Genomic DNA, 56,815 nt, shown 5'->3' on the forward strand with positions numbered 1-56,815 from the left:
GCGGCCGGTGGCTGTCCGGCAAATATTTACCGATGAGGTTTTTTGCCGGGCAGCCACCGGCCGCAGGGCCGATCGAAGCCCGTTAGTCAGAGATGTCAGGCCCGCGCCAACTCCGCCGCCACATCCTCGATCAGATCCTCCTGGCCGCCGATGGCCTTGCGCCGTGCCATTTCCAGCAGGATTTCCTGCGACGGCACGCCGTATTTCTCACCGGCGCGCTTGGCGAACAGCAGGAAGGAGGAGTAGACGCCGGCGTAGCCGAGGGTTAGGGAATCGCGGTCCACGCGCACCAGCTGGTCCATCAGCGGAATCACCGATTCCTCCGCCACCGCCATCAGCTTGAAAATATCCACACCGGTATCCGCACCCATACGGTCCAGCACCGCGGCGAAGACTTCCAGCGGCGTATTGCCGGCGCCGGCGCCGAGGCCCGCGGCGGAGCCGTCGATGCGGTTTGCGCCCGCCTCTATCGCCGCCATGGAATTGGCCACGCCCAGGCCCAGGTTGTGGTGGCCGTGGAAACCCAGCTCGGTTTCAGGCTTGAGACTTGTGCGCAGCAGGCCCACATACTCGCTCACCTGGTGCGGCAGCATATAGCCGGCGGAATCGGTGCAGTAGATGCAGTTGGCCCCGTAGGACTCCATCAACAGCGCCTGCTGCAGTAAATCCTCGGCGCTGATCATATGCGCCATCATCAGGAAGCCGACGGTATCCAGGCCCATCTCACTGGCCAGGCCGATATGCTGCTCCGATACGTCCGCCTCGGTACAGTGGGTGGCCACGCGGATGGTGCCGACCCCCAGGTCCGCGGCCATCCTCAGATGATCGACGGTGCCTATGCCCGGCAGCAGCAGCGCGGAGATTTTTGCGTTCTTCATTTTCGGCACCACCGCCTGCAGGTATTCCGCATCACTGTGGGCCGGGAAGCCGTAGTTCACCGAGGCGCCGCCGAGGCCGTCGCCGTGAGTCACCTCAATCAGCGGCACGCCGGCCTCATCCAGGCCGGTGGCCACCTCGATCATCTGCTCCAGGGTAATCTGGTGGCGCTTGGGGTGCATGCCGTCGCGCAGGCACATATCGTGCAGGGTAATTTTCTTGCCTTTGAAGTCCACGATCATTTCCTCTCGTTACGCGATGGTGCCGTTGGCCATGGCTTCTGCATACATTTCCGCGGTGCGCAGTGCGGCGGCGGTCATGATGTCCAGGTTGCCGGAATACTTCGGCAGGAAATCGCCGAGACCCTCGACCTCCAGAGAAACCGTCACGCGGTTGCCATCGAAGATGGGGCCGTTTTTCAGCGTGTAGCCGGGTACATATTTCTGCACTTCCGCAATCATGTCCTGGATCGACTCGGTGATACGTCCCTGGTTGGGTTCATCCTCGGTCAGGCAGTGCACCGTATCGCGCATAATCAGCGGCGGCTCTGCCGGGTTGACGATAATGATCGCCTTGCCCTTCCTGGCACCGCCGATCTTCTCGATGGCGCCGGAGGTGGTGCGGGTAAACTCGTCGATATTCTTGCGCGTGCCAGGTCCGACGGACTTGGAGGAGACGGTGGCGACAATCTCGCCGTAGCTGACCGGCTGCACGCGGCTCACCGCGTTGACGATAGGAATCGTCGCCTGGCCGCCGCAGGTAACCATATTCACGTTTTCCTTGCGCCCCTCTTTCAGAAGATCCGCCAGGTTGACCGGCGGCACGCAGAAGGGCCCTATGGCCGCCGGCGTCAGGTCGATCATCAGCACGTCGAGTTCGTTCAGCTTGCGCGAGTTCTCTGCGTGCACATAGGCGGAGGTGGCGTCGAAGGCGATCTGGATATTGTCCTCTTTCACGAAGTCGAGCATACCGTCCACCCCGCTGGTGGACACCTTCATGCCGAAATCGCGCGCGCGCTTGATGCCTTCCGACTCCTCGATACCCACCATCCACACCGGCTCAATCCAGTCGCTGCGCATGGCCTTCATCAACAGGTCGGTGCCGATATTGCCGGGGCCGATAATGACCGCGCGTAATTTTTTGCCCATAAAAATTTCCTGCTTATCAGTGCGCTGTAGATTTCTTTGAAAACTCAATTTCGTCACTCCGGCGCAGGCCGGAGTCCAGGGTGGTCCCGGAGGGCTGGATTAGGTGGCGCTCCTGCGCCACGCCCTTCGGGCCATTCGCTTCGCGAATGCTCGCTACGGCATCCATGCCTGCGCTGTCCGGCCTTCGCCGGAATGACGACATTCGGAGACAATCAGAGTGAATTAACTAAATGAAATACTGGCGCTACCCAGCCCCACCAACTCCATATACATACGATCGCCGGCCACCACCGGTTCCAGTGGCACCAGGGAGCCGGACAGGATCACCTCGCCGGCCTTGAACGGAATACCGAACTCGCCCAGGGTGTTCGCCAGCCAGGCCACCGCGGTCAGCGGATTGCCCTGCACCGCGGAGCTCTTGCCGCTGCTGATATGCTCGCCGTTCTTGGAGACGTGCACCTCCAGGTTGGGCAGGTCGACGTCGTTGGGGTCTATGCGCTCGTCACCCAGCACATAGACGCCGCAGGAGGCGTTGTCGGCAATGGTGTCCTGAATCTTGATCTTCCAGTCGTGGATACGGGAGTCGACGATTTCGAAGCAGGGCAATATGCACTCGGTGGCCCTGAGCACATCCGCCTCGGTAACGCCGGGACCTTTCAGGTCTTCCTTCAGTAGGAAGGCGATCTCCGCCTCGGCGCGCGGCTGTATCAGCTCGCCGGCAATCTTTGCGGTGCCGCCGTTGGCGATCGTCATGCGATTGGTCAGGAAGCCGAAATCCGGCTGGAAGACGCCGAGCATCTGCTGCACCGCATCGGAGGTAACGCCGATCTTCTTGCCGACCACCTTCTCACCGTCTTCCAGGCGCAGCTCCAGCATTACTTCGGAAATGCGGTAGGCGTCCTCGATGGTCATCTGCGGGAAGCGCTCGGTCAGCGGTTCTATACTGCGGCAGTCGCGCAGGGCCAGGTAGAGTTCCCGGCCCAGCTCGCGGCGCTGTGCTTCGTTCAAGCTCATAAATATTACCTATGCGTTTTGCAGGAATTCGACGCTGCGACGGTTGAACAGCTCCGGGTGTTCGATCATCACCCAGTGACCGCACTGGCTCAGCGTGATCACCTGCGCCCTCTCACAGCCCTCGGCAATCTTCTGCGCACCGCTGACCGGGCAGAAGCGGTCATTGGCACCCCAGAAGGCCAGCACCGGGCACTGGATTTCCTTAAGACGCTCGCTCAGGTTCGGAACGCTCATGCGCGTGAATACACTCGGATTCTGGCTGGCGAGAATGCGGAAGCGCTCCTCGACCAGCTCGTCGGTGATATGGCGCGGATCGAACACGATCAGCTGCAGCACTTCTTTCAAATAGGCAGGCGTGAATTCCGGCGATCCCAGCGGCACCTTGGTCATCGCCTGTATGCCTTGCATATGCTGGAAGTAGTAACCCTGGTCCTCGAGGCCACCGCAGCCCATCAATATCAGTTGGCTGACCCGCTGCGGCTGCGCCAGCGCCATCTGCATCGCCACGGCGCCGCCGAGGGAATTGCCCACCAGTGCGAAGTTCTCCAGATCCAGACGGTCGGCGAACTCGAGCACCGATTCGGCAAAAAACTCCAGGCTGTAGTCTCGCTCCGGCTTGTCGCTGTCGCCGAAGCCTGGCAGGTCCGGAATAATTGCGCGGAAGCCGGCGTCGGAAAAATACTGCGCGTTGTAGCGGAAATTCAGCCAGCCGCTGGCGCCGGGGCCGCTGCCCTGCAGGAAAATAACCGGAGCGCCTTCACCCAGTTCCGTGTAATGGATATCAATGCCGCTGCTAAGCGAGATGGAATTCGCTTCGGGTTTTTTCGGCGGGTTCATAATGTTGTCTCTATTCCAGATGCGATCAAGTAAAGCCATAAGTTTGATGCGAAGGGCCTGATGCCGGGGGTACTTTGCGGGACTGTCTGCGAGAGGGACCTCGCAGACAAGCCTACAGGGATGTATTCACGGCGTGTCCCGCAAAGTACCCCCGGCAGCAGGCCCGCCCATCGCTCAACTCGGGCCTCTCGTCTTCGTTTCTGTTTATTCGACGACCGCCGCACTGAACTGCACCGGCTCGCCGAGCATCTGCCGGTGCGAGGGTGGCCGCTTGCCGTCGATATCCACCACGCCCAGCTCTGCCGCCAGCTCGGCACCGATAAAGGTGTGGCCGGATTTCTGCATCAGCTGCGGGTTGCGGTAGAGGGCGTCGATAATGCGCCCGGTAAACTGCGGGCTCTCCGCCAGCTCGTAGAAGTCGGCGTACTTTTCCGGCTCCGCCTGCATCACCATATCGGTGCGCTCCGTCCTCAACATACCCATCCAGATGGACACGGCAGCCACGCCGAAGGGGCGCAGGTCGTGGGCCATATCCCAGGCCATCTTGTCCAGGCCGCTTTTTTGCGCGCCGTAGGCCGGGCCGTGCATATAGCAGCGTGCGCCGAAGGAGCCTGTGTTGACAATCAGGCCGCTGTTCTGCGCGGCCATTATCTTGGCCGCGTGAAAACTGGCGATATAGGCCGAGCGCAGCCCCACATCGAGAATACCCACCAGGTCGATGGATTTCTGCCAGAAGGGGCCGGGCAGTATCAGCTGGTCGTGCACATGGGTGGCATTGTTGACCAGGATATCCAGGCGACCCCGCTCGCGGCGGATGCGCGCAAACAGCTCCTCCACCTGGCGGTCGTCGCCGTGATCGCAGGCGACGGCTATGCCCTTGCCGCCGCGCCGGTTTATCTCCTCGGCGGTGGCGTGGATACTGCCAGGCAGGGGGGCATCGCCCTCTTTCTGGCTGCGGCCGGTGATATAGACGGTATCGCCGCAGGCGCCAAAGGCCAGTGCAATACCCTTGCCGGCGCCGCGGCTGGCGCCGGTGACCAATACAACGCGATTGCTTCCGTTCATGTCGGAAATCCCCCGCGCTTACAGGAAAATATCGTTGCTTTCGAGACCCAGCTGCACGCCGCCATAGTTGCTGCCGAACTTGTAGGGGTTATTCGCCACATGGGCGCGGCCGGCGAGAATATCCAGCACGAAGTGTTGCAGCGGGCTGTGCAGGAAAATAGCGCGGCCGCCGCACATCTTCTGCAGTTCCAGCACCTCGTTCAGGCAGGCCTCCGGCACCGCGGCGGACTCGTAGCGGTACTGGATGCGCGTATTCAGGTCGGTGGCCTGGCCCTTGCGCGCGTCGCCCATCAGTTGTGCGAAATTGGCGAACAGTTTTGTCTTCAGCTGATCCACCAGCGACTGCGCCCGTGCCACTGCCATCTGCGCATAGGGATCCTCGGCAGTCTTGGAGCCGTCGTTGGTGCCGACGCGCTTGGCGGCCACGTCGCGGTAGGCGTTGATGGCGCCCTGGGTGGCGCCGATCATCGCGGTGGAAACCGCGCGCGGGAACAGCTGGCCGAAGGGGATCTGGTACAGGGGCACAGTCCTGGAGTCGATACCGGGATTGGTGCCGCGGAAGCTGTCCATGGAACTGAGGGTGCGGTGCTCGGGCACGAAGGCGTCCTTCACGACCACATCATTACTGCCGGTGCCCTGCAGGCCGAAGGTGTGCCAGGTGTCGAGAATCTCGAAATCGGAACGCGGCACCAGGAAGGTGCGGTAGTCGGGATTCGGGTTCTGTTCAGTAGGCGGTACCACGCCGCCGAGGAAAACCCAGTCGCAGTGATCGCAGCCGCTGGAGAAGGCCCAACGCCCGCTGAACTTGAAGCCACCTTCCACCGGCTCCACCTTGCCAACCGGCATGTACGAAGAGGCGATCAGCACACCGGTGTCCTCGCGCCACACATCTTCCTGCGCCTTCAGGTCGAACAGCGCAATCTGCCAGTTGTGCACGGCGATAACGCCGTAGATCCAGGCGGTAGACATGCAGCCCTCGGCCAGCGCCATCTGGATCTCGAAAAATACCTGCGGGTCCATCTCGTAGCCGCCCCAGCGCTTCGGCTGCAGCACGCGGAACAGGCCCGCCTGCTGGATTTTCTCGACCGTCTCCACCGGCACCCTGCGCTCGCGCTGGGCGCGCGCGGCGGTTTCCTGCAGGTGGGGGATCAGGTCGCGGGCGCGCTGGATCAATTGTTCGCTAGTAATTTGTTCGCTTTGAAGGATTTCGCTGGTCATATCGTTATTCTCTTGTGCGGTATTTTTCCCGGGCCCGCCTCAGCAGGCCTCGGCGACTTCGGGCAGGTCGGCGTAGCGGCCGGCGTGGAAAATCAAGGGGGGCTTGGGTTTGAGATCGAAGTCCAGCACGCGGCCCACCAGGATGATGTGGTCGCCGCCCTCGTAGCGGTGTTCCGTCTGGCACTGGAAGAGGGCGCCGTAGTCCTTCAGCAGCGGCAGGCCGCCGATGCCCTCGGCGCAGGGGATACCGGCAAAGCGGTCCGGCACCTTGGACGCAAACTGGTTGGAGACCTGTTGCTGTCCGGCGTGCAATACGTGGATCGCAAACTGCTCGGCGTGGTTGAATACGTCGAAGGCGTTGCAGGACTTGGCTACGCTCCACAGCACCAGCATCGGGTCGAGGGAAACGGAGCTGAAACTATTGGCGGTCATTCCGACCCTGTTGCCACTCCGGTCCAGCGCGGTGACCACTGTGACGCCGGTGGCAAACTGACCCAGGGCGTTGCGGAATTTTCTCGGGTCTTGTACTGGCATATCCATAGCTGCTCACAGGTTGCAGTTTCTTGTAGCAGCCATCGTCGCAAAGGGGGTGGGGGGTGTCATACCTCAAATGGCGTAGGTGGGCGGTGGGTAAATTATTGTGGGGCGGAGCTGGGGGGATGTCTGCGAACAGGATGTGATGCCTATCGCCAGAAGATGATGGGCACGCTGCGCTTTTCCCATCCTACACACTTTCCGTCATTCCGGCGCAGGCCGGAATCCAGGTGCCACCGAACTGGATACCGGCCTGCGCTGGTATGACGAGTGCCATAGCAAGTAGGATGGGCAAAGCGCAGCGTGCCCATCAGTGGTAGCGGGGCCGCTACTAAAGCCTATTGCAGTGCTCAGTCCTGGTAGGCCACGCTAAAGTCGTGCCCCCAAAAACTGTTCACAGTACTCTGGTAAGGCGAATACTCAGACCAGTCCTCAACAGTCCGTCCCTCGGCCCCATACTCGATCATAAAGCCCGAAGGCGAGGCCATATAAAAACTGACCATATGATCGTTGGCATGCCGCCCCATGGTGCCGGTCAACTTGACGCCGGCGGTCTTCATGCGATCGAGCCCGCGCACGACTTCGTCGACGGTGTCCACTTCCACCATGATATGCACGCAGCCGGTCGGGTTGGGCGCTTCCAGTATTGCCAGGCTGTGGTGGCGCTTGTTGCAGTGCATAAAGTAGAGGCGTTTCTCCGGCTCGTTCGGATCCGGGGTGAAGCGTATCTTCATCAGGTCGGAGAGCTGGAAGCCCATCACATCGCGGTAGAAGGCCAGGGTTTCGTCGAAATTCGGGGCCGGCAGCACCGTGTGCCCGAAACCCTGGTCGCCGGTGACGAAATTCTTGATGCCGACCGGGGACGCGAATTGGGCGAAATCCGATACCGGGCCCCAGTAGAGTTCGTGGCGGTTGCCATCCGGGTCGGAAAAACTGAGCAGTTCCTGCACCCGGCGTCTTGCGGCCAGCTCGGCGCTGGCGCGCTCGAAGGGTACATTCGCCTGCTGCAGTGTCGCCACCGCCTGGGCAAAGGCCCCGGGGCCGGCCACTTCCCAGCCGCTGAAGGCGTAGCCGTCCTGCTCGGACTGTTCCACCAGGATGCGGTAGGGGCGCTCGTCCATTTTCAGGAAGACACTGTTGTCGCCCTCGCCGTTCAGGCCGGCTGAGTTGTCCATCATGCCGAGCACATTGGTGCCGTACTCGGACCAGCGGCTCGGATCTGTGCTGTTTACGCCTATATAGCCCAGGCTGTGTATTTTCATTTCGCTCTCCCAGTTTTCCATTATTGTTTGGTGGTCGCTGCTGTAGATGTTTCGGTGGCGGCCCTGCTACCAGTAGCCCTTCGCGGGACACGCCGTGAATACATCCCTGTAGGCTTGTCGGCGAGGTCCCTCTCGCCGACAGTCCCGCGAAGGGCTACCGGCATCAGGGCCTTCGCATCGAATCCATCTGTCTAACCGACTCTAATTAAGCGGGTTCACTCGTGACCATCTTTCGCAGTTCCGGTTTCAAGATTTTTCCGGAAGCATTCAGCGGCAAAGATTTTTCAAAACGCACAAACCGCGGCACCTTGTAATTGGCCATTCTCTCCCTGCACCACAGAATCAGCTCTTCGTCGCCCAGCTCCGCACCCGGCTTCAGCACTACAAACGCCATGGCCACCTCGCCCATGCGCTCATCGGGTACACCGATCACCGCATTCATCGCAATGACCGGGTGGCTGGACAGGGTGTTCTCGATTTCCGCCGGGTAGCAGTTGAAGCCGCCGGTGATAAACATATCTTTCAGGCGATCGGTGATGCGCAAATTGCCGCGCTCGTCGAGTACGCCTATATCGCCGCTGTGCACCCAGCCGTCGGCGTCGATGGTCTCCGCGGTGGCGGCGTCGTTATCGAAGTAGCCGCGCATGGCGTTGTAACCGCGGAAGACAATCTCGCCCGGATCGCCGGCGGGCAGGGGTTTGTTGTCGCCATCCACACAGCGCAATTCGATACCGGGAATGGCGCGGCCGGAGGTGGTGGCGATGGTCTCGGCGTCGTCCTCCGGGCGGCACATGCTCACCAGGCCGCAGCTCTCGGTCAGGCCGTAGGCGGTGATGATGCGCTCGAAGCCGAGGCGCTCTTTCATCTGGTGAATCATCTCCACCGGAATCGCGGCGGCGCCGGTGGTGGTGGTGCGCAGGCTGGAGATATCGTAGTCGTCCAGCTGCGGGTGGGAGAGCAGGGACTGGAACAGGGTGGGCGGGCCCGGCAGTACCGAGATTCTTTCCTCGGCGACGCGCCGCAGTATTTCACCGCTGTCGAAAACCGCGTGGGGCAGCAGGGTCGCGCCGCTGGTTGCGCAAACCAGTATGCCGGCCTTGTAGCCGTAGCTGTGGAAAAACGGGTTGATGGCCAGGTAGCGGTCGCCGCAGCGGACATCGACGTTCTCGGCCCAGAAGGCGAAGGCGCGCAGGTTCTGGGCGTGGGCGGTCATAACGCCCTTGGGTTTGCCGGTGGTGCCGGAGGTGAAGAGGATATCGGAAATATCGTCGCCGCAGACACTCGCCATGCGTTGCGCGACTTCGTCGGCGGATACGGCGCTGCCGGATGCGAGGAAATTCTCCCAGCGGGTGTGCCCTGTCTCCTGCCGGCGGAACACGACTGTCTCCTCCAGAGCCGGTAGTTCTTCGCCGGCCAGCATCGCCGGGTAATCGTTACCGAGAAACTCGCCGATGGAGAACAGCATTCGCGCGCCGCTCTGGCGCAGTATATAGCCGACTTCGCTGCCCTTGCCGCGGGTATTCAGCGTGACCAGAATGGCGCCGGCGCTCTGCGCGCCCAGGGCGGCGATCACCCATTCGCTGATATTCGGCGCCCAGACCGCGATGCGGTCGCCGGGCTCTATGCCGCGGGCAATCAGTGCGGCCACCACCTGCTCGACCCGGCGCGCAAAATCGGCGAAGCTGACTTTGATCCCGCCTTCCTCTATAAACGGCTGCTCGCCATAGCGCGCCGCCGCCTGCCGGATCAGCTGTGGAATGGTGCTGGCGTTCTCAATCGGGCCCTTGTCCGGCATAAGTCTCATCTCAGCCTGCTTTCTTATCTGTTCTGCGGGATTACCCCCATTTGATGTCGACAAAGTATCCGAGCCCCCGTGGCCTGTCATAGTCCTGCTGGACGATGAGGCTGCTAGGGGGCGCTCGGATAATGCACTAAAGGAATTTCTGTAAACGTAGCGAGCGGGTGGCTGGTGGTGGCCGCCGGAGCGGAGGAAGCGGAGTGTACTTTAGTACATGAGCATTCTGAGCACCGCCGGACGCCGCCAGGCGCACGCGCAGTAGTTTTCAGAGATTCCGTAAACGATAAGAGAAGTAGGGGTAATGCATGAACAAGGTGCTGTCCGCAGCGGATGCCATCGCCGGGATTCAGAGTGGTATGACCCTGGGCATAGGGGGCTGGGGGCCGCGCCGCAAGCCCATGGCGCTGGTGCGCGAGCTGCTGCGCTCGGATGTACGGGACCTGACCGTCGTCGCCTACGGCGGCGCCGACCTGGGCCTGCTGTGCGCTTCCGGCAAGGTAAAGAAGGTGATCTTCGCCTTCGCCACCCTCGACTTTATTCCCCTGGAGCCCTACTTCCGCCAGGCCCGCCAGAGCGGCGAGCTGGAGGTGATGGAAATCGACGAGGGCATGATGCTGCTGGGCCTGCGCGCGGCGGCCTGGAATATTCCCTTTATTCCCACCAATCTCGGCCTTGGTACCGATGTAGTCAAGGTGAACCCGGACTTGAAGATAATCGACAGCCCCTACGACGACAAGGAGTGGGTGGCCATGCCGGCACTGAAGCTGGACGCGGCGCTGGTCCATGTCGACCGCGCCGACGCCCGCGGCGTCTGCCAGATCAAGGGCCCGGACTATTACATGGACGACTGGTTTGCCCGCGCCGCTGACAACGCCATCGTCAGCTGCGATGAGCTGGTGGACACGGAATATTTTGCCCGCGGCGACGAGGCCCGCTACGTGCTCTGGGAGCGCTCGCAGACTTCTTCCGTGGTGCCCATCGCCGGCGGTGCACACCCCAGCTCCTGCAATCCCCTCTACGGTTTCGACGTGGCGCACTTCAAGGAGTATGCGGCCAGTGCGAAGGAGGGCGGCTACGGCACCTATTTCGAGAAATATATCGCCGGAAAAAGTGAAGACGAATACCAGCAGTTGGTGGGCGGACTGGATGCGATCCAGCAGCTGCCGCTGCCGGTTTACTGAGGGTCGGGAGGGAACTGATATGAGTAATGCTGCACAAGACTACACCCTGGCCGAGCTGATGATCGCCGCCGGCGCCGAGGCCTTCCGCAACGACGGCGAGGTGCTTGCCACCGGCATAGGCCTGATACCGCGCCTGGCCGCCAGCCTGGCGATGAAGACCTTTAACCCCGACCTGATGATGACCGACTCCGAGGCCTTCCTGCTGTCGGAGCCGAACCCGGTCAGCGGCCGCGTGCCGGGCCAGCCCCAGGCGCAGGAGTGCTGGATGGGCTTCTCGCGCATCTTCGACAATGTCTGGAGCGGCAAGCGCCACGCGATGGTGGGCCCGACACAGATAGACCAATACGGCCAGGCAAATATTTCCGCGCTGGGCGACAGCTACCAGAAACCCAAGGTGCAGATGCTGGGCGTGCGCGGCTTTCCCGGCAACTCCATCAGCCACGCCAATTCCTTCTTCGTGCCGGCGCACAGCGCGCGGGTTTTTGTCGAGGGCGAGTGCGACGTGGTTTCGTCCATCGGCTACAACCCGGCGCGGCTGCCGCGCGGCTACCAGCTGGACGATATCGATATCCGCCTGGTGATCACCGATCTGTGTGTGATGGACTGGCAGGGGCCGGATCACCAGCTGCGCCTGCTCAGCCTGCACCCGGGTATTTCGGTTGAGCAGGTAGTGGAAAACACCGGCTTTGAGATTTGCCTGCCGGAAAATATTCCCACCACGCCGGCACCGACCGAGGAACAGCTGCAGATTATCCGCGCGCTGGACCCGCTGAACCTGCGCGCCAAGCAGCTGAAAGACAACCCGCCCGGCGATAGATCTGCAGTCACAAAACTGCAGGCAGTTGGCGCCTGAAAAAATGACGGTGAAATTATGACGACAACAACAGACACCGCCGAAGAAAAAGATATTGTCCTCTACGAAGTCGCAGAGGGCGTGGCCACGATTACCATGAACCGGCCGCGCTACCACAATGTGCAGAACGGCCGCATGACCTATGAACTGGACGCGGCCTTCAAGCGCGCAGTGGACGACGACCAGGTCAAGGTCATAGTGCTGGCCGGCTCCGGCAAGCACTTCTCCGCCGGTCACGATATAGGTACTCCCGGTCGCGATATCGACGACAGCCAGGACAGAAAAACCCTCTGGTACGACCACGCCAATAAGACCGGCGGCGAATTCCTGTACGTGCGCGAGGCCGAGGCCTACCTGGGTATGTGCCGGCGCTGGCGCGACATACCCAAGCCCACCATCGCCATGGTGCAGGGCGCCTGTATCGCCGGCGGCCTGATGCTGGCCTGGGTGTGCGACCTGATCGTCGCTTCCGAGGACGCCTTTTTCTCCGACCCGGTGGTGCGCATGGGCATTCCCGGCGTCGAGTATTTCGCCCACCCGTTCGAGCTGCACCCGCGCATCGCCAAGGAATTCCTGTTTACCGGCGAGCGCATGGGGGCCGAGCGCGCGCAGCAGATGGGTATGGTCAACCGCATTTTCCCCCGCGAGCAATTGCAGGCGGAAACCGAAAAACTGGCGAAGAAAATTGCCGAGATGCCGCGCCTGGGCCTGACGCTGACCAAGCAGGCCATCAACAATATCGAGGACCTGCAGGGCAAGCGCACCGGCATGGAGGCGGCCTTCGCCTGGCATCACTTCGCCCACACCCACAACGAGCTGGAAACCGGGCACAAGCTGGGCGGCCAGGATGCAAAATCCATGGCGAAAGCCAATAAGCAAAACAGCGAGCAGGAGGCCTGAGCCGTGCGCCAACTGCAGACACCACTGACCGAACTGCTGGGCTGCCGCTACCCGGTGATCCAGACCGCTATGGGCTGGGTGGCCGACGCCAGACTGGTGGCCGCCAGCGGTAACGCCGGTGCCTTCGGTTTTCTCGCCGGTGCGGTCATGAGCGCCGAGGAAGTGGAGCAGGGCATTCGCCAGATCAAGGCCGCCAGCGACAGACCCTTCGGTGTGAATTTCCATATGTACACCCCCGCCGCGGCGGATATCGTCGACATCTGCATTCGCGAGGGCGTGCGCGCGGTCAGCTACAGCCGCTCACCGGCGAAAAAGCTGGTGGAAAAACTGAAGAGCGCCGGCATCGTCTGCATTCCCACCGTCGGCGCGCTGAAGCACGCTGTCAAGGCGGTGCAGATGGGCGCCGACGCGGTGGTGGTGCAGGGCGGCGAGGGCGGCGGCCACACCGGCTCGGTGGCCGGCAATATATTGCTGCCGCAGGTGGTGGACGCGCTGATCGGCGAACTGAAAGTGCCGGTGGTGGCCGCCGGCGGCTTCAAGGATGGTCGCGGCCTGGTGGCGGCGCTGTCCTACGGCGCCGCCGGTATCGCCATGGGCACCCGCTTCCTGATGACGAAAGAGAGCCCGGTGCCGGACGCCACCAAGGCCCAGTACCTGGGCGCCAGCGCGGAAAAAATTGTCGTCAGCCGCAAGCTCGACGGCCTGCCCCAGCGCATGATCGAAAACCCCTGCCTGCAGCAGCTGCAGAAAAGTTCAGCGCTGGGGCTGCTGTGGCTGGCAGTGAAAAACGGTCTCGCCTATACCCGCCAGAGCGGTGAATCCCTGCCGGCAATGCTCGGCGCTGCCTGGAAGATGAAGAAATCCAACGGCCTCAGCCTGGGGCAGACGATGATGGCCGCCAACGCGCCGATGATGATTCAGCAGGCGATGGTCAAGGGCCATCCCGACAGCGGCATATTGCCCAGCGGCCAGGTGGCCGGTGCCATTCTCGATCTGCCCAATGTGGCGGAACTGATTCAATCCATCGCCGCCGAGGCGGAGGTGAGCCTCGCGCGCCTGGAGAAACTCAGTAAAAACCACAAGCGCGAAGAAGCCGGAGCAATCTAATGGCCTTTACAACGAGTATAGAAAACGGCATCGCGGAACTGGTTTTCGACAAGCCGCCGGTCAACGCCTTCAACAGTAGCGAGTGGGCCGCCATAGCTGCGGAGCTGAACGCCCTGGGTGCGAACCAGCGCGTGCGCGTGATCGTGATTCGCGCCGAGGGCCGCGGTTTCTGCGCCGGCGTGGATATCAAGGAACTGGCCGCGGACAGCACAAAAATTGTTGCGGTCAACAAGGGCAACTACGACACCTTCAAAGAGATCCACCGCAACCCGAAACCGGTGATAGTCGCGCTGCACGGCTTTGTGCTCGGCGGCGGTATCGGCATCTCCGGCGCGGCGGACATTATCGTCGCGTCCGACTGCACCCGCTTCGGCGTGCCGGAAGTGGACCGCGGCGCTATGGGTGGCGGCGCCCACCTGCAGCGCATGTTCCCGGTGCAGAAAGTCCGCACCATGTATTACACCGGCGAATTTATCGATGCCGCCGAGGCCTATCGCCTCGGCGCTGTGGAGCGGGTAGTGCCGCGCGAAGAGTTGCGCGATGCGGCCCTGGAAATCGCACGCAAGATTGCCGAGAAGAGTTCGCCGATGATCCAGCTGGCCAAGGAGGCGCTCACCGGCGTCGAAGTGGGCAACCTGGAAGACCAGTACCGCTGGGAACAGGGCTTCACCCTGCAGGCCTACACCGAGGGCGACTCACAGGAGGCCCGCGATGCCTTTGTCGAGAAGCGCCAGGCGGAATTCTAAAGAGACAGCACTATGAACCTGAATTACACCCCGGAACAGATCGCCTTCCGCCAGGAAGTGCGCCAGTGGCTGGAAGAGCATGTGCCGGAAGCGCCGCTCGAGTCCTTCGATACCAAAGCCGGTTTCGAGCAGCACCGCCAGTGGGAGAAAACCCTGGCGGAGGGCAACTGGGGCATGGTCACCTGGCCGCAGGAATTCGGCGGCCGCGGCTGCAACCTGGTCGAGTGGTTGATCTTCGAAGAGGAATACTACCGCGCGAGCGCACCGCTGCGGGTAAACCAGAACGGCATCTTCCTGCTCGGCCCGACGCTGATGGAATACGGAACAGAAGCGCAGAAAGAGCGCTTTATCACCCGCATGGCGGCCGGTGAGGAGATGTGGGCCCAGGGCTGGTCTGAGCCCGGCGCCGGCAGCGATATGGCGGCCATCCGCTCCAAGGCGATCCGCGACGGCGATGAGTATGTGATCAACGGCCAGAAAGTCTGGTCCACCCGCGCCGTCTACGCGGACTGGGTCTTCTGCATCTTCCGCACCGATCCGGATTCCGAACGCCACCGCGGCCTGTCTTTTATGCTGGTGCCGCTGGACGCACCCGGCGTCACCGTGCGGCCCATCCCGCAGCTGGACGGCCTGCCGGGTTTTGCGGAAATCTTTTTCGACGACGTGCGCGTGCCGGTGGAAAACCGCCTCGGCGAAGAGGGCCAGGGCTGGCAGATCGCCATGGCCACCGCCGGCTTCGAGCGCGGCCTGATGCTGCGCAGCCCGGCGCGTTTCCAGGAAACCGCCAAGCGCCTGGTGGAGCTCTACCGCAGCCACCGCAACGATATTCTCGACCTGAGTATCGAGGACAAGGTGGTGCAGTCCTATATGGATGCGGAGTCCTACGCGCTGGCCACCTACCAGACGGCATCGCGCCTGATCAAGGGCGGCAATATTGGTGCCGAGGCGTCGCTGAACAAGATTTTCTGGTCCGAGCTGGACCAGCATATGCACGAAACGGCCATGAGCATTCTCGCCTCGCGCGCGGAGCTGCTGCCCCAGGCGCCGGCGGCCGGCGAAGTGGGCAGATGGCTGGACGGTTTCCTGTTTGCGCAGTCCGGGCCCATTTACGCCGGCACCAACGAGATTCAGCGCAACATCATCGCCGAGCGCCTGCTCGGCATGCCGCGCTCTTAACCCGGCAACCGAACAGGTTGACGGGTTAATACAAGGTTAAGAGAAGAGGTCACTGTGGATTTTACCTTTACCGACGACCAGCAGCTGTTCTGCGAGAGCGTGCGGGATTTCCTGCAGGCGGAAGTCACCCCGGAATCCGTGCGCGAAGGCTGGGATTCCGCCAGCGGACGCAACGAAACCCTGTGGCAGCAGCTGGTGGAAATGGGCCTGACCGGCATGCTGGTACCGGAATCCCATGGTGGCATGGGCATGAGCGAGCTGGACTTCGTCTTGCTGGCCCAGGAGTGCGGCCGTGTGGCACTGCCGGAACCCTTGGTGGAAACCGCACTGGTGGCGGTACCGCTGCTGGCGAACCTCGCGGAAAAAGATCCGCGCTGCGCGTCCCTGCTGGAAAAAATCGCCGCGGGTGAGACCCGGGTGGCCATAGGGCACGCGGCCAACAACCTGGTCAGCGACGCGCATATCGCCGACTGGCTGCTGCTGCCGAAGGGCGACCAGGTGCACCTGCTGGCCTCGGACCAGGTAGGCCTCACGGCGCAGCAGAGCATAGACCCGAGCCGCCGACTGTTCTCCGTCGAGTGGCACGGCGATGACGAGACCCGCCTCGCCAGCGGTGCCGAGGGCGTTTCCCTGCTGGCGGCGAGCCTGAACCGCGGCGCCCTGGGCGCGGCGGCGCAGCTGCTCGGCCTGGCGGAGGCGATGGTGGAAATGACCGTACGCTACACCGAGGAGCGCCACCAGTTCGGCCGCCCGGTGGGCGCCAACCAGGCGCTGAAACACCTGATGGCCAACTGCGCGGTTAAAAGCGAGTTTGCCAAGGCACCCCTGTACCGCGCCGCCTACACGCTGAGTGAATCACCCAGCCACGCGGACTTCGCCGTGTCCCACGCCAAGGTGGCGGCGGGCGAGGCGGCACTGTTGGCAGCCAAGAACTGCATCCAGGCCCACGGCGCCATGGGTTACACCTGGGAGTGCAACCTGCACATCTTTATGAAGCGCGCCTGGGCGCTGGATAAATTCTGGGGCCACGCGGGTTTCCACAAAAACCGCTTGCACCAGTGGTTGATGAACCCCAACGCCAAAATCGGCGCGGATAAGACTTTCGGCGTCCAAGGTTAATTAAAGTTTGGTGGCGGCACTGCTGCCGGTGGCTGTTTGCGGGACACGCTGTGAATACATCCCTGTACGCTCTCCGCGGCCATCCATGGCCGCAGAAGGTCCCGCAAGCAGCCCCCGGCAGCAGCGCCTTCGCATCGGGCTCTGTTGGTCGTCATACCGGCGCAGGCCGGTATCCAGAGTCGTGGCGCCTGGGTTCCGGCCTGCGCCGGAACGACGAAAAATTCTGTACGGGCCTGCGGGCGAGAAAAACGAAATAATTAATCGAGAAGTAACATGGCCGAAGCCTACATAGTCGACGCAATCAGAACCCCCACCGGCCGACGCAAGGGCGGCCTGGCGCATATCCACGGCGCCGACCTGGGCGCCCATGTACTGAAAAACATCGTAGAGCGCAACGGCATTCCCGACGCGGATTACGAAGACGTAATCTTCGGCTGCGTGGACACCATAGGGCCGCTGGCCGGCGATATAGCCCGCACCTGCTGGCTGGCCGCCGGCCTGGATCAATCTGTTCCCGGCACGACGGTGGACCGCCAGTGCGGCTCCTCCCAGCAGGCGGTGCACTTCGCCGCCCAGGCGGTGATGTCCGGCTGTATGGATGTGGTGGTGGCCGGCGGCGTGCAGACCATGACCCAGATTCCGATTTCCTCGGCGATGATCGCCGCCGAACCCCTGGGCTTTAAGGATCCTTTCTCCGGCTCCGAGGGCTGGGTGGCCCGCTACGGCACAGAGCCGCCGACGCAGTTCAAGTCGGCGCAGATGATCGCCGACAAGTGGGGCTTCAGCCGCGAGCAGCTGGAAGAATATTCGCTGGAATCCCACCGGCGCGCACTGCAGGCAATCGAAGAGGGCCGCTTTTCGCGCGAAATAGTCCCGCTGGCCGGTGTGGTCAACGACGAGACACCGCGGCAGACGTCGCTGGAAAAAATGGCGGAGCTGGAGCCAATATTCGGCTGTGATAAGGTCACCGCCGGCGTCGCCTCCCAGACCTGCGACGCCGCCTCGGCGCTGCTGATCGTGTCCGAACAGGCACTGAAAAAATACCAGCTGATGCCGCGCGCGCGCATTCACCATATGAGCGTGCGCGCCGAAGATCCCATCTGGATGCTGACCGCGCCGATTCCCGCCACCGAGTACGCGCTGAAGAAAGCCGGTATGTCCCTCGCGGATATCGACCTGGTGGAAATCAACGAGGCCTTCGCCTCTGTGGCCATGGCCTGGCTGGCGGAAACCGGTTACCCGCACGTGCAGACCAACGTCAACGGCGGCGCCATAGCCCTGGGTCACCCGCTCGGCGCCACCGGCACAAAGTTGATGACCACCCTGCTGCACGAACTGGAGCGCACCGGCGGCCGCTACGGCCTGCAGACCATGTGCGAGGGCGGTGGCCAGGCAAACGTAACCATTATCGAAAGGCTCTGATCCACGGGAAAGCCCCTGATTTACGGGAAAGACCCTGTAGGAGCCTGCTTGCAGGCGAACAGAGCAAGGCTCCGTAGCCGTTCGCCTGCAAGCAGGCTCCTACAGGGTGATTGCCCCAAACTCATTGGGGTGCCGGGCTCTGAAGAATTAAAAAGACGAGGTAGGAAATGGGTATCTGCAACAACCGCGTAGTCATAGTCACCGGCGCCGGCGGCGGCCTCGGCGCAGCCCACGCAAAGGCCTTCGCCGCCGAGGGCGCCTGCGTGCTGGTTAACGATATCAACACCGATGCCGCGCAAAAGGTAGTGGATGAGATCGTTGCTGCCGGCGGTCGCGCTGTGGTGAACAATTCCGATATCACCAATTACGTCGACTGTGAAAACGCGGTAACCCAGGCGCGCGAGACCTACGGCGGCCTGCATGTGGTGGTGAACAATGCGGGTATCAACCGCGACCGCATGTTCGCGTCCATGACCGAACAGGAGTGGGACGCGATTATGGCGGTGCACCTGAAGGGCCACTTCTGTATCAGCAGCCACGCGGTGCGCTACTGGCGCGATCTGGCCAAGGCAGGAGAGACGGTAAACGCGCGCATTATCAACACCACCTCCGGCGCCGGCCTGCAGGGCTCCATCGGCCAGTCCAACTACGCCGCTGCCAAGGCCGGCATAGCCGCGCTGACCCTGAACCAGGCCGCGGAGCTGGGCCGCTACGGTATCACCTCCAATGCGATAGCCCCGGCGGCGCGCACCGGTATGACCACCGCGGTGGAAGCCATGGCCGAGCGTATGGCCAAGCCGGAAGACGGCAGCTTCGATTACTGGGCCGCGGAAAATGTCTCACCCCTGTTGGTGTGGCTGGGCTCCGAAGCATCCTCCCACGTCAGCGGGCGTATCTTCGAATCCGAGGGTGGGCGCATCTCCATCGCCGACGGCTGGCGCAGCACCCAGGGTGTGGACAAGGGAGAGCGCTGGCAGCCGACGGAAATTGCCGCGGCAATGGAGGAATTACTCGGCAGGGAAGTGCCGGCTCAGAAAGTTTACGGCACCTGATACTGAATTTTTGAGGTCCAGAATGCAGTTCGCCTTTACCGAAGAACAACAGATGATCCGCGATACCGCGGAACAGTTTCTCGCCGAAGTCTCCACCAGCGAGGCGATACGCAGCGCGATGGAAACCGAACTCGGTTATCAGCCGGAACTCTGGCAGCGCATCTGCGGCGAGCTCTACTGGCAGGCGATCCATATTCCGGAAGCCTACGGCGGTATGGGCCTCGGCCAGGTGGAACTGGCGGCGATGCTGGAGCAGATGGGCCGCTACCTGCTGTGCTCACCTTTTTTCTCCACCGTCTGCCTCGGCGCCAATGCGCTGATGGTCGCCGGCACCGAGGCGCAGAAAGAAAAGTACCTGCCGCGTATCTGCGAGGGGCTCACCGCGACCCTGGCCTACACGGGAATTTCCGCTGCCCGGGGCGGCGGCCGCTGGGGTGCGGATGCGGTGGAGGCGATTGCCGAACGCGACGGCGATGAATTTATATTGAACGGCACACTGCGCTTTGTACCCGACGGCGCCAGCGCCGAGCTTCTTATTGTCGCCGCGCGCGCGGCCGGCACCTCCGGTGAAGCAGGCATCAGCCTGTTTGTGGTGCCGGCGGAGAGTCCCGGGATCGAGCGCAAACTGCTGCCGACCATGGACCAGACCCGCAAGCAGGCCGAGATTGTTCTCAGCGACCTGCGCCTGCCCGCCGATACGTTGATGGGAGCTGAAGGCGATGCCTGGCCGCAGCTGCAGAAAATCCTGCAGCTGGCCACCGTGGCCCAGGCCGCGGAGCAGATGGGCGGCGCCCAGCAGTCGCTGGACCTGGCGGTGGAATACAGCAAGGAGCGGGCGCAGTTCGGCCGCCCGATTGCCGGCTTCCAGGCGATCAAGCACAAGGCCGCGGACATGATGACCCGTACAGAGGTGGCCCGCTCGGCGGTCTACTACGCCGCCTGTGTGGCCGAGGAGGCTGTCGAGGGCGGAGAACTTGCAGGCGAACTGGGTGAGGCGGCGAGTATCGCCAAGGCCTACTGTTCCGATGCCTATTTCCAGAATGCCGGCGATGCGCTGCAGATACACGGCGGTGTCGGCTTTACCTGGGAATACGACGTGCACCTGCACCTGAAGCGCGCCAAGGCCAGCGAGCATTTTCTCGGCAGCGGCGACTACCACCGCGAGCGCGTTGCGCAGTTGCTGCTGGATTGAGATTCCTGATAGAAGTTTATTGGCGGCCCTGCTACCGGGTATGTCCTTGCGAGACACGGGCTAGGCGCCCCCCCTAAATACATCCCTGTAGGCTTGTCGGCCGGGTCCCTCCGGCCGACAGTCTCGCAAGGACATACCCGGCATCAGGGCCTTCGCATCTGACTGTTGTGTCGTAGCTATAGTCGGAAAGGTAAAGAATATGAAACTGAGTTTTAGCCCCGAAGACGAAGCCTTCCGCCGCGAAGTGGCCGACTGGCTGAAGGAAAACCTGCGCGGCGAATTCGAGCAGCTGAAATTCCGCGGCGGCCCCGGCGACGAGCATATGTTCGCCGAGGAGCGCCAGCGCTGGGAGCAGAAACTGGCTGAGGGCGGCTGGACCTGTGTCGGTTGGCCGAAGGAGCACGGCGGGCGCGGCTGTTCCATCGAGCAGCAGGTGATTTTCCACGAGGAGTACGCCCGCGCCGGTGCACCGGGCCGTGTCGGTCATATCGGTGAAGGCCTGGCGGGTCCGACGATTATCGCCTTCGGCTCGGAGGCGCAGCAGAAAAAATACCTGCCCGGAATTTTGGCCGGCACCGAGCTCTGGTGTCAGGGCTATTCTGAGCCGGGCGCCGGTTCTGATCTGGCCAATGTGAAAACCCGCGCGCGCTTCGATGAAGCGAAGGGCAAGTGGATTCTCAACGGCCAGAAGGTCTGGACCTCGCTGGCGCAGGAGTCGGATTACTGTTTCGTCATTGCGCGCACGGATCCCGAATCGAAAGGGCACAAGGGCCTGGGCTTTTTCCTGGTCAGCATGCACCAGCCGGGCATCGAGGTGCGCGGTATCCAGCAGATTACCGGCACCAGCGAGTTCAACGAGGTGTTCTTCGACGATGCCGAGTGCGATGCCGAGGATATCGTCGGCCAGCCGGGCGACGGCTGGAAGGTGGCCATGGGCCTGCTGGGCTTCGAGCGCGGCGTGTCGACGCTGGGCCAGCAGATGCAGTTCCAGAATGAGCTGAACGAGATAGTGCGCATCGCGAAAGAAAACGGTGCGGCGCAGAACCCGGCCATCCGCCAGCGCATTGCCCAGGCGCACACGGAACTGAAAATCATGCGCTACAACTCGATGCGCATGCTGTCGGGCCAGAGCGGCAGCGACGGCAGCCTGCAGAAGGAGGCGCTGATCTACAAGCTGTTCTGGGCTACCTGGCACCGCAGCCTGGGTGAGCTGGCGATGGACGTACTGGGGCCCGAGAGCCAGATACTGGAAGCGGCTCCCTACGAACTGAGCCGCCTGCAGTCCATGTACCTGTTCGTGCGCTCCGACACCATCTACGGCGGCACCAACGAAATCCAGCGCAATATTATCGCCGAGCGCGGCCTGGGCATGCCCAGGGAACCGCGGCCCGCCTAGTGGCTTTGGCTTAGAGGCGGCCCTGCTACCGATATTTGTTTGCGGGACACGCCGTGAATACATCCCTGTAGGCTTGTCTGCGAGGTCCCTCTCGCAGACAGTCCCGCAAACAAATATCGGCATCAGGACCTTCGCATCGAGTCTCGTGGCTCGACGCACAGCGTATAGAAAATTTCGGAGAAACTGATGGATATTCACAATCCAACCTATGTTCCCGGCCACCAATTACTGGCCGGAAAATCCGTACTGATCACCGCCGCCGCCGGCGCCGGTATCGGCTTTGCAGCGGCGCTGAAAGCCGTGCAGGAAGGCTGCCGCGGTATAGTCATCAGCGATATCCACGAGGGGCGCCTTAACGAAGCGGTGGAGATGCTGAAAAAGGAAACCGGCCTGGACCAGGTCTACGGCAAGACCTGTAACGTCGCCGATGAGGAACAGGTGCAGGCGCTGGTCGCCTTTGCCGAGGAAAAGCTCGGCGGCGTCGATGTGTTGATCAACAACGCCGGCCTGGGCACCAGCAAGGCGTTGATCGATATGGCGGACGACGAGTGGATGAAGGTGATCGACGTCACCCTGAACGGCACCATGCGCATGACCCGCCAGATGATGAAGGTGATGAAGGCCCGCGGCCAGGGCGGGGTGATCGTCAACAACTCCTCCGTCCTCGGCTGGCGCGCGCAAAAGGAGCAGGCCCACTACGCCGCCGCCAAGGCCGGCGTTATGGCCCTGACCCGCTGCGCGGCGCTGGAGGCGGCGGAATTCGGCGTGCGCATCAATTCCGTGGCGCCGTCCCTGTGCGCCCACCCGATGCTGAAAAAATCCGCCCCGGAAGCCCTGCTGAAACAACTGGAAGGCCGCGAAGCCTACGGCCGTGGCGCCGAGGCCTGGGAAGTCGCGAATGTAATGATCTTCCTGGCTTCCGACTATTCGAGCTACCTGACCGGCGAGAACATCGCCTGCTCCAGCCAACAGGCCTGAGCAAGAAAGCGGAACCCGAACAATGCCAAAAATATTCGAAACGCCACTGCAACTGGAAATTGCCATAGGTCAACGCCTCGGCGAGACCGACTGGCTCGAAATAGACCAGAACCGCATCAACCTCTTCGCCGAAGCCACCGGCGACCACCAGTGGATTCACGTCGACCCGGCGCGCGCTGCCAGCGGCCCCTTCGGCTGCACCATAGCCCACGGCTACCTGACCCTTTCTCTGGTCAATCTGTTCCTGCCGCAGATCATCGAGGTGCGCGGTATCAGCATGGGCGTCAACTACGGCTGCGACAAGGTGCGCTTTCCGTCGCCGGTAAATGTGAATTCCAGGGTGCGTGGTGTTGGCGAACTGCTGCAGGTGGAAAACGTAAAGGGCGGTGTCCAGGCCACCATCCGTGTCACCGTGGAAATCGAGAATAGCGACAGGCCCGCCTGTGTGGTGGAAACCATTTCCAGATATTACCCACAGCAATAACTAAATCCGATTTAGAACTCCCCTTGTAGGAGCGGCCCATGGCCGCGATAGATCTCTGCCACTACCACACATCCATCGCGGCCATGGGCCGCTCCTACAAGATACATATCGTCGTTCCGGCGCAGGCCGGAACCCAGGTGCCCCAAACCTGGATACCGGCCTCCGCCGGTATGACGAATAACCGCCTAGTCCAAAAAGACGTAACCAAGCCCACCTCCGAAACCCAATAATATTCCCAGCCAAAAGAAAATAATCGTGCTGAGGAATCCCCATGCGCCAAGCAGTCATAGTCTCCACCGCCAGGACCGCCCTGGCCAAGTCCTTCCGCGGCGCCTTCAACGATACCGAGGCACCGGCACTGGGCGGACATGTGGTGCGCGCGGCGGTGGAGAAGGCCGGTATAGACCCGGCCCGTGTGGACGACTGCATCTTCGGCGCCGCCGCCCAGCAGGGCACCCAGGCCTATAACCTCGGCCGCCTCTGCGCCATCGCCGGCGGCCTGCCGGAATCCACTGCGGGCATGGCCATAGAGCGTCAGTGCTCCTCGGGCCTGATGAGTATCGCCACCGCGGCCAAAAGCATCATCTGTAACGAGTACGATATCGCCGTGGCCGGTGGGGTCGAGTCCATCTCACTGACGCAGAACAAGCACAAGAACAGCTACCGCAATGTGTCCAAGACGGTCACCGAGATAGATCCCTGTGCTTATATCCCGATGATCGAGACCGCGGAGATAGTGGCCGAGCGCTACGGCATCTCCCGCGAGGCCCAGGACGAGTACGCCCTGCAGAGCCAGCAGCGCACAGCCGCCGCGCAGCGGGCCGGGCTGTTCGAGGGCGAGATAGAGCCCTTCACCGCGACCAAAGCAATTTTCAACAAGGAAACCCGCGAGACCAGCTACGAGCAGGTGACCCTGGACCGGGACGAGTGCAACCGCCCCAATACCACGCTGGAGAGCCTGAGCGGCCTGGAGCCCGTGTGGAAGGACGGTCGCTGGGTCAAGCAGGGCAAATATATTACCGCCGGCAATGCCTCGCAGCTTTCCGACGGCGCTGCGGCGGTGGTGGTGATGGGTTCGCAGCTGGCAGAAAAGCAGGGCCTGCAGCCCCTGGGCGCCTACCGCGGCCTGGCCGTTGCCGGCTGCCGCTCCGACGAGATGGGTATAGGCCCGGTATTCGCGGTGCCGAAACTGCTGCAGCGCCACGGCCTCAAGACCGGCGATATCGGCCTGTGGGAACTGAACGAGGCCTTCGCCTCCCAGGTGCTCTACTGCCGCGACAAGCTGGGTATCGACAACGAGTTGCTCAATGTCAACGGCGGTGCCATCTCCATCGGCCACCCCTTCGGCATGAGCGGCGCGCGCATGGTCGGCCACGCCCTGCTCGAGGGCAAGCGCCGCGGCGTCAAGTATGTGGTGGTGACCATGTGTATCGGCGGCGGTATGGGTGCTGCCGGATTGTTTGAAGTTTTCTAATGCGCTATCGGCCGCAAGATACTTTTGCCGGCCAGTCGTTTTGTTCCCCCCACGTCATCGGGGTTCTCTCGCGGGTAGATGTTTGTGCTGCAAACACGCCCGCTTTTTTTTGCCTGAAATTCGAGTAGCAAAATAAGCACAATAAACATGGAGACTGAGATGAACAGTGACAACTTCCCTCAGGGCGCGGCCCTGATCTACGGCGGCAGTGGCGGCCTGGGCGCGGCCTGTGCCGAGCGCATCGCCGCCTACGGTGGCGATCTGGCCATCACCTACCGCGGCAACCGCGACAGGGCCGAAACCGCAGCCGCGGAAATAGAGGCGCTGGGTCGACGCTGCTCGGTGCACCAGGCGGACCTGTCCCGGGCGGAGTCGGTCACCGAGGCCTTCGATGCGGCTGTCGCCGCCCACGGCCGCGTACACACGGTGGTAGTCGCGGCCGGCTCGGATATCTCCCAGCCCTACCTGGCGGAAACCAGCGAGGAGCAGTGGCAGCAGGTGATCGACAACGATCTGAACGGCTTCTTCCGCATCGCCAGGAAGGCGATACCCCATATGCGCGAACAGGGCGGCGGCAGCTTTGTGCACATCTCCTCGGCGGCCCTGCTGCGCACCGCACCCAAGGACGTACTCTCGGCCGCACCCAAGGCGGGTATAGATGCGCTGATCAAATATATCGCCAAGGAGGAGGGCATCCACAATATCCGCGCAAACTCGGTGGCCATAGGCGTGATAGAGGCGGGCATCTTCCTGCGCCTGGAAAAGGAGGGGGTGTTCGACCAGCGCTGGAAGGAAGCGGTTAAGGGCGGACTCTGCCTGAAGCGTTTCGGCAAGGCGCGGGATGTGGGTGAGGCCGCGGCCTATTTTGCCTCCAACCGCGCCAACTATGTGACCGGGCAGCTGATCAGTGTCGATGGTGGCTACAGTGTTTGAATACTCTGACTGCGTACACTAGACGGCCCAGATTGTTTCTCAAGTAAGCCGAGCAGTGCCAGGCACTGCTCGGCGAGAATCAGCGTATCTGCACCAAAGGTTCGACAAGGTGAATAAAAGAACTGATTCGCCGTGCAATATTGTCCGCTATTAAGCTCATCTTGAAGGGCAATGTCATCAATGGTGGGATGCGCCTAATAAAGTTTTCCAAAAACTTACGATTCATTAGGGGCTAGGTCTGGCTGCGTAAATTTGCGTGACCTCCCCCATCCAGGGCGCATTCGCGCCCCTGTCCCGACTCCCGGCTTCCCCGGCCGCAGCTCCTCTCCTTCGCCAATCGGCACACCCATTTATTAATCCATAAGAAGCCGTCTTTTTGCCATGTTCCAGGGCGGCGGCCCGGCGTTAGAGTAACTTTGAGCCTGACAAGTGGGTGGCTGCGGCCTCCCGGGCGAGATGTTTCCGTTTGAAGGGGGAAGTAAATGAGCGAAAAGAATCTGCAACAGGCCTATGCGGAAATCATAGGCAGCCGCGATGATCTCACGCGCCCGGGGCTGGTCGATACCCCGAAAAGGGCGGCCAAGGCATTTGATTTCCTGACCCAGGGTTACCACAAGACGGTCGAGGAGGTGGTCAACGGTGCACTCTTCCCCTCCGACAACAGTGAAATGATCGTCGTCAGGGATATCGAACTCTATTCACTGTGCGAACACCATATCCTGCCGTTTACCGGCAAGTGCCACGTCGCCTATGTCCCGTCCGGAAGGGTGATCGGCTTGTCCAAGATCGCCAGGATAGTGGACGTTTTTGCGCGCCGCCTGCAGATCCAGGAAAACCTTACGGTGCAGATCGCCGATGCGGTCAGGGAACTCACCGATGCGCAGGGGGTGGGCGTCATTATCGAGGCGAAACACATGTGCATGATGATGCGCGGTGTCGAGAAGCAAAACTCGGTGATGAAGACTTCAACCATGCTGGGCAGCTTCCGCGACTGTGCGGAAACACGCTATGAATTTCTGGCCCTGATAGGACAGAAGTGACAGCTGTCCGGGGCATTGGTAACTGGATGGGAGAGTGATTTCCGCCGATATGCGGCGGGAAATATTAGTAAAAAACGGGGTAGAGATGGCCGCCTCTCGGGGGCCTTAAAGACGAGGACGTCAGGAGAATAAGCGATGATAAAAAATGACCGTATCAAGTGTAAAAGGCAGCGCCTGCCGCTGGCCGTGGCAATGGCAACGAGTATTGCCGGCAGCGCCATCGTAGAGGCCGCGGAGCTGGAAGAGGTTGTCGTCACGGCGCGCAAGCGCAGCGAGAGTCTGCAGGATATTCCCGTCGCGGTTTCCGCGCTGACCGGTGACAGCCTGCGCGAAAAGGGTATCAGCCAGGTAACCGATCTCACCGGCCATGTGCCCAACCTCAAGTTTGATGTCCAGCCCCAGTCCGGCGGTTCGGCCGCGCGTATCTTCGTGCGCGGCATTGGCCAGTCGGATTTCAATATCGCCTTCGATCCCGGCGTCGGCACCTATGTGGACGGCATCTATATGGGGCGCTCCCAGGGTGGTGTATTCGGGCTGGTGGATATCGAACGTATCGAAGTTCTGCGCGGCCCCCAGGGCACCCTGTTCGGCAAGAACGCCACCGGCGGCGCCATCAATGTGATTACGGCCAAGCCCAGCGAGGAAGCCGGTGCCCGCGTGGAAATGCGGGTTGGCAATCACCAGCGCCTGGATGCCAAGGCGGTGGCAGATATCCCCCTGGTCGACGACGTCTTGCTCAGTCGCGTGTCCCTGGCCAGCAAGCGGGCAGAGGGCTACACGGAGAATATCTTTCTCGGCAAGAAAAATAGCGACGATGAAGAGCTGGCGGGCAGGGTGCAGCTTCTCTGGATGCCATCGGACGGGGTTGAGGTGTCCCTGTCCCACGACCGCTTCGATGTCAACGAGGGCACCGTGGGCTACGAGTGCCGGGTCACCACGGGCACCGACTCGCTGCTCGGTGGCCTGATCGACGCGGCCTTCCCGACTTTCTACAGCGACTGCGCCGCGGATGCGGACAACGGCTGGGACAAATTTGAAAGCGGCGACTACTCCCAGAGCCAGGTGGCGTCGGCAATGAGCGCGATGACCCTGGACTGGGCCGCGAGCGAGGATCTGTCGATCAAGTGGATCACGGGCCACCGCCAGCTGGACAGCCTGGTCAGCGGTGAAAGCGACTACACCCGCCACCCGGTGAGTTCCACCAGAGGGTATACCGACGTCACTGTGGAGACCTTCAGCCAGGAACTGCAGTTTTCCTGGACGGCCCTGGATGGCCGCCTCAGCTGGGTTGGCGGTCTCTACTATTTCCGCGAGGACGCCCACGATTCCGACACCGCGAGCAATCTCCCCTACCCGGATGCCTTACTCGGTGGCGTGCTGCCGGTAGAGGCGCTCAGCATGGTGACAGAGTCGGATCCGGCCAATATTGCGCACAGGCCGCTGAATTCCATCAGCGAAGTACAGCTGGATACACTCAGCTACGCGGCGTTCAGCCAGCTCAGCTACGATATGACCGACCGTTTGGGCCTGACCCTCGGCCTGCGGCGCACGGTCGAGGAGCGCGAGGCGCAGGTGCTGGGCTACTGCCCGCCGAGCTCCCTCGCCTCGCTGGAATTTATGCGCAATGCCCTCGGCCCCTGGGTGCCGTCTCCGTGCCAGGGCCAGGTCACCCTGCTCGACGGCAGCACCAATTCCACCCTGTTCGCCACCAGCGGTGACGAGACATTTACCAATCTGTCGCCGATGGCCAGTGCCAGCTACCGCTGGCACGACGACCTGATGACCTACCTGACCTACAGCGAGGGCTTCAAGAGCGGTGGCTTCAACGTGCGCAACAGGGAGCGCGGAAATACGCCGGTGTTTGATCCGGAGACGGTGAGCAGCCTGGAGTGGGGCCTCAAATCCACCTGGTTCGAGCGCGCCCTGAAGCTGAACCTGGCGGTCTTCTGGAACGACTACAGCGATATGCAGATTCCCGGCATGGTGGCCTCCACCGATGCCGGCGGCAGCACTGTGTTCCGCATCGAAAACGCCGCCGATGCCACCACAAAGGGCGTGGAATTGGAAATGGTGGCCTTCCCCACACCGCAGCTGATGCTGAGCGGCAGTATCGGCTATATCGACGCCGCCTACGACGACTTCACAGTACCGCACCCGTTGGTGCCGGGGCTGACACTCGACCGCTCCGACGACGATTTTTCCCATACGCCGGAGTGGCAGTTCCAGCTGGGCGGCCAGTACTCGGTGCCGCTGGCGGAGATGGGCGAGCTACAGCTGCGCGCCCACTATTACCGCCAGGCGGAGACGCGCCTCGGTGTCCAGGGCGCCAATGCAGAAGCCTACGGTCTGCTCGATGGGCGCATTGTCTTTGTCAGCGCCGATGAGACGCTGGAGCTGGGCCTCTGGGGGCGCAACCTCACCGACGAGCGCTATATCGCCTCCATTTCACCGCTCGGTGTCGCGCTCGGTGTGGATGGCTACTTCTATGGAGAGCCGCGCTCCTACGGTCTGGAATTGGCTTATCGCTATTAACCCGGCAATCAAATATTGCCGGGTTAATACGGCACAGGGATGTGCCACCGCCGAGCGTAGTTCGAACGCAGGGGAAATCATCCTCGGGCTGGCTGGATCAACCAGCCTTTTTCCTGGTTGTTGGAGAGGTCGGTCAATGACTCTTTCAGCAGCCCTTTTTTTCACAAAGTTTGCCACGCGGTGAGCTCCCCAGCCTGCCGTAAATAAAAAGACACACACAGAGGTTAGCTCTATGTCCGATGTACCAAACTACAGCGCCACGCAAAGATTGCTCGACCCCAAAAAGCTGGGAACGACAACAATGCTCAGCAGCACTTCGAAGTACCTGAACGACCCGCGCCTGCGTCACTGGGTTGCGACGGAAGCGCTGCGCCGCAACGGCCTGGATATCGACCACTATGGCGGCCCGCTGGAAATCATCGACATTTTCCGCGACCTGGACGATATCGATACCATCAACAAACTGTTCGCCGAAGCCCGCGCAAAAGATCCGAATCTCGATCGCTGGTTTAATGAGCGCTACCTGGTGCCCCACGATATGGAGGCCCTGGCCAAGCTGCCGGAGGGCACCCTGGGGCGCGAATACCAGAAGATGCTGGCGGAGCAGGGGCTGCAGGCGGACTTCCTGCCCTTTGACAGTACCGCCACCGATTACGACTACTTTCTTCGCCGCCAGGGCCAGACCCACGATATCGAGCATGTGGTCACCGGTTATCGCTATGATCCGCTCGGGGAGTTCGCGCTGATCGCAGCGCGAAACATCAGTATTATCCAGAGCCTGGGTCTGGAACTGGCGGAACATCTCTGCGTTGTCAGCAACCTGCTATTAAGCACCGGCCTGTCGCGGTTCGCCTGTCACTATCCCAAGATGCTGCAGCCGCTGTACCGGGCCCTGGGTGAGGGTGAGCGCATCGGTCGGCAGATGACCGCGCCTATCTATATGCCGCGCTACGAGGAGATGTTCGAGTGGCCGCTGGAGAAGGTGCGCGAGACACTGGGTGTGGTGCACAGCTCCGAGTTTGAAGACACCATGTGGTCCCTGGGTGCCTACTTCGATGTCGCCTGATGTAGCGGCGGAGATTGCGGATCACTGGCAGCGCGCAGCCGACAGGCTGGCGCTGCGACTGCGTTTTGCCAGCTTTCGCGATGTCGTGGCCTTTATGGGGGAAGTGGCGCCGCTGGCGGATGGGCAGAACCATCATCCGGAGTGGCGCAATGTCTACCGCGACCTGGATATAGAGCTGACGACGCACGATGCGGGCGGACTGTCGCCGAAGGATTATCGCCTGGCGGCCGCTATCGATACCCTACTGGAAAGCTACAGCGTCGAGGTGCGCAGCTGATACGCGAGGGTTTTCTTTCTCCTCCACAGCATCGAGCAGTAAATCCCGTTGGAGCCCGCGAAATTATTCAACGGCTCCCGGTGGTCAAAAACTACCGCTGTGTTATTCGCTGTTCTGGCGTACCTGCGTCGGTGACCAGCCGGTAAGCTGCTTGAAGCGGCGGGAAAAAAACATCGGATCCTCGTAGCCGACCCTGTGTGCGATCACCTTGATCGCAATATCGGTTTCCTTGAGCATCTCTTTCGCCTTCTGTACCCGCACCTGATCTCTCCAGCGCATGACATTGACCCCCAGCTGTTCCCTGAACAGGGCCGCCAGGGTGGAACTGGAGGTGTTGGCTGCGGATGCAATATTTTCCACGGTGATTTTTTTATTGTAACGCTCGAGTATATAGCTGCAGGCCGCTGCAACTCGGGGGTCCAGCTTCTTGTCGGAGTTCTTGGGGCGTATATTGTCGAAGAGCAGCAGTATCTGTTCCAGCAGGTTCAAATGCAGCTGCCGCTTCTGGATAAGGTCGGAGTGGGATACATCGATAATCTGGCAGAAGGCCTTGTGAATATAGTCCTTCTCGATACTGTCCGGCAGGCGCAGGGAAACGACCGGCTCCGCCTGCTGGCCCTCATGCAGGAAGCCGATCCACGACTTGCGTGGAAAAAAAGAGCAGGTAAAGATACTGGCATCCTCGCAATCCGGGTGGCGCTCCAGATGGATGGGCAGCCCCGACTTGAATAGCAGAAGTTCCGGCGCCTCGGCGATTTTCCGCCTGCCGTCGAACTCCAGCACCGCCCGGCCCCTCTCGATGTAAATCATAAACCAGGCACTGTCGGGGACGGCGATGGTCCTCAGGCTGGCTGCAGGATCGTCCCTGGTCAGCTCCATCTGGCCGCTGATGGCCTGGTGGTTGTTCAGTGCGCGTTCGAGGAAGTACAGCCAGATAAAAATTTGAAAGTTGGATGCGAGTTCCGGCTCCTGCAGCCGGTCAAGATTCTCGAGGCCGATACCGCATTGATTCAGGGCCAGATTCAGCAGGTCCAGGCGCTCTTCCCGGGAAAGTTGATCCAGATCCATAATTCTGCTGACCGGCAGGGTGACACAGTCATCTATGCTGTCGATGAAAGCCTGCACTTCGCCCAGGGGCGCCGCATCTTCGGAACGAAGAGCGTCCACCAGTGCTCTGGCGTAACTTACGAAAAGTTGGTCGGACATCTCGCTGGGCATGCTTTTTATTATCTTTACCACGCGCTCGAGTGACGTCTGGCAGTATAAACCGCGATTCCGCCGCAGGGAACCCGATGCGGCGGATTGCATGGGGGAGGCCGCTACCGGCGCTGGGAAGTGTGCCACGAGCGTTGGAGGGGGGCTCATCAGGCGCGTCCGGTCACCGGGATCAGGGCGCCGTGGATAGCGCAGGCGGCGCCGGAGGCCAGGAAGCAGATGGCACTGGCCAGGTCTTCCGTCGCCACCCATTGCGAGACGTCGGCATCGGGCATGGCGCGACGGTTGGCCGGGGTGTCGATAACGCCGGGGAGCACCGCATTCACGTTGATATTCTTCTGTTTCAGTTCCGCGGAGAGGCTTTCGGTCAGGCGCATCACAACGCTCTTGCTGGCGCAGTAGGCGCCCATATGTGGCAGGCCGCTCAGGGCACCGGCCGCACCGACATTGACGATGGCACCGCGGCCCCTGTCCAGCATGCCGGGCACCACGGCCCTGACCACGTTGTGCATGGTTTTTACGTTGATATCGAACAGGAATTCCCAGCTCTCGTCTGTCACTTCGTGAACGGCCGGCCCCATATCGAAACCGCCGGCCAGATTGAAGACACCGTCGACCGCACCGATTTCCGCAAAGCACCACTTCACGGCTGCGGCGTCGCGCAGGTCCAGCGAGTGGCGCTCGACGCCGGTGGAGCTGTCGGCTCCCTGCTCACCGAAAGCCAGATCCAGCAATACCGGCTCGGCACCGAGCGCAAGCGCCTTCTGCGAAACCGCCCTGCCCAGGGCGCCGTTGGCTCCGGTGATTGCGATACGTTTTCCCTTCAAGTCCATATCGATAACTCCTGCAGTAGGGTTTGTGTGACCGCAATTTCGGCCGCACCGGGGGAATCCTACCAAGGCTGTTGGAGCCTCCCCATGGAGTATTCCTCTAAGCGCATAGACTAATCTCATCGCCTCGGCGCCGCTGCAAAGCCGGGCCGAAAATCCATATGAAGGCGTTTTTTCTCCATGGTCTCTAAAGGCCCACGCCCTCTAGAGTAGATCCAGGTTGTGGATGCCGGTCCGCTCAAATAAAAGCCGATAAATACAGATGCCGGGAGTTTTGACATGTACGATCTGTTGATAACCAACGCTCAAATTTGCGATGGAACTGGAGATGCCAGCTATCGCGGTTCCCTGGCGCTGAAGGACGGCAGGATTGCCGCGGTCGCCGCCGGCGAGCTGGCGCTCAATGCCCGGGAAGTAGTAGATGCAGCGGGTCGGGTGGTGGCCCCCGGGTTTATTGACTGCCACACCCATTTCGATGCGCAGATCACCTGGGATGGCCGCGCAGAGCCGTCGCTGGAGCACGGCGTGACCACGGTGGTCAGCGGCAACTGCTCCCTCACCATGGCGCCGGTGCGCGCCGAGCATCGCGAATTCGTCGGCGCCGTCTTCCGCCAGATCGAAGAGATGCCCAAGGCGGATTTCGAGGCGGGGATGGAGTGGAACTGGGAGACCTTCGAGGAATACCTCGGGGCCTTCAGGGAGCGGCTCGGTATCAACGTCGCGCCTATGGTGGGTCACAGCATGTTGCGCCTGTGGGTTATGGGCGAATCCTCCCGGGACCGCGTCGCCACGGAAGACGAGCTGCAGCAGATGTGCGCGCTGTTGCGCCAGTGCCTGGATGTGGGCGGCCTGGGATTGAGTTCCAGCTGGGTGGATATAGACCACGAGTACCGCGCGGTTCCCTGCCGCCAGGCGGCGCCGGAAGAGCTGGACGCCCTCTGCTCGGTGCTGGGCGAGTACGGCGCGGTGATGCAGATAGTGCCCGAGTTCTGGGATGCGGACCTGCTCGCGGCCCGTATCGACATACTCGCCGAGCTGTCGCGCAAGCACGACATCATGATCACCTTCTCGCCCCTGTTTGACTCAACGGCAACCCCCGAGCTGGTGGACAGGGCCATGGAGCGGGTGCAGTTGCAGGTCGCGCGGGGTGCGCGGGTGGTGCCGCAGATGCAGACGCGCCCCATCGACGTGACCTTCGAGTTCGATATCCCCACGTCGGTATTTAGCACCCGCCCCACCTGGTGGGCCACGATTCTCAAGCCCCACGACCAGACCCTGGCAGACTTTCGGGACCCGCAAGTGCGCAAGCGGCTGGTCGAGGAAGCGTACAATGCGATGCACCCGATTGCGATGGAGATCAGCTTCCCGGAATTTCTCGTCTCGAGAACCACCCTGGCCCACAACAAGCCGCTTGAGGGCAGAAGGCTCGCGGATATCGCCGCCGAGCGCGGCTGCGACCCGGTCGAACTGATGCTCGACCTCGCCGTCGAGGAAAACCTGAAAATCTGCTTTAGCGCCTTCGAGGTGGGGCACAACCGCACCGACAATATCGTCGGCCCCATTGCCAGTGACCTGGTGCAGATTGGATCCGGCGATGGCGGTGCCCACGTTGCCCGCTTCGCCACCTACGGGGATACCGGCTACCTGTTCAGCAAGTTCGTGCGCGAGGCCGGGGCGCTCAGCCTGGAGCACGCGGTGTACAAGCTCACCGGGCATATCGCCCGCAACTGGGGCCTGACGGACAGGGGGCTGATACGCCCGGGGCTGGCCGCGGACCTGGTGATCTTCGATCCGCAAACCATCGACCGCGGCCCGGAAATTCCGGTGGAGGACCTGCCGGCAGGCGGCTACCGCTATATCCGCCGGGCCAGCGGCATAGAACAGGTATTCGTCAACGGCAAGCTGGTGTACTCGGCGCAGGGTGGCTATACGCAGGCGACCAGCGGCGCCATAGTGCCCGAGCGCAGACAGGAGCGCGCGCGGCGCGACGCTGCAACGCTCGAGTCGACAGTGGGCGTCGCCAGCACAAAGCCCGCGCCCCTGCGCAACTGGACTTACCCGCAGCCGGGCGATGACTGGCAGAGTATCGCCAAGCGGGAACTGCCGGAAAAAGACCTGCAAGAGGCGGTGCAGGACCTGCAGAGCTGGAACCTCTACCTGGTCTTCCGCCCGGCCCCGGCAAGGATGACCTGCTCCGACATCATCTTCACGGCGCCGCCGGCGGCCTAGCGGATTTCGGGGAAGGCCGATGAGCGAGATGGATGCAAGCCCGGTGGCCAGGATCGCCGCCATTCAACTGACGCCCACACACGATGGCGAAGCCGCACTGGTGGCGGAGCTGCGCTATCCGAACGGTGGGCGCGCCAAGGTGCAGGTCGAGAGTGCCGATACGCCGGCAGTAATGGAGCGGGCGGGAGCCAGCTCGCTCGCCGAGCTGGTGGGTTGCCCCTGGACGGTACTGCTGATCCGGGACGTGTGCGGACCGGTTTGATAGGGCAGCGGCCCTGGGTCGGCACAACCATATTAATCTGACAATCAAATATTTCGTCCTGAAATATTTGATTGTCGCCTCTGAAATGCTGGCGAAGATGCATGGATCTTCTTGTATTTCAGGGGCTCGCGACCGAGCTACGCTCGGCGGGGGCACATCCCCGTGGCGCCTTAACCCGGCAAAATTTTAATTCCAGGGTAAAAAAAAAATCGCGGGCTCAAACGAGGTTTCACGGTGTGAATAGAGTAACGACGATCGAGCTGTCGAAGGAATATATGAAATTCTCGGCGGCACACTTCACCATCTTCTCCGCGGTAGAGCGCGAACGCCTGCACGGCCACAACTTCCAGGTCTCCGCGGAAATTACCCTTCCGGTCGGCAGTAACGGCATGTGCTGCAACTACCGGGTCTACAAGCAGAAGCTGGATGGCCTCTGTCGCGAGCTGGACGAATACCTGCTGATACCCGCGCGCTCCCCTCATCTGACCGTTCGGGAGGAGGGCGATTATTACTGGGTCCGGTTCAACGGCGAAGAAATGCCGTTCCTGAAAGCCGACACCCAGCTGCTGCCGATCTGCAATACCACCGTCGAGGACTTCTCCAACTTCCTGTTGCAGAAGCTGGTTGGATCATCGGAAGAGCTGCAGGAATACGGTGTCTACCAGATAGTCGTCAGGGTGTCTTCCGGCCCCGGACAGTCGGGAAGCAGTCAATGGCGGTCGGGTAGTGCGGAGAGCTGGACATGAAAAAAACCCTGGTGATCACCGGTGGCAGCAAAGGGATAGGGCGCGCCGCGGCGCAGCTGTTTCTGGAAAACGGCTATAGCGTCGTCAATCTGTCCCGCAGTGGCAGCGAGCTCGGCGGGGTGACGGATATTCCGGTAGACCTGGCGCGGGAGGACTGGACACAGGAATGGGGAAGAGAAGTTGCCGACGCGGTAAAAGGCAGTGACCGAATAACCGTGATTCACAATGCCGCCATGCACCAGAAGGACAGCATAGTAGGGATAGAAGCCGACAATTTCCGCCGTGCATTGCAGGTAAACCTGGTGGCCCCAAGCCAGCTGAATCAGTTGCTGCTGCCACTGATGAAGCCCGGCTCGTCGATCCTGTACCTGGGTTCCACGCTGAGTGAAAAGGCGGTCCCGGGCAGCTGCTCCTATGTGGTATCCAAGCACGGGGTGGTGGGGATGATGCGCAGTAGCTGCCAGGATCTGTCGGGAACCGGTATCCACACCGCGTGCATATGTCCGGGTTTCACCGATACGGAGATGCTGCGCCAGCATCTGGGTGACAGCGAGCAGGTGCTGCGCGATATCGCCAGGTCGGTGACCTTCAATCGCCTGATCCGACCGCAAGAGATTGCCGAGACGCTCTACTTCTGTGCGGAGCGTCCGGTACTGAACGGTGCCCTGATACATGCAAACCTGGGACAGATAGAGTCTTAGATCAAAATAAAATTTAAAGGAGGTGGCCATGGCCTGCCTGAAGTCTGTACTTAGAGTTTCGGCGCTTTCCGTGATCGCGAGTGCCGCGTTAAGTTTTGAGGCCATGGCTGAGCAAAGCCAGCCCCGTGCCGAAAAGCAGGATCAACAGTTCACCATTGCGGTGATTCCCGATACGCAAAACTACCTGGACTATACCCACCAGAAGGCGGAGGGATTCCCGTTTGATGCCAGTGCGATGTTTATCGAGCAGATGCAATATATTGCCGACAACCTGCAGAGTGCCGGTGGCCATATTGCTTTCGTTTCATCGCTGGGGGATGTCTGGCAGCATCAGAGCAAGAGTATGGATCCGCGGCACGTAGAGCGGGGTTTCAAGCGGGTTCCCAATCCTTTGCTGGATGCGCACTTTGCACCGACGGAACAGGTGCACCTGTTCGAGATGCCCAAGGCCCATGAGGGCTACTCCCTGATTGCCGGCAAGGTGCCCTTCTCCGTGGTGCCGGGCAATCACGACCACGATGCCATGTGGACAGATTCCAAGTTTCCCGCGGCCAAGCAATTCAACCCAAAGGACCTGACAACCCTGGGTGTCCTGCACCCGGGCGGCCTGGATAACTTTCGCTCGGTATTCGGCGCCGATACCGAGTTTTTCAAGGATAAGCCCTGGTATGTATCGTCGCACGATGGCGGTGCCGACAGTGCCCAGGTATTCAGTGCCGGAGGCTACCGCTTCCTGCACATAGGTCTGCGGTTTGATCCACCCGATGAAACGCTGGCGTGGGCCGCAGCGGTAATCAAACGCTTTCCCGGCCTGCCGACCATAGTGTCCACCCACAACTACCTGAATACCGACGGTCGACGCCTGTCCAATGCCATTATTGACGGACACAGGGTCGATCCCGTCCACAACAACCCGGAAATGGTCTGGGAAAAATTCATCTCCAAGAACGACCAGATCTTCCTCGTACTCTGCGGCCACCAGCACGGCCAGGCAACTCGAATGGATGACAACGATTTTGGCAACCCGGTCTGGCAGCTACTGTCGGACTACCAGGGCCGCAACCAGACCGCCAGGGATGCCGGTATAGAAATGAAGGGATGGCCAATACAGATCGGCGACGGCTGGATGCGTCTGTTGACCTTCGATTTCAGGGGGGAGGTGCCGACAATCAAGGTGCGCACCTATTCAACCCACTATCAGGTGGAAAGCGCGAAGCACCCGGAATATGCGGACTGGTATAAACATCAGGAACAGCCGTATATGAGTGATGACCAGTTTATCGGGACCGATCATTTCAACGTGAAGCTGGTGGATTTCCGCCAGCGTTTTGCAGCGGCAGAGCGGCTTGCCGATGCTGGCCGTAACTAGCCAGACTTAATCGCAGGGCGTCACTTCCTGGCCGCGTCCTGCGGATTGCCCAGCTCCCCGTTGAGCCTGACCGCCTCGCGAACCAGGCTCCTTATGGTCTTGGAGGATGGGTAGGGCTCGGAGCGAATCTCGAGGGTGGCCATTTCGTACTTGCCACTGGCCTTGAGCCCGGGTTCGATTTCGCGAAGGCGCTTCCCGCGCCAGAAACCGAACAGGACCCGCTCTTTCTCGGCTCTTATCAGCAGCACCGGGCCATTGGACATAAAGACCAGATGGCCCCATTTGATGCTCTCTTCCATTTTGGCCGCCGCCTTTACCTGCTTGCGCAGGAGGAGGGCGCAGTCGCGGGTCCAGCCCTGCAGCTGCTCTATATAGTCGTCTGGGGTTTTCGCGGATGTCGACATGCTCATTCTTGCTGCCCTTTTTACCCGGTGCGTAAATTGGCTTGGGAAAGAATGTGCCGGCAGGCCCAAAACATCAAGTTCACCGGCAATTCACATTGCCGGGTCGCCTCTGCAAGGAACCGCCAATTCGCTATTGGTCAGAAGTTACTGACCGGCCTCATTCAGTATCCAGTCGCGGAAGGTGATTATGCGCGGATCCTCTCTGCCACTTTCCGGGTAGACCAGGTAATAGGCGTAGTCCTCGGCCACGCTGACTCCGATATCGAACAACCGCACCAGTCGCCCCTGCTCGAGATCGCTGGTCACCATCGCCAGCTCGACAAGACCTACGGCGGCGCCGTCTATGGCCGCCTGCACGACGTGATTGGAATCGGTAAAACCCACACAGCGGCTGTCATCGAAGTCGCCGATACCGGCGGCGGCCATCCACATGGGCCAGTTGGGCCAGACAATGCCGTCGGTCACGCAATCCACGTAGCAGAGGGTATGCTGGAACAGGTCCCGCGGTTCGTTCAATTTGGGGTCGGATTCGAGCAGCCTGGGGCTGCAGACCGGAACTATGGCCGTGTCGAACAGGCGCTCCGATCGCGACTTTTCATAGTTGCCCCTGCCGAAACGGATGGCGATATCCACATCGTCCAGCGCGAAATCGCGGAGCCTGTCGGTGATATCGAAAGTCAGCTCCAGGTCCGGGTTCGCGGCCCGGAATTGCGGCAGCCTCGGCAGTAGCCAGTTGGTGGCGAATCTGGCCCCCAGCGACAGGCGAAGCTCGGCCGCTCCCCGTGCCATCCTGCGCGCGCGGTTGGCGGCGCGCTGCAGGGTGTCCAACGCATCGGAGGCCGCCTCGAACAGGACTGTGCCGGCGTTTGTAAGCTGGATACTGCGACTGCTGCGCGAGAAGAGGGTGATGCCCAGCTGCTCTTCTATCTCCTTGATCTGGTAGCTGACCGCCGCCGGTGTCAGCCCCAGTTCGTCCGCGGCGCGGGTGAAGTTCAGGTGCCGCGCGGCCGCTTCGAATGTTCTCAGTGCCCGGGTTCCCGGCAGCATTCGGCTCATGGATCTTCAAGCCATATTTAATGATTTGACAAAAAATACTTGTTTTTCAATATCCGGGCAATGGCAGATAGTTGCGCAACTTAATGATCGACCGCGCCGGGGCGCGGCGCAAATTCCAGGAGTGAATCTATGTCTGCTTCCACCACTGCGTTCATCGCGCAGCGCAACGGCCGCGCGGCCACCGCCGAAGAACTGGCTCCGCTCGCCTTCGCCGGCTATGCCCACTTCACCGCCATGCAGGTGCGCGACGGCGGGGTCCGCGGCCTGGACCTGCACCTGCGGCGGCTGCGGACCGCCTCGGAGGAGATGTTCGGTCGCGCGCTGTCCGACGAGCGGGTGCTGTCCTGTCTGCGCACGGCACTGGAGGCCGGGCCGGCGGATCTATCGCTGATGGCCACTGTGTACGAGCCGGCGGGAGAATTCGGGCTCGCCGGTGCAGAGCCGGAAATTCTGGCCCGCACAGGCCCGGCCGCATCCGGCCCGCGGGGTCCGCTGGCACTGGCTGCGGTTGAGCACGAGCGGGCGCTTGCCGCGGTGAAGCATGTCGGCGAGGTGTCCAAGACCTATTTTCTGCGCCGCGCAGTCGATAAGGGCTTTGACGATGCGGCTTTCGTGGATCGCAGTGGGCGGCTCAGTGAGGGGACTATCTGGAACCTGGCTTTCTGGGATGGCGAGGCGGTGGTGTGGCCGCGGGCGGATATGCTGGTCGGCACGACCATGGGTATCCTGCGCAGGCAACTGCAGCGCCTGGATATCCCGCAGCGGGTTCAGGAGGTGACGCTCACCGACCTGCCGGACCTGGCCGGTGCCGTGGTGATGAACTCCTGGACGCCGGGAGTGGCGGTGCACCGGATCGGCGACCTGTCCCTGCCGGAGGCACCGGCATTCGTGGAACTGCTGCATCGCGCCTATCAGGCGGAACCGCTGGTTTCTCCTTGATTTTCACTGCCTGCATTTGTGTAGCGCAGGCGCGCAAGCCGGGGCCCCGGTTATTCGGCTCCGGCTCCATAGCATCACTCCACCAGATACTTCACACTCAACAAAACCCTGCGCGGCGCATTGTAGGATCCCTCTACAAACCCAAACGCATCCAGCGCGCTGAAGCCTGCGTTCAGCACCCGCTTGTCCCCCAGGTTCTTGCCATGCAGGCCGATTTCCCAGCGGCTGTCCGCCGAATAGTATTTCAGCGAGCTGTCCCACAGTGTGTGGCCGGGTGCGTGCAGCTGTTCGGTGTTGGTGGCGTCCAGGTAGGTTTCGCCCTTGTAGGCGCCGCTGCCGCGCAGCACCAGGCTACTTCCTGAATCGAACTGCCAGCTGTACCGCATCGCCAGGTTGCCGCTTAAATCGGGAGCGTACTCGAAATCGCGGTCGCTGTGATCGCCGGTGTCGTCGTGCCACTCGTCGTAGTGGGCGTCCAGGTAGGCAAGGCCGGCGCTGATTTCGAGGTTGGCGCTGGGCAGGGCGCTCAGTTCCAGTTCCAGGCCCTGCATGGTGGAGCGGCCGGCGTTTTCGGTGATCGCGGAGATACCGGTTTCGGATGCGCTGATAATCACCACCTGCTGGTCGCGGTATTTGTTCAGGAAGAGGCCGCCGTTCAGGCGCAGGCGGTTGTCCAGCCACTGGGATTTGAGACCCAGTTCGTAGCCGGTCAGGGTTTCCGGATCGTATTCCGCCACCTCGCTGATACTGGTCGGGCGGCCATTGAAGCCGCCGCTGCGGAAGCCGCGGGATACGTGGCTGTAGAGCATCAGCTCCGGGTTGAGCTGGTATTCCAGGCCCAGCTTGGGGGAGAACTCGTACCACTGTTGTGTGCAGCGGTAGCTGCCGTCCGGTGTCAGGTCGGAACAGGCCTCGCCTGGGGTGGCGAAGGGGTTGTCCGCGCTGATGTCCGGCAGCAGCAGCGGCAGGCCGCTGGCGATACGGGTGGCGGACTGCTCGAAGGTTTTTTCCTCCTGCGTATAGCGTGCGCCGGCGGTCAGGCTCCACTGCTCATCGAAGGCGTAGCTGCTGTGGAAGAAGGCGGCGAGGCTGTCACTCTGCTGGCGGTTGTCGAAATCCACCGTCAGGTCGAAGGCGATTGCCTCACCGGGGAAGAGCAGCGGCTGCGGCAGGGCGGCGAGCGCGCCGTGCAGGCCCTCGGCGGTGACCAGGCGGGTTTGGTCGCGGGTGGTCTCGCTGAAATAGTAGAGGCCGGCGGTCCACTGCATTTTTTCGTCGAAGGCGGCACTGGACAGCTGCAGTTCCTGGCTGAACTGGCGGTGATTCTGGTCGTGCACGTCGCCGGCGTAATTCAGGGCCGAGTTGTCGCCGTCGCGGCCGAACAGCGCCTCCATCTCCCGGTAGGCGGTGACGGATTTTACGGTCACCGTATCCAGGGCCCATTCATTGATCCAGTTGATGCCGGAGCCATCCAGGTCGTCACGCAGCAGTTGCGTCGAGGCGGCGCCGCTACCGTCGATATCTTTTGTGGGCGTACAGCAGGGTTCCAGCAGTGCATTTTGCAGCAGTGCGAAGATGGCGTTGTCATTCCAGGCGAGCATCGCGTTGGGGTAGCTGTTCTGGCGCTGGTGTACGGCGTCGATGGACAGCTGCGATTCGAAAAACTCCGACGGCGTCCAGGCCAGGCGCAGGCGCCCGGCGCTGACATCGTCGTCGCCGGCATCGCCGCCCGGGCGCTGCTGCCAGCCGTCGGATTTCTTGACGATGGTGGAGAGGCTGGCGGACAGGGTTTCCGACAGCGGCAGTTGAAAGTAGGCATTGGCCGCGCGGTAGCCGTGACTGCCGCGGGTGACTTCCAGGGAGTAGCTTATAGTGTCGTCCGGCTTGCGCGTGACCACATTGATGGCGCCGCCGATGGTGTTCTTGCCGAACAGTGTGCCCTGGGGGCCGCGCAGCACTTCGATGCGCTCTATATCCGCCAGCTCCATATTGGCGCCGAAGGTGCGCGCCATATAGACGCCGTCGATATACAGGCCCACCGCGGGATCCTTGGTCAGCAGGAAATCGAACTCGCCCACGCCGCGGATAAACGCATTGACGCTGCTGCTGCCGCCGCCGGTGCCGACGGTGAAGTTCAGGTTCGGCGACAGGGATTCGATTTCGGTGATGCTGCCGATGGCGCTATCGGATATCGCATCGCCGCCGATGGCGGTGATGGAGACCGGCGTCTGTTGCAGGTTCTCCTCGCGCTTGCGCGCGGTGACCGTGACTTCCTCTATGCCGTAGTCGGCCTGGGCCATGGTGCCGCTGGAATGGGTGCCGGCGATGGCAATGGTGAGGCCGGACAGGGCGAAGGGGATCAGGGAAAAGGAAAACAGGGAAGGGAAGTGGTTATTGTCCTTCATGGGTATCTCCGTCAGCCGCTTATTATTTTCTGTTCGTTTGAGTCCGGGAGCTCAAACGATAGTAGGAGGCGGCATTCGCAGCTGTCCTAGTCCAAACGGCGTAGACGGATCACATTTACTTTTACGCGGGAAATTGGGGCTCCATCAGGCAGGAGCCGTCGAGCGGGCGGGTTATCGGTCGACGCTACAGCTTCAGCGCCGATCGTCCTGCTTTTTCTGCCAGTGGGCGTAGAGATCGGTGCGCGATCCTGAATCCACAGGCGCATGACGGATTTTCATGGACTGCTCGGAGAAAGGTTTTGCCAGTTCCGCATACACGGCCTCTGTGGAAAGTCCGTAGGGCGCGCCATCTTCATTTGAATAGGCGTATACCACTTTGCTGACACCGGCCATTGTCATGGCGGCCATGCACATGGGGCAGGGGTGGCCGCTGGCGAAGACGGTGCAACCCGCGAGGTCTGGTGATCCCAGTCTCTGGCTTGCGGCCCTTATCGCATTCAGTTCCGCGTGGGCGGTGGGATCATTCGTGCTGAGGATGTCGTTCACACCCGTCGCCAGCAGGCTTCCATCCTTGACGACGAGTGCGCCGAAGGGGCGCCCGCCCTTGTCGACGTTGGCACGAGCGAGATCGATCGCTTTGCACAGGTAACGCTGTTCCTTGTCCATGTTTTCGTATCCTATCGTTGCGCACCCGCTGCCAGGAGTCTCCTCTCTATCTCTGCATAATGGCGCCGGCGCGCATGCTGCAGGGGCGTGACGCCTTTGCGGTCGGCAATATTGACGTCCGCCCCAGCCCGCACGAGAAGATCCACTATCTGTTGGTGGGCAGGGCCGCCGTCGCTGAGGATGATTGCTTCCAGAAGCGCGGTCCAGCCGAGATTGTTGACGTGGTCTATTTCGACACCGGCTTCGATCAGGGTGCGCACTGTCTCGATATGGCCGCGTTCTGCGGCCGGGATAAGCGCGGTGCCGCCGTAGCGGTTGGTGCTTTTCAGGTCGGCGCCATGGGCGAGCGTCATCTTGAGTATTTCGAGATGGCCGCGCGCACCCGCGTAAAGATAGGGGCTGTCTTTGATCCTGTCCCGTGCATTGACGTCGGCACCGGCAGCGATCAATACCCGGGCGGCGTCGATGCTGTTCGCGTGCGTCGCGACCATTAGCGCTGTCCGTCCGCGCCCATCCTTGGCATCGATGTTTGCCCCCCTGGCGAGAAGGTCCTGAATCGCCGCGACATCATCGCGTCCGGCGGCCTCGCGCAGCTCACTCTGGTTCACTGACTGCCCCGATGCCAACAGCGGGTAGGCGATGGCGGATAGCACGATCGAGGCATAAATCACTACAACTTTGCGCATTGGTCATACCTTCATTTGGGTTGTGGGAAACGGCGGAACGCCGTTATCTGGCCGCCTCTGCATTCCAGGCGGCGACCTTGGCGTGCGTGTCGGCCAGCGCGCGATCCAGCGCAGCCCGGTCCTGAACGGCGCCGCGCAGAAGCACGGTGTGAATCGCGCGCGTTGCCTGGATATCCTCCAGCGGGTTGCGCTCCAGCAGCACCAGGTCGGCGGCCTTGCCCTCGTCAATGGAGCCGTATTGATCCAGCTGGCCGAACCACGCCGGCCCGGCGCGGGTTGCGGCCGACAGCGCCTGTGCCGGGGTCAGGCCCAGCTCCACAAACAGCGCCAGCTCATCGTGCAGGCCGACTCCCGGGTAGTTGAACGAGTTCAGGAAGCCGGCGTCGGTTCCGGCCATGATGGTGACGCCCGCCTGCTGCAGCAGCGGAATAACGGCGGCGACGCGCTGGTAGCGGGCGTGTCTCTGCTCTATCTGGGCCGGCGTGGCCCCGGCGGCACGCTGTACGCGCCACTCGTAGGTTTTCCGCAGTCCCGGACCAATATAGGCGAGGTAGTCGTCGCCCTGGTGATCGTCTCGATCGAGATAGGCGATCACCCGCGAGCCATTCAGCGTCGGCGTGACGAAGACGCCCTTCTGCGCGAGCTTCCGATAGGCGGCCATGGCGGTATCGCGGTCGAAGCCGGTGTCCAGGCGCGCGCGCGCCTCCTGCCGGGTGATACGGCCGGCCGCGAAATCGGCGGCGATAGCGGCCTCATCCTTGGCACCGGCGTTGTAGGCGTAACCCAGGTGCTCGATGGAGCTGAGCCCGGCATCCACGACCTGGTCCAGGGTGAGCTGCATCGGGATATGGCCGGAGGTGCGCAGGCCTGCGGCCCGCGCCTGTCTTATGGCATAGAGGAAGAGTTCCGGTTTGAGGGTGCTGTCGGTGATCTTCACGAAGTCGACGTTCAGCGCCTTCAACTGCTCTATCGCCCTGTCGACGTCGGCCTCAGAGCCGGTTTCGATGGTGCCCTTCCAGACCGGATTGAGCCCCTCGATCTTGGGCCCGGAACTCAGCAAGGTGGGGCCGAACAGGGAATCCTCGGCTATCTCCCTGCGCCAGTCGAGCACCTGCAGGGGAAGGTCGCCTGAGGCGTCGCGCACCGTGGTGACACCGTGGGCCACGTAAAGCGGCAGCAGCGCCCGGTTCTCTTCGATCAGCGCCTCGCCACCGCCGAAGTGCACATGCATATCCCACAGGCCCGGGATCAGGTAGCGGTTGCGGCCGTCCAGCGTCTGCCTGCCGCGCCAGCGCCTGGCCACATCGGCGTCGTTACCCACCGCCACTATGCGGTCGCCCAGGGTGGCGACGGCCTGGTCCGGAAGCAGCTGCCCGTGCTCGACGTCCACTATGGTGGCGTGGCGAATGATGACGTCCGCCTGGTTCCTGGCAGCGGCCTGGAGGGGGACGAGTGAAATGGCCGCGAGGACGGCCAGAGCGGCGGTGAACAGCTTTTTCATTGCGGGAATTACCTGGTTGCGTGGGGCAGGCAGATATATCGCGCTGGCGCGCCATTTACAAATTAGATATCTTTATCCGAAGTATCCATTTCTGTAATGATGCCATGCTCGACCCCCGTCTTCTCCGCGCTTTCGTCACCATCGTCGACGCCGGCAGTTTTACCGCGGCGGCCGGCCGACTGCATATGACGCAATCCACCATCAGCCAGCAACTCGGTCGGCTCGAGCAGGCGGTGGGGCGGGAGCTTATCGACCGCGCCGCTCGACCGGTTGGGCCGACCGCGTCCGGCGAGCGGCTGCTCGGCCATGCGCGGCGGATTCTTGCACTGGAGTCGGAAGCAGTGGCGCTGCTCTCCGACCCGGCCGGGACCTCCGCCATCCGTATCGGGCTGCCGGACGATATAGTCACTTCTAGATTGAGCAGGGAATTTGCCACCTTCTCCGAGCAGCATCGCGAGGTCCGCCTCGATGTGACAACCGGGCTGAGCCGCGACCTCAGTAAACGCTTCCGCGCCGGTGAGTTCGATGTGGTGGTGGTAAAGGAGCCGACCGCCAGCGCCGATTATCGCGCGACCTTTCCGGAGGCCATCGGCTGGTTTGAGGGTGCGAACAGCGCCGGGGACTGGCCGGATCCAATACCGCTGGTCACCTTTCCGGCTGGCGGCCTCTACCGCGAGGCCATGTTCGAGAGGATCGAGCGCGAGCGACGCAATTGGTATATCGCCTTTACCGGCAGCAGTCTGAACAGCGTGCTCGTTGCCGTCGAAGCCGGGCTGGGCCTGTCGCTACTGCCGCTGGGAGCGACCGCCAATTACAATGTCCGGCAGAATCAGTCCTTAGGCCTGGAGCCCGCCATGGTTGTTTCGGTCTACTCCTGGGAGGGCGCTGGCCATATCGGTGCACTGGTCGAGCGAATTACCAAGGTTCTCGCCGACCGATTCGAGTTGCAGGGCAGGGTGTAAACGCACAGAGGCTCCCCAGGGGCAAGTTGATGCTTGCCGCGGCCGCCCCTCCCGCAACTGCATAGTGACGCTGTATGTCGGTGTGAAAACCGTATCGCAGATCAACCATCGCCCGCCGCTACAGGCATACTATGTCGTCGTAGCCCCCCAGCCGGGTAAATGGTTGTAGAGAGAAAGAACTCGGGTGCTGGAATCCCAAGTGGTAAAGCCTCACATCTCGAGCCAGAGCAACGATAGATTCTCAATCTTACAAGGCTTCGGGGACGCAGGGATTTGGACGATATGCCTATAACTTTTAAGTCCATGCCTATAGTCATATAGTCCATTGAGGCGTCGAAAGGCCGCTGATTATACTGGAATCGCTACAGTCATGATCATTACTTGCCGCCAATTCCGATGCTGGGATTCCTTGAACAGGACATGGTCGACAAAAAGGTCAGGTTTTAAGCTGCCAATTCTGGAGGAGTTTGTCTCTAATTTGGTGCTGGAAAAATAATTCTAATAGTTTTAGCTGAGGTGCAATAAAACCCATGCTGCTTAACGATATTACTGATAAATTATTCATTGGGTCTACATTCTTCCTGGCTGCGGTATTAATGATTGAGGTTGGCACACGGCTGTTTATCGAGAAAAGGAAACTGCCTGCAGATGGCTTAAGTAACTTTTTGTTATTCCTTCCCTTTAATTACGTTACGCATATTCTCGGGCCGGTATTGGTTGTCGGTTACCTTTTGCCTGTCGCCGACTGGACCGGTATGAGTGTCCCTTTATCCTGGTGGACGCTGCCCCTCTATATTCTTGTCGGTGAATTTATTTTCTACGGCAATCACGCCTGGGCGCACAATTGCCGCCTCTTGTGGGCTGATCATTCAATTCACCACAGCTCCGAGGAATATGATTTCACCACAAACCTGCGTTTAACACCCTTCACCATCCTTTACCGGCTTCCATTCCTGTTTTTGTTTGTATCGCTGGGTTTTGATCCCGTCGCACTGACAGTCTATGGCGGAACTATTTCCTCATTCCAGACGTTTTGTCATACGGATCGTTTTCTCGACAAGGACTTTGGCTGGCTCGATTATTTCTTTGTGACGCCCAATAACCATGCCGTGCACCATGCAAGCAATCCGATCTATATTGACAAGAATAACGGTGGTTTGTTTGTTATTTTTGACCATTTGTTTGGAACCTTTAAGAAAATGGATCCGAATGAACGGCCGGTTTTTGGTGTTACCGTGCCGATCAATACTCATAATCCGCTGAAAATTATTACCAGGTCGGGATTCGGGCCCTTGTGGGCTGACCTGAAAGAGGCTCCGGATTTTAAGACAAGACTGAACATACTGTGGAGAAATCCGGCCTGGTATGGCACTGAGTTCAAGTCCAAGAAAATGCTGGAAAGTGAAAATGACATTCAGAAGGAGCGTGCCGCATGAGCGCGCTGTTGGAGCTATACTGGCCAACTATCATTTTGGCCTTATCTGTACTCATGCTGTTCACGACAACGCGTCTCGCATTTGCCAATGATATTGGCCGGGTGCCATCAAATTTCCTGTTAAGGTTTTTGACATCTTGGGTGTGGGCGACACCACTCACGCTGTTGGGGGCGACCGTGGTAGGTTATTTCCTCAGTGGAGAGCTGTCTCCCTGGCCGTTTGAAACCTACCGCCTGCTTATCGATAGGTCGGTTGCTCCTGAAGCGGCGGCAGCGGTGGCATTGGCTGTAGTGTCCGTCGATGTCTGGCTGCTATGGATGCCCGCGAAGATCTATTTATGGACCCGGCCGGATCTTCTGGTTATGCGATTCAAGGTGCACTGTGGATTTGCTTGCCTGGGCTTGAGTATGTTGATTCCTTGGTTGACGCTGTTGCCAACAGGGTAATGTTATCTGGATTTCTAGCCCTGGCCTTAATCGACCAGCTCTACGTCGAGGCTATCAAGAAGCCTGATGGCCTCGTAGCGGCTAAATTTTGCTCGCTTGATTTCGTTTTGATAGATGTCTATATCGTAGTCGGTAGCTTCGGAGAAGTCAGCGCCGGATAGATTTGTCTTGACAAAGAAGCTGCCGGTGAAGTCGGTGTAGGTGAAGTTCGCATTGCTGAAATCACCTTCCCGGAAATCAACATTGTGTGCCTTGCACTCCTCGAGAACCACTTCCGGTAAAGAGAGCCCGTAAAAAGAGCAGTCGTTCACTATGGATTTGTAGAATTTTATTGGGGCGCTAAATACCAATCTTGGCCAGGCTACTTTAGTCCAGTTGATTCCAATCAGTTTTGACTCGCGAAAAGAGACATCGGAGAACTTGCTGTATTCGATCTTAACAAGGCTCAAGTTGCAGTTTATAAACTCACAGTCGGAAAAATTACATCTTTTAAACGTAGCTTCACTAAAGTCACAGTTAATAAATGTGCAGTTATCGAATTCCTTCGAGTCAATTTCTGTACAGGAAAAGTCCAGGCCTTCGAAGCTGTCTGACCAGTATTCATCCTTTTCTGCCAAGTTCATAAGCCTCTCCGTTGCTTAATTTGCATAATGCCGAGTTCAGGGGCAGCCTAGCATGTATGCTTTGCTTAAAAAACTCGTTGCTGTGCTTGTTGATGGCGGGGTTGGTAAACTGGCGCGCGCTCCAGGAAGAAGGAAAGATAGAGTGTGGCTGCCTGCTAATCCCGGACACTAATTTAAGTGGTAATTACCTGCAGAGGTTTCCCCTCGCTCAGCAGTACGGTGCAACTGGATGAAACCGTAAAGACGGTACTGCCGATAGACCAACGCCCGTCGATACGCACGTACCCGTCCTCGTAAAATCCCCCCAGCTGGGTGACTTGATTTTCCCGCTTGTTGATCTGGTGGAAATACAGCTGCCAGCTGCCCCTGGCCGAATCCGGTGACAGTATCTCGATTTGCGGATTCTGGCCGTGGTGCATATCGACGATAAAGTCGTGGTTACCGAGGCGCTCGAAGGCGTCGATCAGTCCGTCCCTGTGTTCGAAGCGGCCTATTGGGCCGTAGTCGATGGTCACGGGGCCATCCGCGAAACAGTCGCGGATGACGTCCACCTGTTTGCGGTCACAGGCGCTCAGGTAGCGCGCCTTGAGTTGCTTTATCGCCTCTATGGCTTCCAGCCTGTGCAGGCGTGACTCCAGGGATTCCTGCCGCGACGCTTCCCCGGCTCCGTTTGCATTCAAGCCAGCGCCTCCTCGGCAATTTTAAGGAAGCTCGGCGGCTCGCCGGCCCCGTAGACCTCCAGCGCCGCGCCGCTGATATAGGCGGCGCTTTCGCTGGCCAGGAAGAGGCAGGCATCGGCGATATCCCGCGGCACCGCCATGCGCCCCATCGGCAGCGACGCCTCGATGCGGGCGATACCGACGCTGCCGCCGTAGTGCTCCCCGGCGGCCTCGGTCTTGATCAGGCCGGCGATAATCGCGTTGACCCTTATCTGTTCCACACCCCACTCCTGTGCCAGCGAGCGGCTGACATTGATCAGCCCGGCCTTGGCGGCGCCGTAGGCGGCGGTGCCGGGGGAGGGGCGTTCGCCGGAAATGCTGGCGATATTGATAATGCTGCCTTTACCTGCGGTCGCACGCATGGCGTGATAAGCCTGCTGTGCCAGCTGTATCGGCGCAATCAGGTTCAGGCGGATAATGGATTCGGTCAGGCGGTGGGAGGCGTCGGCGGCGCTGACCGGCGGGCTGCCGCCGGCGTTGTTGACCAGCACATCCAGGCGCCCGCTGGTCTCGATGACCCGATCGACCAGCGCTTGGGTACTAGCTGCATCGCGCACATCGGCGGCGACAAAGTTTGCGCTTCTGCCGTTCGCTTGCGGGAGACTTTGCGGCTCCCGCCGCCCGCAGATGAACACTTCGGCCCCCGCGGCCAGGAAGGCCTCGCTGATACCGCGGCCGACACCCTTGCCGCCGCCGGTGACGATTATGCTCTTGCCGTTAAAATCCTGCATCTTCCGACTCGTCGATGGTTTTCTTCGCAGGAAATCAATCTATCCGAAAGCCCCGACGGCCCACTAATCTGTTCAGACTAGGAGGGGCGCGGAGCCCGCGGGGTATTCTGGTCGCCGTATCAATAGTTATTCGGTGCCCGTGATTGTTGCGGGCAGCCGAAACGCAAAAGAGGTATGGCGAAATGCCCACTATTCTGGTGACCGACCTTGCCGGTGAATCCTCCCCGGTGGACGTGGACAGCGGCCAGAGCCTGATGGAGGCGCTGCGGGACAACGGCTTCGACGATATAGAGGCCATCTGCGGCGGCTGCTGCTCCTGCGCCTCCTGCCATGTGTATTTAAAGGGCGACTGGTTTGAGCGGCTCGGCCCTCGCGGCGAGGATGAGGATATGTTGGTTTCCAGTGTGGATGCCTTCCGCGATAACTCGCGGCTGTCCTGCCAGATCCAGGTGACCGAAGAACTGGAAGGGCTGCAGATTCAGATTGCCGAGCAGGAGTGCTGAAAGCGAGTCAAAGAAGCGCAGCGTGCCCATCAGCTCGGTTGCGATGGGCACGCGTTGGATCAGATGGTCAGGTAACCGCCGTCCACACCCACGGCGGTGCCGGTAATAAAGGCAGATTGTTCCGAGCAGAGGTAAACGCTCGCCGCGGCCACGTCTTCCGGGCTGCCGAGGCGGCCGATCGGATGCATGGCCAGGGCCTGGGCCTCCACTTCCGCGGTCAGGTGCTTCTCCACCATCGGCGTCTTGATAAAGCCGGGGCAGACCGCATTGACGCGCACGCCCTGGGCCGAGTACTCCTGCGCCGCCGTCTTGGTCAGCCCGACCACGCCGTGCTTGGCGGCCACATAGGCGCTGATGCCCGGCGCGGAGACCGCGGACATGATGGAACCCACATTGACGACGGCGCCACCGCCGGACTCGAGAATCGCCGGTATCTGCGCGCGCAAACAGTAGTAGACGCCGCTCAGGTCGATACCGATCACCCGGTTCCAGTTGTCGAGGCTGGACTCGCCGATCGGGCTGCGCTCGCCCTCGATGCCGGCGCTGTTGACGGCGAAGTGCAGGGTGCCGAAATGCGCCCAGGTGCGCTCCACCAGCGCCGCCACCGAGTCCGCATCGGCCACGTCCGTCTGCACGAACAGCGCGCGGCTGCCGCGCGCCTCCAGTTCCGCGGCCAGCTGCTGACCCTGGTCGGCGTCCCGGTCGGCGATCACCACGCCGGCGCCGCCGGCGGCGAACTGCTCTATACAGGCACGGCCAATACCGGAGGCGCCGCCGGTCACCAGGGCCACCTTGTCGCTGAAATCAAATACGCTCATCGCTGTTACCTTTCTTATGGGCTGCTGCTAAGGAACCTCTGAAAAACGTAGCGAGCGGGCGGCTGGTGGTGGCCGCCGGAGCGCAGAAAGCGGAGTGTACACGGCGGTACATGAGCATTCCGACCGGGCCGGCGCACCGGCACCGCCGGCCGCCGCCAGGCGCACGCGCAATAGTTTTTCAGAGGTTTCCTAACCGATTCACTCTAGCTAGCGGGCCGCCAGTCTGCGTAGTCCCAATGGACGAGGCAGCTGCCCGGTACGGCTCCGATAATCGGGTCATAACAAGGACATCTCTAAGAATCGTCATTCCCGCGAAGGCGGGAATCCAGAAGCCCGGTTGCTACTGGACCCCCGCCTTCGCGGGGGTGACGAGAAACGAATTTTTAGAGGACTCCATAAGATAATCAGATGCTCGGGATACAAAGCCATGACAGCAGCATTGACAATCGCATCAGACAAGCCGCGCTTCGCCCGCGGCTGGCATGTGATCGGCACCTCCGAAGATTTCCCCCAGGGCGAGCCGAAGGGCTTTCCCTATTTCGGCACCAAGATAGTCGCCTTCCGCGGCGAGGACGGCCAAGTCCATGTGCTGGACGGCTACTGCCCGCATATGGGTGCGGACCTGAGCCAGGGCGAGGTGTCCGGCAATTCCATCACCTGTCCTTTCCACCACTGGCAGTGGGGCTGCGACGGCAAGTGCGAGGATATCCCCTACGCCAAGGTGGTGCCGCCGCGGGCGAAAGTAAAGGTCTGGCCCAGTGTCGAGCGCAACAACCTGGTCTTCGTCTGGAACGACCCGGAGGGCAACCCGCCCTACTACGAAATCCCGCTGATGGACGAGTGCGACAGCGGCGAGTGGATGCCCTGGGTGGTGGACACCATGCATATCCCCACCCACCCGAAGGAATTGGTGGACAATGTGGCGGACAAGGCGCACTTCGGCCCGGTGCACGGCGCGCCGGTGAGCAAGTTTGAAAACCGCTTTGTGGACCATATGGCGGTGCAGATCATGGAGGCGACCAGTGAGCGCCTGGGTAAGAATTCGTTAAAGACAGTGGCCACCTACTATGGTCCCGCCTACCAGATCACGGTGATGGAGGGGGATGTTGAGAGCCGCCTGCTGAACTGCCACGCGCCCATCGACGGCAACAGTTTTGATCTGCGCTTCGGTGTAATGGTGAAAAGGATTCCAGGCATGAGCGACGCGCAGATGCGGGAGATCGCCGATGCCTATGTGTCCAAGGCCCAGGAGGCTTTCTACGAGGACGTGGAAATCTGGAAAAGTAAAACCTTCCAGGAGAACCCGATTCTCTGCGGCGGTGACGGCCAGATCCTGAAGTTGCGCCAATGGTACCGGCAGTTCTACACCGATGTGGCAGAGCTGTCCAAAGACAAGCAGAAGAGTTATTTGCCGGAATACTGCGACTGATTCTGGTCCGTCCCTGGCTGCAATTATTTTCTCTGCGTTGCCAGGCTTTATGTCGACCCCCAGTTGGAACTCACTCTCCCAGTGTTGTATTTCGGGTGCCAATCCCGGATTTCTGGCTGGTTGGGTCGACGCCTTTTTTTTGAACTGTATCGGAAAGAATTCCCATGACTGATCAAGCGAAAGCCGAACAGATTGTCGATAGTTACCTGTGCTGCCTGAGTGAGGGAGACCTGGAGGGTGTGGTAGCGCTCTACGCGGACGATGCCACAGTGGAAGACCCGGTTGGCAGCGAGCCGATCACCGGCAGGGCGGCCATTGCCGAGTTTTACCGAGGGGCCCTGGCAATGGGGATCAAACTCAGACGCAGCGGTGCCGTGCGCCTGGCTGCCGGCGAGATAGTCTTCCCCTTCGTATGCGCCTCCGAGGCGATGGGCGCGCCTATGGAAATAGAGATCATCGATCACTTTGTCCTGAATGCGGAAGGCAAGGTGCAGTCCATGCGCGCCTTCTGGAGTGAGGCCAATATCCGCCCGATGGCTGCAGAAGCCTAGTCAATACGGATGATGCTCCATCCCATCCATCTCCGTACATTTACAGAGTGCACGATTTACTGAACTCTGATGGAGATGGACTGGGCAATGAATAACGAAAATAACCGCCGCGATCTGCGTTTTGTCATTATCGGCGCCGGTATGGCGGGCATACTGGCGGGCATCAAGCTGCGCGAAGCCGGCTACGACAACTTCACCATCTACGAGAAGGCCGACCGCATCGGCGGCACCTGGAGGGAGAACACCTATCCGGGGCTGACCTGCGACGTGCCGTCGCACTCCTATACCTATTCCTTTGCGCCCAACCCCGACTGGAGCCGCCACCTGCCGCCGGGTCCGGAGGTGCAGGCCTACTTCGCAAAGGTTACCGCGGAGTACAAACTCGCGGACAGCATCCGCTTCAACGAGGAAATCGTCAGCTGCGTATTCGAAGACGGCCAGTGGCAGCTGAAGAGCGCGAGCGGTATCGAGGACCGGGCGGATTTCGTGATAGGCGCCACCGGCGTGCTGCACCATCCCAAGTTCCCGCAGATTCCCGGCGCCGACAGTTTCGAGGGGGCGCTGTTCCACAGTGCCCAGTGGGACCACAGCGTGCCCCTGGACGGCAAGCGTATCGGCGTAATCGGCAACGGCTCCACCGGTGTGCAGATTATCTCGGCGCTGGCCTCCCGCGCGCAGAAGTTGTGTCACTTCCAGCGCACGGCGCAGTGGATAATGCCGGTGGAAAACCCGGAGTTCTCCGAGGCCGAGAAACAGGCCTTCCGCGAGGATGCGGAACTGCTGCACCGGATGCAGAACGACGAGACCCTGAACGCGAATATCGAGCGCTTCACCCAGGCCATCGTCGATCCGGAATCCGAGGCGATGCAGCAGATAGAGGCCTACGTGAAGAGTAACCTGGAAAACAGCGTTACCGACCCGGAACTGCGCGAGAGGCTGCGGCCCAACTACCGCGCCGCCTGCAAGCGCCTGATCTATTCTCCCGATTACTACCAGGCGATACAGCACCCGAATGCGCAGCTGGTCACCGACGGTATCGAGTGCATAGAGCCGCAGGGCGTGCGCACCAAGGACGGCGTGCTGCACGAGCTGGATGTGATCGTCTTCGCCACGGGTTTCCACGCGGACCGTTTTATGCGCCCGATGAATGTGGTCGGCCGCGACGGTGTGGCGCTGAACCATGTCTGGTCCGTGCGGCCCACTGCCTATATGGCGGTGTCCATCCCGGATTTCCCCAACCTGTTTATGCTGAACGGCCCCAACGGCCCGGTGGGCAACTTCTCCCTGATCGAGATCGCAGAGCTGCAGTGGAACTACATCAGCCAGCTGATCGAGAAGGTGGCCGGTGGGGAGTGCCGGGAGGTCAGCGCCAGCCGCGAGGCACTGGCGCAGTTCGACCGCGAGCGCATAGCGGCGGCCAGGAAAACCATCTTCGGCACCGGCTGCAACAGCTGGTACCTGGACGCCGAGGGCGTGCCCGCCACCTGGCCCTGGAGCCGCTCCCGCTTCGCCGAGGAGATGCAGGCGCCGAAGCTGGAAGCCTTCGAGCTGGTAAGCTGAATATCGTCACTCCGACATATCGTCATTCCGGCGAAGGCCGGATCGCGTAGGCATGGATGCCGTAGCAAGCATTCGCGTAGCGAATGGCCCATAGGGCGTGGCGCAGGAGCGCCACCTAATCCAGGTGGGCTCGGGGATCCTGGACTCCGGCCTTCGCCGGAGTGACGATATAATTTTGTTCTAAAGTACTTTCTGCTCCCCTTTATATCTCCGAAATCCAAGCCTTGATAGGCCCGGCGATCTCCATTGCCGGGCCTTTTTATTTCTGACTATTGCGTATTCATTCCTAGTCCAAATGGAGGGGGGCGGCCATTCGCGATCGAATTAGTATGGATTCCACTGGGAGAAAACATAAGCACGATAAAACCCTTTCCCGAGGACCAATAGCGATGAGTCAAAATAATTTTCACCGGACCCTGATCAAGTCCCCCCTGGCAGTGGCAATTGCCGGCCTGCTGCCGATAACCGGCATTCAGGCACAGGAAAACCCGGAGCAGTCATACGCTGGTCAGACTCTGGAAGAGGTTACCGTCACCGCGCAGAAGCGCGAGGAGTCCCTGCAGGACGCGCCCATCTCGATTATCGCATTCAACAACGAGAAGCTGGAAAAAATGGGCGTCACCGATATCGTGGATATCCAGAACGCCGTGCCGAATGTCACCTTCAGCCCGTTTTTCCAGAATAAAAACTCGGTCAGCCCCTATATTCGCGGCGTAGGCAATGCGGATATTCAGGTGACCAAGGATCCGGCCGTGGGCGTCTATCTGGATGGCGTCTACCTGGGCCGCTCCGCAGGTCTGGCACTGGACGTGGCCGATCTGGAGCGTATAGAGATTCTGCGCGGCCCCCAGGGCACACTCTACGGGCGCAACTCCACCGGCGGCGCAGTTAATCTGACCTCGGTAAAACCCCAGGCGGAAGGCAGTTTCGCGCAGACGCTCAGCGTCGGCGACAAGGGTTATTGGCGTTCCGTCACCAAGGGTAACTACGCGATCAGCGATGAACTGTTCGTGCGCGCCGCCTACGCCACTTCGGAAAAAGACGGCTGGATTGAAAACACCGGCGGCGGCAATGACTTCGGTGCTGACGACAAGGATGCGCTGCGTGTGGCGCTGGCCTGGCAACCCAATGACGACTGGACCATCGACTACACCTACGACCAGTCGAGCAATACCAGTACCCAGTTACCCTACCAGTTGATCGAGGATCACACCGGCAGTCTGGGTTTTATTGCCACGGGCAAGCGCCTCGATACCCTGTCAGTCAACAATCTACGAGATACCCAGGTGGATGTCAGCGGCCACGGCTTGACCATAGCCTGGGATAACGACGGCCACATCATCAAGTC

Annotated in this window: 55 protein-coding genes (1 of these 55 cut by a window edge); 34 read left to right on the forward strand and 21 right to left on the reverse strand. The window is 60.9% G+C overall.

Annotation, left to right across the window (positions count from 1 at the left end; translation table 11 throughout):
• Positions 1-95: 95 nt before the first annotated feature.
• From dmpG to IG627_RS14615, 9 genes are all read right to left on the reverse strand, one after another.
• Positions 96-1,118: a 4-hydroxy-2-oxovalerate aldolase gene (gene dmpG, locus IG627_RS14575; protein WP_226865186.1), complete on the reverse strand. Its 1,023-nt coding sequence runs from the start codon at positions 1,116-1,118 to the stop codon at positions 96-98.
• 9 nt (positions 1,119-1,127) lie between these two features.
• Positions 1,128-2,024: an acetaldehyde dehydrogenase (acetylating) gene (locus tag IG627_RS14580; RefSeq protein WP_193193114.1), complete on the reverse strand. Its 897-nt coding sequence runs from the start codon at positions 2,022-2,024 to the stop codon at positions 1,128-1,130.
• A 222-nt stretch (positions 2,025-2,246) separates the two neighbouring features.
• Complete coding sequence (locus IG627_RS14585; RefSeq protein WP_193193115.1) at positions 2,247-3,038, reverse strand: fumarylacetoacetate hydrolase family protein; 792 nt, start codon at positions 3,036-3,038, stop codon at positions 2,247-2,249.
• A gap of 9 nt (positions 3,039-3,047) precedes the next feature.
• Positions 3,048-3,875 (reverse strand): alpha/beta fold hydrolase, encoded by an 828-nt coding sequence (locus IG627_RS14590; RefSeq protein ID WP_193193116.1) that lies wholly within the window; start codon positions 3,873-3,875, stop codon positions 3,048-3,050.
• Positions 3,876-4,079: 204 nt separating this feature from the next.
• On the reverse strand, positions 4,080-4,940 hold the full coding sequence (locus tag IG627_RS14595; RefSeq protein WP_193193117.1) for an SDR family NAD(P)-dependent oxidoreductase: 861 nt from the start codon (positions 4,938-4,940) through the stop codon (positions 4,080-4,082).
• An 18-nt stretch (positions 4,941-4,958) separates the two neighbouring features.
• A complete protein-coding gene (locus tag IG627_RS14600) occupies positions 4,959-6,158 on the reverse strand; it encodes a flavin-dependent monooxygenase (protein ID WP_193193118.1) in 1,200 nt (399 codons plus the stop codon).
• Positions 6,159-6,197: 39 nt separating this feature from the next.
• Positions 6,198-6,692: a flavin reductase family protein gene (locus IG627_RS14605; protein ID WP_193193119.1), complete on the reverse strand. Its 495-nt coding sequence runs from the start codon at positions 6,690-6,692 to the stop codon at positions 6,198-6,200.
• Positions 6,693-7,042: 350 nt separating this feature from the next.
• Positions 7,043-7,954 (reverse strand): VOC family protein, encoded by a 912-nt coding sequence (locus IG627_RS14610; RefSeq protein WP_193193120.1) that lies wholly within the window; start codon positions 7,952-7,954, stop codon positions 7,043-7,045.
• A gap of 205 nt (positions 7,955-8,159) precedes the next feature.
• Positions 8,160-9,758: a FadD3 family acyl-CoA ligase gene (locus tag IG627_RS14615; protein ID WP_226865188.1), complete on the reverse strand. Its 1,599-nt coding sequence runs from the start codon at positions 9,756-9,758 to the stop codon at positions 8,160-8,162.
• 299 nt (positions 9,759-10,057) lie between these two features.
• Between IG627_RS14615 and IG627_RS14620 the strand changes: the two genes are divergently transcribed.
• The 20 genes from IG627_RS14620 to IG627_RS14715 all read left to right on the forward strand — a co-directional run bounded on the left by IG627_RS14620 (position 10,058) and on the right by IG627_RS14715 (position 30,680).
• On the forward strand, positions 10,058-10,933 hold the full coding sequence (locus IG627_RS14620; protein ID WP_193193121.1) for a CoA transferase subunit A: 876 nt from the start codon (positions 10,058-10,060) through the stop codon (positions 10,931-10,933).
• A 19-nt stretch (positions 10,934-10,952) separates the two neighbouring features.
• The gene (locus tag IG627_RS14625; RefSeq protein WP_193193122.1) at positions 10,953-11,786 is read left to right on the forward strand and encodes a CoA-transferase subunit beta; all 834 of its coding nucleotides are present in this window, start codon (positions 10,953-10,955) and stop codon (positions 11,784-11,786) included.
• An 18-nt stretch (positions 11,787-11,804) separates the two neighbouring features.
• Positions 11,805-12,686 (forward strand): enoyl-CoA hydratase, encoded by an 882-nt coding sequence (locus IG627_RS14630; protein WP_193193123.1) that lies wholly within the window; start codon positions 11,805-11,807, stop codon positions 12,684-12,686.
• Between the two features lie 3 nt (positions 12,687-12,689).
• The gene (locus IG627_RS14635) at positions 12,690-13,793 is read left to right on the forward strand and encodes an NAD(P)H-dependent flavin oxidoreductase (RefSeq protein ID WP_319024578.1); all 1,104 of its coding nucleotides are present in this window, start codon (positions 12,690-12,692) and stop codon (positions 13,791-13,793) included.
• Entirely contained in the window at positions 13,793-14,539 is a 747-nt protein-coding gene (locus IG627_RS14640) for an enoyl-CoA hydratase family protein (protein ID WP_193193124.1), read from the forward strand. The genes IG627_RS14635 and IG627_RS14640 overlap by 1 nt, the downstream gene beginning before the upstream one ends.
• Positions 14,540-14,551: 12 nt before the next feature.
• Positions 14,552-15,715, forward strand: a complete 1,164-nt coding sequence (locus IG627_RS14645) for an acyl-CoA dehydrogenase (protein ID WP_193193125.1) — start codon at positions 14,552-14,554, stop codon at positions 15,713-15,715.
• Positions 15,716-15,769: 54 nt separating this feature from the next.
• Positions 15,770-16,834: an acyl-CoA dehydrogenase family protein gene (locus IG627_RS21195; RefSeq protein WP_193193126.1), complete on the forward strand. Its 1,065-nt coding sequence runs from the start codon at positions 15,770-15,772 to the stop codon at positions 16,832-16,834.
• 273 nt (positions 16,835-17,107) lie between these two features.
• Positions 17,108-18,256 (forward strand): acetyl-CoA C-acetyltransferase, encoded by a 1,149-nt coding sequence (locus IG627_RS14655; protein ID WP_193193127.1) that lies wholly within the window; start codon positions 17,108-17,110, stop codon positions 18,254-18,256.
• A 167-nt stretch (positions 18,257-18,423) separates the two neighbouring features.
• Positions 18,424-19,308, forward strand: a complete 885-nt coding sequence (locus IG627_RS14660) for an SDR family oxidoreductase (protein ID WP_193193128.1) — start codon at positions 18,424-18,426, stop codon at positions 19,306-19,308.
• A 22-nt stretch (positions 19,309-19,330) separates the two neighbouring features.
• A complete protein-coding gene (locus IG627_RS14665; protein ID WP_193193129.1) occupies positions 19,331-20,500 on the forward strand; it encodes an acyl-CoA dehydrogenase family protein in 1,170 nt (389 codons plus the stop codon).
• A gap of 199 nt (positions 20,501-20,699) precedes the next feature.
• A complete protein-coding gene (locus tag IG627_RS14670; RefSeq protein ID WP_193193130.1) occupies positions 20,700-21,896 on the forward strand; it encodes an acyl-CoA dehydrogenase family protein in 1,197 nt (398 codons plus the stop codon).
• A 186-nt stretch (positions 21,897-22,082) separates the two neighbouring features.
• Entirely contained in the window at positions 22,083-22,874 is a 792-nt protein-coding gene (locus IG627_RS14675) for an SDR family oxidoreductase (RefSeq protein ID WP_193193131.1), read from the forward strand.
• Between the two features lie 22 nt (positions 22,875-22,896).
• The gene (locus IG627_RS14680) at positions 22,897-23,358 is read left to right on the forward strand and encodes a MaoC family dehydratase (protein WP_193193132.1); all 462 of its coding nucleotides are present in this window, start codon (positions 22,897-22,899) and stop codon (positions 23,356-23,358) included.
• A gap of 38 nt (positions 23,359-23,396) precedes the next feature.
• Positions 23,397-23,588, forward strand: coding sequence for a hypothetical protein (locus tag IG627_RS14685; RefSeq protein ID WP_193193133.1), 192 nt, complete (start codon positions 23,397-23,399; stop codon positions 23,586-23,588).
• A 41-nt stretch (positions 23,589-23,629) separates the two neighbouring features.
• Positions 23,630-24,832 (forward strand): acetyl-CoA C-acyltransferase, encoded by a 1,203-nt coding sequence (locus IG627_RS14690; protein WP_193193134.1) that lies wholly within the window; start codon positions 23,630-23,632, stop codon positions 24,830-24,832.
• 159 nt (positions 24,833-24,991) lie between these two features.
• A complete protein-coding gene (locus tag IG627_RS14695) occupies positions 24,992-25,765 on the forward strand; it encodes an SDR family NAD(P)-dependent oxidoreductase (protein ID WP_193193135.1) in 774 nt (257 codons plus the stop codon).
• A gap of 482 nt (positions 25,766-26,247) precedes the next feature.
• A complete protein-coding gene (gene folE / locus IG627_RS14700) occupies positions 26,248-26,805 on the forward strand; it encodes a GTP cyclohydrolase I FolE (RefSeq protein ID WP_319024579.1) in 558 nt (185 codons plus the stop codon).
• 135 nt (positions 26,806-26,940) lie between these two features.
• Positions 26,941-29,337, forward strand: a complete 2,397-nt coding sequence (locus IG627_RS14705; RefSeq protein ID WP_193193136.1) for a TonB-dependent receptor — start codon at positions 26,941-26,943, stop codon at positions 29,335-29,337.
• A gap of 232 nt (positions 29,338-29,569) precedes the next feature.
• Positions 29,570-30,403 (forward strand): Coq4 family protein, encoded by an 834-nt coding sequence (locus IG627_RS14710; protein WP_193193137.1) that lies wholly within the window; start codon positions 29,570-29,572, stop codon positions 30,401-30,403.
• Positions 30,393-30,680, forward strand: coding sequence for a 4a-hydroxytetrahydrobiopterin dehydratase (locus tag IG627_RS14715; RefSeq protein WP_193193138.1), 288 nt, complete (start codon positions 30,393-30,395; stop codon positions 30,678-30,680). The genes IG627_RS14710 and IG627_RS14715 overlap by 11 nt, the downstream gene beginning before the upstream one ends.
• A 102-nt stretch (positions 30,681-30,782) precedes the next feature.
• Here IG627_RS14715 and IG627_RS14720 read toward each other — a convergent pair whose 3' ends face one another.
• A complete protein-coding gene (locus IG627_RS14720) occupies positions 30,783-31,886 on the reverse strand; it encodes a helix-turn-helix domain-containing protein (RefSeq protein WP_193193139.1) in 1,104 nt (367 codons plus the stop codon).
• 158 nt (positions 31,887-32,044) lie between these two features.
• Positions 32,045-32,728, reverse strand: coding sequence for an SDR family oxidoreductase (locus IG627_RS14725; RefSeq protein ID WP_193193140.1), 684 nt, complete (start codon positions 32,726-32,728; stop codon positions 32,045-32,047).
• A 276-nt stretch (positions 32,729-33,004) separates the two neighbouring features.
• Here IG627_RS14725 and IG627_RS14730 point away from each other — a divergent pair, with 276 nt between their 5' ends.
• From IG627_RS14730 to IG627_RS14750, 5 genes are all read left to right on the forward strand, one after another.
• A complete protein-coding gene (locus tag IG627_RS14730; protein ID WP_193193141.1) occupies positions 33,005-34,954 on the forward strand; it encodes an N-acyl-D-amino-acid deacylase family protein in 1,950 nt (649 codons plus the stop codon).
• A 19-nt stretch (positions 34,955-34,973) separates the two neighbouring features.
• Entirely contained in the window at positions 34,974-35,216 is a 243-nt protein-coding gene (locus IG627_RS14735; protein ID WP_226865190.1) for a hypothetical protein, read from the forward strand.
• A gap of 236 nt (positions 35,217-35,452) precedes the next feature.
• The gene (locus IG627_RS14740) at positions 35,453-35,962 is read left to right on the forward strand and encodes a 6-pyruvoyl trahydropterin synthase family protein (protein WP_193193142.1); all 510 of its coding nucleotides are present in this window, start codon (positions 35,453-35,455) and stop codon (positions 35,960-35,962) included.
• Positions 35,959-36,663, forward strand: coding sequence for an SDR family NAD(P)-dependent oxidoreductase (locus IG627_RS14745; protein WP_193193143.1), 705 nt, complete (start codon positions 35,959-35,961; stop codon positions 36,661-36,663). The genes IG627_RS14740 and IG627_RS14745 overlap by 4 nt, the downstream gene beginning before the upstream one ends.
• Positions 36,664-36,766: 103 nt before the next feature.
• Positions 36,767-38,032, forward strand: a complete 1,266-nt coding sequence (locus IG627_RS14750) for a metallophosphoesterase (RefSeq protein WP_226865192.1) — start codon at positions 36,767-36,769, stop codon at positions 38,030-38,032.
• Between the two features lie 20 nt (positions 38,033-38,052).
• On the opposite strand, the gene IG627_RS14755 is transcribed toward IG627_RS14750, so the two are convergent.
• Together IG627_RS14755 and gcvA are read right to left on the reverse strand one after the other, a co-directional pair.
• Positions 38,053-38,436, reverse strand: coding sequence for a DUF1801 domain-containing protein (locus IG627_RS14755; protein WP_226865194.1), 384 nt, complete (start codon positions 38,434-38,436; stop codon positions 38,053-38,055).
• 144 nt (positions 38,437-38,580) lie between these two features.
• Positions 38,581-39,492, reverse strand: a complete 912-nt coding sequence (gcvA, locus tag IG627_RS14760; RefSeq protein WP_193193146.1) for a transcriptional regulator GcvA — start codon at positions 39,490-39,492, stop codon at positions 38,581-38,583.
• Between the two features lie 129 nt (positions 39,493-39,621).
• On the opposite strand from gcvA, the gene IG627_RS14765 reads away from it, so the two are divergent.
• Positions 39,622-40,431 carry an aminotransferase class IV family protein gene (locus IG627_RS14765; RefSeq protein ID WP_193193147.1) on the forward strand — a complete coding sequence of 270 codons (810 nt, stop codon included), beginning with the start codon at positions 39,622-39,624 and terminating at the stop codon, positions 40,429-40,431.
• Positions 40,432-40,505: 74 nt separating this feature from the next.
• On the opposite strand, the gene IG627_RS14770 is transcribed toward IG627_RS14765, so the two are convergent.
• The 4 genes from IG627_RS14770 to IG627_RS14785 form a co-directional block, all read right to left on the reverse strand.
• Entirely contained in the window at positions 40,506-42,836 is a 2,331-nt protein-coding gene (locus IG627_RS14770) for a TonB-dependent receptor (protein WP_193193148.1), read from the reverse strand.
• A 192-nt stretch (positions 42,837-43,028) separates the two neighbouring features.
• Positions 43,029-43,502 carry a nucleoside deaminase gene (locus tag IG627_RS14775; RefSeq protein WP_193193149.1) on the reverse strand — a complete coding sequence of 158 codons (474 nt, stop codon included), beginning with the start codon at positions 43,500-43,502 and terminating at the stop codon, positions 43,029-43,031.
• 11 nt (positions 43,503-43,513) lie between these two features.
• The gene (locus tag IG627_RS14780; protein WP_193193150.1) at positions 43,514-44,188 is read right to left on the reverse strand and encodes an ankyrin repeat domain-containing protein; all 675 of its coding nucleotides are present in this window, start codon (positions 44,186-44,188) and stop codon (positions 43,514-43,516) included.
• 43 nt (positions 44,189-44,231) lie between these two features.
• Positions 44,232-45,689: an amidohydrolase family protein gene (locus IG627_RS14785; RefSeq protein WP_193193151.1), complete on the reverse strand. Its 1,458-nt coding sequence runs from the start codon at positions 45,687-45,689 to the stop codon at positions 44,232-44,234.
• Between the two features lie 104 nt (positions 45,690-45,793).
• Between IG627_RS14785 and IG627_RS14790 the strand changes: the two genes are divergently transcribed.
• The 3 genes from IG627_RS14790 (at position 45,794) to IG627_RS14800 (ending at position 48,533) form a co-directional block, all read left to right on the forward strand.
• A complete protein-coding gene (locus tag IG627_RS14790) occupies positions 45,794-46,651 on the forward strand; it encodes a LysR family transcriptional regulator (RefSeq protein WP_193193152.1) in 858 nt (285 codons plus the stop codon).
• Positions 46,652-47,181: 530 nt separating this feature from the next.
• On the forward strand, positions 47,182-48,087 hold the full coding sequence (locus tag IG627_RS14795; RefSeq protein ID WP_193193153.1) for a sterol desaturase family protein: 906 nt from the start codon (positions 47,182-47,184) through the stop codon (positions 48,085-48,087).
• The gene (locus IG627_RS14800) at positions 48,084-48,533 is read left to right on the forward strand and encodes a hypothetical protein (RefSeq protein WP_193193154.1); all 450 of its coding nucleotides are present in this window, start codon (positions 48,084-48,086) and stop codon (positions 48,531-48,533) included. The genes IG627_RS14795 and IG627_RS14800 overlap by 4 nt, the downstream gene beginning before the upstream one ends.
• Positions 48,534-48,559: 26 nt before the next feature.
• Here IG627_RS14800 and IG627_RS14805 read toward each other — a convergent pair whose 3' ends face one another.
• From IG627_RS14805 to IG627_RS14815, 3 genes are all read right to left on the reverse strand, one after another.
• Positions 48,560-49,156 carry a pentapeptide repeat-containing protein gene (locus IG627_RS14805; protein ID WP_193193155.1) on the reverse strand — a complete coding sequence of 199 codons (597 nt, stop codon included), beginning with the start codon at positions 49,154-49,156 and terminating at the stop codon, positions 48,560-48,562.
• A 173-nt stretch (positions 49,157-49,329) separates the two neighbouring features.
• On the reverse strand, positions 49,330-49,836 hold the full coding sequence (locus IG627_RS14810) for a nuclear transport factor 2 family protein (RefSeq protein WP_193193156.1): 507 nt from the start codon (positions 49,834-49,836) through the stop codon (positions 49,330-49,332).
• Positions 49,833-50,606 carry an SDR family oxidoreductase gene (locus IG627_RS14815; protein WP_193193157.1) on the reverse strand — a complete coding sequence of 258 codons (774 nt, stop codon included), beginning with the start codon at positions 50,604-50,606 and terminating at the stop codon, positions 49,833-49,835. The genes IG627_RS14810 and IG627_RS14815 overlap by 4 nt, the downstream gene beginning before the upstream one ends.
• 182 nt (positions 50,607-50,788) lie before the next feature.
• Between IG627_RS14815 and IG627_RS14820 the strand changes: the two genes are divergently transcribed.
• Complete coding sequence (locus IG627_RS14820) at positions 50,789-51,109, forward strand: 2Fe-2S iron-sulfur cluster-binding protein (protein WP_193193158.1); 321 nt, start codon at positions 50,789-50,791, stop codon at positions 51,107-51,109.
• A gap of 59 nt (positions 51,110-51,168) precedes the next feature.
• Here the strand turns inward: IG627_RS14820 and IG627_RS14825 are convergent, their stop codons facing one another.
• A complete protein-coding gene (locus IG627_RS14825) occupies positions 51,169-51,927 on the reverse strand; it encodes an SDR family NAD(P)-dependent oxidoreductase (protein ID WP_193193159.1) in 759 nt (252 codons plus the stop codon).
• A gap of 427 nt (positions 51,928-52,354) precedes the next feature.
• Here IG627_RS14825 and IG627_RS14830 point away from each other — a divergent pair, with 427 nt between their 5' ends.
• From IG627_RS14830 to IG627_RS14845, 4 genes are all read left to right on the forward strand, one after another.
• The gene (locus IG627_RS14830; RefSeq protein ID WP_193193160.1) at positions 52,355-53,356 is read left to right on the forward strand and encodes a Rieske 2Fe-2S domain-containing protein; all 1,002 of its coding nucleotides are present in this window, start codon (positions 52,355-52,357) and stop codon (positions 53,354-53,356) included.
• Positions 53,357-53,520: 164 nt separating this feature from the next.
• Complete coding sequence (locus tag IG627_RS14835; protein WP_193193161.1) at positions 53,521-53,907, forward strand: nuclear transport factor 2 family protein; 387 nt, start codon at positions 53,521-53,523, stop codon at positions 53,905-53,907.
• Between the two features lie 87 nt (positions 53,908-53,994).
• Entirely contained in the window at positions 53,995-55,467 is a 1,473-nt protein-coding gene (locus tag IG627_RS14840; RefSeq protein WP_193193162.1) for a flavin-containing monooxygenase, read from the forward strand.
• 389 nt (positions 55,468-55,856) lie between these two features.
• A protein-coding gene (locus tag IG627_RS14845; protein WP_193193163.1) for a TonB-dependent receptor crosses the window boundary here: on the forward strand, positions 55,857-56,815 show its 5' portion. 1,333 nt of this gene lie beyond the right edge of the window; only the first 959 of its 2,292 coding nucleotides appear in the window; it begins with the start codon at positions 55,857-55,859; its stop codon lies beyond the right edge, outside the window.

It is taken from the genome of Microbulbifer taiwanensis, from assembly GCF_014904815.1.
Classification (GTDB): domain Bacteria; phylum Pseudomonadota; class Gammaproteobacteria; order Pseudomonadales; family Cellvibrionaceae; genus Microbulbifer; species Microbulbifer taiwanensis.

Coding starts and splice junctions, on each gene's coding strand:
- dmpG (WP_226865186.1), bottom strand. CDS start 1,118: ATGATCGTGGACTTCAAAGGCAAGAAAATTACCCTGCACGATATGTGC.
- IG627_RS14580 (WP_193193114.1), bottom strand. CDS start 2,024: ATGGGCAAAAAATTACGCGCGGTCATTATCGGCCCCGGCAATATCGGC.
- IG627_RS14585 (WP_193193115.1), bottom strand. CDS start 3,038: ATGAGCTTGAACGAAGCACAGCGCCGCGAGCTGGGCCGGGAACTCTAC.
- IG627_RS14590 (WP_193193116.1), bottom strand. CDS start 3,875: ATGAACCCGCCGAAAAAACCCGAAGCGAATTCCATCTCGCTTAGCAGC.
- IG627_RS14595 (WP_193193117.1), bottom strand. CDS start 4,940: ATGAACGGAAGCAATCGCGTTGTATTGGTCACCGGCGCCAGCCGCGGC.
- IG627_RS14600 (WP_193193118.1), bottom strand. CDS start 6,158: ATGACCAGCGAAATCCTTCAAAGCGAACAAATTACTAGCGAACAATTG.
- IG627_RS14605 (WP_193193119.1), bottom strand. CDS start 6,692: ATGCCAGTACAAGACCCGAGAAAATTCCGCAACGCCCTGGGTCAGTTT.
- IG627_RS14610 (WP_193193120.1), bottom strand. CDS start 7,954: ATGAAAATACACAGCCTGGGCTATATAGGCGTAAACAGCACAGATCCG.
- IG627_RS14615 (WP_226865188.1), bottom strand. CDS start 9,758: ATGAGACTTATGCCGGACAAGGGCCCGATTGAGAACGCCAGCACCATT.
- IG627_RS14620 (WP_193193121.1), top strand. CDS start 10,058: ATGAACAAGGTGCTGTCCGCAGCGGATGCCATCGCCGGGATTCAGAGT.
- IG627_RS14625 (WP_193193122.1), top strand. CDS start 10,953: ATGAGTAATGCTGCACAAGACTACACCCTGGCCGAGCTGATGATCGCC.
- IG627_RS14630 (WP_193193123.1), top strand. CDS start 11,805: ATGACGACAACAACAGACACCGCCGAAGAAAAAGATATTGTCCTCTAC.
- IG627_RS14640 (WP_193193124.1), top strand. CDS start 13,793: ATGGCCTTTACAACGAGTATAGAAAACGGCATCGCGGAACTGGTTTTC.
- IG627_RS14645 (WP_193193125.1), top strand. CDS start 14,552: ATGAACCTGAATTACACCCCGGAACAGATCGCCTTCCGCCAGGAAGTG.
- IG627_RS14655 (WP_193193127.1), top strand. CDS start 17,108: ATGGCCGAAGCCTACATAGTCGACGCAATCAGAACCCCCACCGGCCGA.
- IG627_RS14660 (WP_193193128.1), top strand. CDS start 18,424: ATGGGTATCTGCAACAACCGCGTAGTCATAGTCACCGGCGCCGGCGGC.
- IG627_RS14665 (WP_193193129.1), top strand. CDS start 19,331: ATGCAGTTCGCCTTTACCGAAGAACAACAGATGATCCGCGATACCGCG.
- IG627_RS14670 (WP_193193130.1), top strand. CDS start 20,700: ATGAAACTGAGTTTTAGCCCCGAAGACGAAGCCTTCCGCCGCGAAGTG.
- IG627_RS14675 (WP_193193131.1), top strand. CDS start 22,083: ATGGATATTCACAATCCAACCTATGTTCCCGGCCACCAATTACTGGCC.
- IG627_RS14680 (WP_193193132.1), top strand. CDS start 22,897: ATGCCAAAAATATTCGAAACGCCACTGCAACTGGAAATTGCCATAGGT.
- IG627_RS14685 (WP_193193133.1), top strand. CDS start 23,397: ATGGCCGCGATAGATCTCTGCCACTACCACACATCCATCGCGGCCATG.
- IG627_RS14690 (WP_193193134.1), top strand. CDS start 23,630: ATGCGCCAAGCAGTCATAGTCTCCACCGCCAGGACCGCCCTGGCCAAG.
- IG627_RS14695 (WP_193193135.1), top strand. CDS start 24,992: ATGAACAGTGACAACTTCCCTCAGGGCGCGGCCCTGATCTACGGCGGC.
- folE (WP_319024579.1), top strand. CDS start 26,248: ATGAGCGAAAAGAATCTGCAACAGGCCTATGCGGAAATCATAGGCAGC.
- IG627_RS14705 (WP_193193136.1), top strand. CDS start 26,941: ATGATAAAAAATGACCGTATCAAGTGTAAAAGGCAGCGCCTGCCGCTG.
- IG627_RS14710 (WP_193193137.1), top strand. CDS start 29,570: ATGTCCGATGTACCAAACTACAGCGCCACGCAAAGATTGCTCGACCCC.
- IG627_RS14715 (WP_193193138.1), top strand. CDS start 30,393: ATGTCGCCTGATGTAGCGGCGGAGATTGCGGATCACTGGCAGCGCGCA.
- IG627_RS14720 (WP_193193139.1), bottom strand. CDS start 31,886: ATGTCCGACCAACTTTTCGTAAGTTACGCCAGAGCACTGGTGGACGCT.
- IG627_RS14725 (WP_193193140.1), bottom strand. CDS start 32,728: ATGGACTTGAAGGGAAAACGTATCGCAATCACCGGAGCCAACGGCGCC.
- IG627_RS14730 (WP_193193141.1), top strand. CDS start 33,005: ATGTACGATCTGTTGATAACCAACGCTCAAATTTGCGATGGAACTGGA.
- IG627_RS14735 (WP_226865190.1), top strand. CDS start 34,974: ATGAGCGAGATGGATGCAAGCCCGGTGGCCAGGATCGCCGCCATTCAA.
- IG627_RS14745 (WP_193193143.1), top strand. CDS start 35,959: ATGAAAAAAACCCTGGTGATCACCGGTGGCAGCAAAGGGATAGGGCGC.
- IG627_RS14750 (WP_226865192.1), top strand. CDS start 36,767: ATGGCTGAGCAAAGCCAGCCCCGTGCCGAAAAGCAGGATCAACAGTTC.
- IG627_RS14755 (WP_226865194.1), bottom strand. CDS start 38,436: ATGTCGACATCCGCGAAAACCCCAGACGACTATATAGAGCAGCTGCAG.
- gcvA (WP_193193146.1), bottom strand. CDS start 39,492: ATGAGCCGAATGCTGCCGGGAACCCGGGCACTGAGAACATTCGAAGCG.
- IG627_RS14765 (WP_193193147.1), top strand. CDS start 39,622: ATGTCTGCTTCCACCACTGCGTTCATCGCGCAGCGCAACGGCCGCGCG.
- IG627_RS14770 (WP_193193148.1), bottom strand. CDS start 42,836: ATGAAGGACAATAACCACTTCCCTTCCCTGTTTTCCTTTTCCCTGATC.
- IG627_RS14775 (WP_193193149.1), bottom strand. CDS start 43,502: ATGGACAAGGAACAGCGTTACCTGTGCAAAGCGATCGATCTCGCTCGT.
- IG627_RS14780 (WP_193193150.1), bottom strand. CDS start 44,188: ATGCGCAAAGTTGTAGTGATTTATGCCTCGATCGTGCTATCCGCCATC.
- IG627_RS14785 (WP_193193151.1), bottom strand. CDS start 45,689: ATGAAAAAGCTGTTCACCGCCGCTCTGGCCGTCCTCGCGGCCATTTCA.
- IG627_RS14790 (WP_193193152.1), top strand. CDS start 45,794: ATGCTCGACCCCCGTCTTCTCCGCGCTTTCGTCACCATCGTCGACGCC.
- IG627_RS14795 (WP_193193153.1), top strand. CDS start 47,182: ATGCTGCTTAACGATATTACTGATAAATTATTCATTGGGTCTACATTC.
- IG627_RS14800 (WP_193193154.1), top strand. CDS start 48,084: ATGAGCGCGCTGTTGGAGCTATACTGGCCAACTATCATTTTGGCCTTA.
- IG627_RS14805 (WP_193193155.1), bottom strand. CDS start 49,156: ATGAACTTGGCAGAAAAGGATGAATACTGGTCAGACAGCTTCGAAGGC.
- IG627_RS14815 (WP_193193157.1), bottom strand. CDS start 50,606: ATGCAGGATTTTAACGGCAAGAGCATAATCGTCACCGGCGGCGGCAAG.
- IG627_RS14820 (WP_193193158.1), top strand. CDS start 50,789: ATGCCCACTATTCTGGTGACCGACCTTGCCGGTGAATCCTCCCCGGTG.
- IG627_RS14825 (WP_193193159.1), bottom strand. CDS start 51,927: ATGAGCGTATTTGATTTCAGCGACAAGGTGGCCCTGGTGACCGGCGGC.
- IG627_RS14830 (WP_193193160.1), top strand. CDS start 52,355: ATGACAGCAGCATTGACAATCGCATCAGACAAGCCGCGCTTCGCCCGC.
- IG627_RS14835 (WP_193193161.1), top strand. CDS start 53,521: ATGACTGATCAAGCGAAAGCCGAACAGATTGTCGATAGTTACCTGTGC.
- IG627_RS14840 (WP_193193162.1), top strand. CDS start 53,995: ATGAATAACGAAAATAACCGCCGCGATCTGCGTTTTGTCATTATCGGC.